Below are 42,217 nucleotides of genomic sequence, written 5' to 3'. Positions count from 1 at the left end.
GTTTCTTTTGACGCTTATCAAAAGAAATGAACTCGCCCCTTCAGGGGCGAAACGCTTTTGCTGTTACAGAGAACTGTAAAGAAATGAACTCGGTCGCGTAGCGGACGAAACGCCTTTGCTTTGCTGCCAAGCAAGCAACGCAGCCAGCAGAAGCAGAAGCAGAAGCAGAAAACCAAACTACGGCAACTGAAACCCAACCTCCCGCAACAACCGCGCAGTCTCAATCAACGGCAACCCAATCAACCCGGTCGGATCCCGCGACTCGATCGCGGTGAACAACGTGATCCCCAACCCTTCCGACTTGAAACTGCCCGCACAATCAAATGGCTGCTCGACATCCACATAACGCTCGATCTCATCCGGCAACAGATTGCGGAAGCGAACCAGTGTCGTGTCGAGGGTGGTGAGGATCGGTCCGTCCCAATGCGCGATCGCGACCGCGGTGTGGAAGGCGACGGTGCGCCCGGACATCGCGCTCAGCTGGGCGATGGCGCGTTCGCGGTGGCCCGGCTTGCCGAGCGGGTCGCCGTCGAGTTCGGCGATCTGGTCGGATCCCAGCACCCAGGCATCGGGTTTGCGGGCGGCCACGGCGCCCGCCTTCATCGGGGCCAGGCGCTGCACCAGTTCGAATGGCGTTTCGCCGGGCAGGGGCGTTTCATCCACTTCCGGGCGGATGACCTCGAAGGGGAGGTTCAGGCGCGAGAGCAGGGCCTGGCGATAGCGGGAGGTGGAGGCGAGGATCAGGTTCATTGGTCGGATCGTCCGTGTCTCAGGGGCGGGAGCCTAATGCAAGGACGCACGGGCGCGCTCGATCCGCCACAGTTGCTGGTCGATGCGCTGGCGAGCGGCGTCGATCGATTCCCGGACCGAGCGCAATTGGTCGAGGGAGGCCCGGCTGCCATGCTGTTGTAGCCACAGGCGCTGGCGCAGCATTTCCTGCATGGCCTCGCGGACGGGGTCGATGGTGGCGCCGGCGGAGGCCTCGATTTCGGCCCGGGCGGCCCGGAGGCGGGCTTCCAGTTCGTCGGCGGCATCCAGGAGCCGGCCCACGGCGTGCCTGCGGGCACTGGCGCGGTGGCGCAGCCAGAATGTGGCGGCGAGCCCGGCCAGGACAACGGCGGCTGCGGCGGCGATCGGGACGAGGATCGGCGTCAAGGCGGGCTCCGGCGGGTGGACGGGCAGTCTGCCGCGCCTCTGGGCGGCGGGCAAATTCCTCCGCCACGACAAGGGTTTGCGGCCCGGGCGGGTTTGACAGCGGGTGGGGGTGCCTTTAACATTCTGCGGCTTATGTCCGCAGAAGTGCCCGAGATGCTCGATGCTTGGCGCATGGTCGCGGCCAGGCGCGGTTTCGAGGGCCGCCAGCCGTTGTCCTCGCTGCCGCGTTTGCGCGAGGCGTTGCTCGATGACGAAGGCGAGGTGATGTTCGCCCTCGATTTCGATCGCGACACGCTGCAGGTCCCGTACGTGGAGTTGCGAATCGAAGCCGCGCTGCCGCTGCAATGCCAGCGCACGCTGCAACGCTTCCTGCTTCCGGTGAGCATGGTGCAGCGGCTCGGCCTGATCCGTGATGAAGCGGACGAAGCCGCGCTGCCGCCGGGCTACGAGGCGCTGCTGGTCGCCGAGGACGGCATGCTGCATCCGCTCGAACTGGTTGAGGATGAACTGATCCTCGCCGTTCCGCTGGTGCCGGTGAAGCCGGGCTCGGAGACGGTCGAACGCGACTGGCCGGTGCAGGCGGACGAGGAAACACGCGCCAATCCGTTCTCGGCCTTGGCGGCATTGAAGAAGAAAGATTGAGTCGAGGCAGCTGACTCGAAAGCATTTGAAACACCACGCAACACCCCAGAATTCCGTTATCCCGATTTAAAGCTGGAGCAATCCCATGGCTGTGCAGAAGTCCCGCGTTACCCCCTCCCGCCGTGGCCAGCGCCGTTCGCACGACGCGCTGACCGCCAAGCAGCTGTCGACCGACCCGACCTCGGGCGAGACCCATCTGCGCCATCACGTCAGCGCCGACGGCTACTACCGCGGCAAGCAGGTGATTCAGCCGAAGACCAAGGTCGTCGAAGAAGACTGAACCCGGCTTCCGTCCCCGCGCCGTGCCGTTTTCCGGTCCGCGGGGTTCCGCCGAAATGAATGCTTGAGAGCCAGACGCCGGAATCTTCCCGTCTTGCTGCGTCATCGACGCGGCCTGATCGGTGAAGTCTCCGGCGCACGGCTTTTGAGACTTCCCGATGCAAGGGCAAGGTCTTCCGATGAGTGAGTCCGTTTCGAATAAGCGCATCTACGCGCGCATCGCCGGCACCGGCAGCTACCTGCCGGAAAAAGTGCTGACCAACGACGATCTGGCGAAGATGGTCGACACCAGTGACGAGTGGATCGTCACCCGGACCGGCATCCGCGAGCGCCATATCGCCGCCGAAGGCGAAACCACCGGCGACCTGGCCTACCACGCCGCCGTGCGTGCGATGGAAGCGGCTGGTGTCAGTGCCGCCGATCTCGACATGATCGTCCTGGGCACCACCACGCCCGATCTGATCTTCCCGTCCACGGCCTGCCTGCTGCAGAACCGCATCGGTGCCAACGGCATCGCCGCGCTCGACGTCAATGCCGCTTGTTCGGGCTTCGTCTACGCGCTGGCGGTGGCCGACAAGTTCATTATTTCCGGTGCCGCGAAGACGGTGCTGGTGGTCGGTGCGGAAACGCTCACGCGCATGGTCGACTGGACCGAGCGCACCTCGTGCGTGCTGTTCGGTGACGGCGCCGGCGCGGTGGTGCTCAAGGCCGATACCGAAACCGGCATCCTCAGCACGCATCTGCATGCCGATGGCAGCAAGAAGGACCTGCTGTGGAATCCGGTCGGTGTCTCGACCGGCTTCAAGGAAAACGAGAAGAACGCCGGTTCGCGCATCAACATGAAGGGCAATGACGTCTTCAAGTATGCGGTGAAGGCGCTGGACGCGGTCGTGGACGAAACCCTGGCCGCCAACAATCTCGACAAGCACGATCTGGATTGGCTGATCCCGCATCAGGCCAACCTGCGCATCATCGAAGCCACCGCCAGACGCCTGGACATGCCGATGGATCGCGTGGTGGTGACCGTCGACAAGCATGGCAACACCTCGTCCGGCTCGGTGCCGCTCGCGCTCGATGCGGGCATTCGTTCCGGCAAGATCCAGCGCGGCCAGCTGCTGCTGTTGGAAGCCTTCGGCGGCGGCTTCACCTGGGGATCGGCGCTGCTGCGCTATTGAGCGAAGCTCGATCGCGATTCCGGCATTCACGCGATGCGGAATGCCGGACGAAGACGATTTCGTCATGTCCGTCCGTTCCACCGTTGTCGAAGGCCGCCGCGCCTGGATCAAGTCGTACCCCGATGGCGGCACCCGCCGGTTCAGTCTCGCGGTGCTCGATGCCATCGCCCGCCGGCTCGCGCTGGGCGCGTTGCGCCCGCCGCCGCATCGCAGCGGCCCCAAGGCCAAGGCCACCGAAGCACGACGCCTGCGCGAGCTGCATGCGCAGGGCGTGCCCGTGCCGGCGTTGCTGGGCGAAGACGAAACAACGCTGCGGCTTGGCGATCTCGGCCCGTCACTGGCGATGAAACTGCGCGAGGTGGGCGACGATCACGAACGGGTGGATGCATTGACGCGCGCGGCCATCGCCGCGATGGGTGGCGCGCATCAGCGTGGCGCCTATTTCGGCCAGCCGTTGCCGCGCAACATCGCCGTCGATGACGCAGGCCGCATCGGCTTCCTCGATTTCGAGGAAGACCCGCTCGAAGTGATGACGCTCGAACAGGCGCAGGCGCGTGACTGGGTGCTCTTCACGTTCGGTATCGCGCCGTATTACGACGATCGTCCGGATGCGCTGATCGGCATGCTCAACCAGGCCTTTCGTGAAGAACCCGTGGACGTCGGCCTGCATGCGCGCGCCGTCGGCGATCGCCTGCATTGGCTGGAGCGGCCGTTGCGCCGGCTCGGCCGCTCGGCGCGCGCGCTGGCGCATTCGATCTTCGCGATCCGCAGTGCAGCGGCGTGACGCGGGCTGACGTGATGCGGGCTGACGTGACACGGGCTGGTGTGACGGGAGCCTCACGCATACGCCCCAGTACAGACAGGGGCGCCGGTTCGCACGTATCATCGCCAGCCTCTTATCGCCCGTCTTAATCGTCGCCCCATGCAAGGAACAGGCGCTTGACCGCTTCCACGCTCGCATTCGTGTTCCCCGGCCAGGGCTCGCAGTCGCTGGCGATGCTGGCCGAATTGTCGGAACTGCACCCGGTCGTCCGCGAAACGTTCGTGGAAGCGTCCGATGGCGCGGGCGTCGATCTCTGGGCCTTGTCGCAGGGCGGCCCGGAAGAGCAGCTCAACCACACCGAATACACGCAGCCGGCGCTGCTCGCGGCCGGCATCGCCGTCTGGCGCGCCTGGAATCAGCAGGGCGGCTCGCGGCCGGCCTGGCTGGCCGGCCACAGCCTCGGCGAATACTCCGCGCTCGTCGCCGCCGAAGCGCTGTCGCTGCGCGATGCCGCGCATCTGGTGCGCATCCGCGGACAGCTGATGCAGGAAGCCGCGCCAGCCGGCACCGGCGCGATGGCGGCGGTGATCGGCGCCGAGGACGAACTCGTGCGCGCAGTCTGCAACGAGGCGTCGGGCAGTGAAGTCGTGGTGCCCGCCAACTACAACTCGCCGGGCCAGATCGTGATCGGCGGCCATGCCGCCGCGGTCGATCGCGCGCTCGCGCTGCTCGCCGAGAAGGGCGTGCGCAAGGCGGTGAAGCTCGCCGTCAGCGTGCCGTCGCATACGCCGCTGATGCGCGAGGCCGCGAACCGTCTTTCCGAAACCATGGCGGGCCTGCAGTGGCGCGAACCGCGCCTGCCGGTCGTGCAGAATGTCGATGCCGAAGTGCACGAAGGCATCGCCTCGATCCGCGACGCGCTGGTGCGTCAGCTCTACCTGCCGGTGCGCTGGACCGATTGCGTGCAGGCGCTCGCCGCCAGGGGCGCGACGCGCGTGGCCGAATGCGGCCCGGGCAAGGTGCTCGCGGGCCTGATCAAGCGCATCGACAAATCGCTCGATACGCGCACGCTCGGCACGCCGGGCGAATTCGACGCCGCCATTCAAGAGTGGAAGGGCTGATGAAGGAAAAGCCAGACGCTCTTCCCACCTATCGCTTGTTGACGGGGCCGGATGACGACAGGTTCTGCCAGCGAGTGAGTGAGATGCTGGAGATGGGATACGTATTGCATGGAAGCCCCGCCGCGACTTTCGACGGCACCAGGGTCATTGTCGCGCAGGCCGTGGTTTGGCCCGGCGCACGGACGATCGATTAATTGATTTTCCCGGAGTGTTTTGGATGAGTGGAATTCTTGCCAACGAAGTCGCCCTCGTCACCGGCGCCAGCCGCGGCATCGGCGCGGCGATCGCAGACGAACTCGCCGCGCAGGGCGCCATCGTCATCGGCACCGCCACCAGCGAGGCCGGCGCGCAGGCGATCGATGCTCGTTTAAAAGCGATTGGCGCGCGCCTGCAGGCCGCTGGCGGGCAGGGCCGGGTGCTCAACGTCACCGAGCCGGAAGCGGTCGATGGGTTGATCGACGCGGTGGCCAAGGAAGTCGGCCCGATCTCGATTCTCGTCAACAACGCCGGCATCACCCGCGACAATTTGCTGATGCGGATGAAGGACGAGGACTGGCAGGTGATTCTCGACACCAACCTCACCAGCGTCTATCGCACGTCGAAAGCGGTGATGCGCGGCATGATGAAGGCGCGCAAGGGCCGCATCATCAACATCGCCTCGGTGGTGGGCGTGACCGGCAACGCCGGGCAGGCCAACTACGCCGCGGCCAAGGCCGGCATCATCGCGTTCTCGAAGTCGCTGGCGAAGGAGATCGGCTCGCGCGGTGTCACCGTCAACGTGGTTGCGCCCGGGTTCATCGCCACCGACATGACGAAGGACCTGCCGGAATCGGCGAAAGAGGCGCTGCTGGGCCAGATCGCGCTTGGCCATCTGGGCGAGCCGGCCGATATCGCGCGTGCGGTCGCGTTCCTTGCCGGGCCGGGGGGCGCGTACATTACGGGGGAAACCCTGCACGTTAACGGTGGCATGTACATGCCATAAGAATCGCGGCTAAGTTGCCGTTTTTAAAAGGTTGAGTCTTGTATTTTTTGATTTCAGAAACCTCACGTTTGCCGTCCATGGCGGCGCATCGTAGGCTTCGGAACGTCCGGCCCGGCCATCCATGGCCGGGCGTTCACCCAGGCAGCGCGGCATGCCGCGCTAGCTCGCCTGGGCTCACCCCCATTACACTATTCCCTGAAACAGCCCCCTCCGGAGCCAACAGCCAATGAGCAGCATCGAAGAACGCGTCAAGAAAATCGTCGTCGAACAATTGGGCGTCAAGGAAGAAGAAGTGAGCAGCAGCGCTTCTTTCGTCGATGATCTCGGCGCCGACTCGCTGGATACCGTCGAGCTGGTGATGGCGCTCGAGGAAGAGTTCGAATGCGAAATCCCTGATGAGGAAGCCGAAAAGATCACTTCGGTGCAGCAGGCGATCGACTACATCAAGGCGCACGTCAAGGCGTAATGCCGAGCGTTCAGCCATTACGCTGCGCTGACGGCGCGGTTCGATGGCGGAACCTCTCACGAAAAGCATGCGTATTCAGCGATTCGTGAAGCGATCGTTCTGAAACAACCCCGGGGCCGCGCATGCGGCCTCGGGCATTTTGAACGCCCATTCGCGACAGCGCGTGTGGGCGGGCGCAACAGGTCCTAGGAGTCCGCAATGTCCAAACGTCGCGTCGTCATCACCGGTCTCGGCATCGTCTCGCCGCTCGGCATCGACCTCGCATCGAGCTGGGACGGCATCATCAACGGCCGCTCCGGCATCGGCCCGATCACGCATTTCGATGCTTCCGCCTTCCCCGTGCGCATCGCCGGCGAGGTGAAGGGGTTCGATCCGGCCGCCTATTTCGCGCCGAAGGACATCAAGAAGATGGATCCCTTCGTGCACTACGGCGTCGCCGCCGCGCTGATGGCGATCAAGGACGCGGGTCTGGAAATCTCCGCCGATCCGGAGCGCATCGGCGTGGCCATCGGCGCCGGCATCGGTGGCCTCAACGGCATCGAGGAAACCACGATCAAGTATCACGAGGGCGGCCCGCGCAAGATTTCGCCGTTCTATGTGCCCAGCACGATTATCAACATGATCGCGGGCCAGGTGTCGATCATGACCGGTGCCAAGGGCCCGAACATCGCCGCCGTCACCGCCTGCACCACCGCCACGCACAACATCGGCCTGGCGATGCGCATGATCCAGTACGGCGAGGCCGACGTGATGATCGCCGGCGGCGCCGAGTTCGCGACCACACCGACCTCGCTCGGCGGTTTCTGCGCGATGAAGGCGCTGTCCACGCGCAACGATGATCCGACCAAGGCCTCGCGCCCCTGGGACGAGGGCCGAGACGGCTTCGTCATGGGCGACGGCGCCGGCATCCTGGTGATCGAGGAATACGAGCGCGCCAAGGCGCGCGGTGCGCGCATCTATGCCGAGCTGATCGGTTTCGGCATGAGCGGCGACGCGTATCACATGACCGCGCCTAGCGAGAACGGCGAGGGCGGCGCGCGCTGCATGCGCAACGCGATCAAGGACGCCGGTCTCAATCCGTCGGACATCGGTTACATCAACGCGCACGGCACTTCCACGCCGGCGGGCGATCTCGCCGAGACGATGGGCATCAAGAGCGTGCTCGGCGATGACGCAGGCAAGGTGATGGTCAGCTCCACCAAGTCGATGACCGGCCATCTGCTGGGCGCGGCCGGCGGTGTCGAAGCGGTGTTCTCGACGCTGGCGCTGCATACCGGCGTGATTCCGCCGACCATCAATCTGGAGAATCCGTCGGAAGGCTGCGATCTCGACTACGTGCCGAACACGGCGCGCGAGGTGCAGGTCGACATCGCCATGTCGAACTCGTTCGGCTTCGGCGGCACCAACGGCACGCTGATATTCAAGCGCATCTGATTTTTCCTTCTCCCCTTGGGAGAAGGTGGCGCGAAGCGCCGGATGAGGGAGGGAGAATGACTGGCCGGGGAGCGTTCCTGGGCGCCTGGATTCTCCCGCCCTCATCCGCCCTTGCGGGGCGCCTTCTCCCGGAGGGGGAAGGGTAGAGCGAACGCATGCTCGTCACTCGCACACTCTCCGCGGATGTGGATTTGCTGGCGCTGCATCGCGTCGATCCGCGGCGCTATCCGTTGTTGTTGCAATCCGTGGCCGACGGCCCCGCGCATGCACGCTGGGACATGCTGCTGGCCGCGAGCGGCGAATCGTTGCGCACGACGAACGGCGCCGTGCGCGACGGCGACGGCCGCGACCTCGGCAACGACTTCCTCGCCGCGCTCGATCTCGTCTGGCACGAACGACGCCTGCCGCGCGAGGAGCCGCGCTGGCCGTTCCGCGGCGGATGGGCGCTGTTCCTCGCTTACGAACTCGCGGCGCAGGTGGAGCCCGTGCTGAAGCTGCCGCAGGCGCCCGGATCATTGCCGACCGCGCTGGCATTGCGCTGCCCCGCCGCCGTGATGCGCGACCGCGCCACGGGCGAATGCATCGCCGTGGCGGAGACGCAGGCGGCGGGGATGCTCGATGCCATCGACGTCGATCTCGCGCGCTCGCGGTCGTTGCGGCCACTGCCGATGTGGCAGGAGCCGCAGGAGATTTCCGAGGACGACCCCGATGCCTTCGTGCATGGCGTGGAACGCATCCTCGATTACCTCGCCGCGGGCGACATCTTCCAGGCCAACCTGTCGCGCGGCTGGCGTGCGCGCTTCGCCGATGCGCTCGATCCCGCGTGCCTGTACGCACGCCTGCGCGAGGCCAACCCGGCGCCGTTCGCGGGCCTGTTCGCCGGTGACGACTGGGCCGTGGTCAGCGCCTCGCCGGAGCGGCTGGTGTCGGTGCGCGGCGATCTGGCCGAAACACGCCCGATCGCCGGCACGCGGCCACGGGCTCCTGAAGGACATGCGCCGGGCGACGACGACGCGGCGCGCATCCGCGAACTGGTCGGTCATCCCAAGGAACGCGCCGAGCACGTCATGCTGGTCGATCTGGAGCGCAACGATCTCGGCCGCGTCTGTGTCGGCGGCAGCGTCGAGGTGGACGAACTGATGAGCGTGGAAAGCTATGCCCACGTCCATCACATCGTCAGCAACGTGCGCGGACGCCTGCGCGCGGACGCGACCCCCGGCGATGTGATCCGCGCCGTGTTTCCCGGCGGCACCATCACCGGCTGTCCCAAGGTGCGCTGCATGCAGATCATCGCCGAGCTGGAAGGCGTCGGTCGCGGCGCCTACACCGGTGCGATGGGCTGGCTCAACCGTGATGGCGATCTGGATCTGAACATCCTCATCCGCAGCGCGGAAGTGGAGGGCGCGGATCTGCGCTTCCGCACGGGCGCGGGCATCGTTGCCGATTCCGACCCGCAGCGCGAACTCGACGAAACCCGCGCCAAGGCGCGCGGCATGCTGAAAGCACTGGAAGACGCTGGCGCAGGGTATCCTCAGCGGCCATGACTGACGGAACTGTTCTGCCATGAGTCGGCTCAAGTCCGGGATCGGCATTTTCTTCGTGCTGTCGGCGCTGTTGGCCGGCGCGTTCGCGTATTGGGCCTACGACCGCTACACGAAATTCGTGCAGACGCCACTCACCGGCATCGATGCCGGCGAGAGTCTGGTGGTCGAACGCGGCGATACGCTGCCGCGCGTGCTCTCGCGCCTGCGCGCGCTGGGCGTGCGCGAGGGGCACAACCTGGAATGGCAATTGCTGGCGCGACAACTCGGCGCGGCAGGCCGGATCCAGATCGGCGAATACGCGCTCGAAGCCGGCACCACCATGCCGCGTTCGCTGCTCGAGCGCATGCGCGACGGCAGGGTCATCAGCTATCGCTTCACCCTGGTGGAAGGCTGGAACATCCGCGAACTGCGCGCCGCGCTGGCGAAGGCGACGCCGCTGAAGCAGACCATCACGCAGCTCGACGATGCCGCGCTCATGCGCGCGATCGGCAAGCCAGGGCTGCATCCGGAAGGCCGCTTCCTGCCGGAAACCTACGTCTACACGCGTCAGGACAGCGATCTCGACATCCTCAAGCGGGCAAACACGGACCTGGAAAAGGCGCTGGACGCCGCCTGGCAGGCGCGCGCGTCCGACGTGCCGCTGAAGAACAAGGAGGAGGTGCTGATCCTCGCTTCCATCGTCGAGAAGGAAACCGGCATCGCCAGCGAGCGGCCGCAGATCGCCGGCGTGTTCACGCGACGGTTGAAGCTCGGCATGCGCCTGCAGACCGATCCCACCGTGATCTACGGCATGGGCAGCGCCTACGCCGGCAACATCCGCAAGACTGACCTGCTCGCCGACACGCCCTACAACACCTACACCCGTGACGGCCTGCCGCCGACGCCGATCGCGATGCCGGGCAAGGACGCGCTGTTCGCCGCGACCAAGCCGGCAGCGGGCGATGCGTTGTTCTTCGTCGCCGTCGGTGACGGCAGCGGCAGGCATGTGTTCACCCGGACGCTGGATGAGCATGCGGCCGCGGTGCGCGCCTACATCAGCCGCTATCGCGCGCAATACGGGCCGAAATGAACCTGCTCGAATCGCATCCACACTTCGTTTCGCTCGAGGGCGGCGAGGGTGCCGGCAAGACCACGGTGCTCAACGCGCTGCGTGCGGCGTTGCGCGACCGTGGCTTCGAGGTGGTGAGCACGCGCGAGCCCGGCGGCCCGCCGCTGGCGGAGCAGATCCGCAATCTGCTATTGGATCCTTCGCACGAACCGCCGGCGCCGGAAACCGAATTGCTGTTGATGTTCGCCGCGCGCGCGCAGCATGTGCGCGAGACGATCCGGCCGGCACTGGAACGCGGCGCGTGGGTGATCAGCGATCGCTTCACCGATTCCAGCTACGCGTATCAAGGCGGCGGACGCGGTCTCGATCCGGAGTTCATCGCCGATCTCGAGCGCCGTGTCGTCGGCTTGCGGCCGGGGCTCACGCTGCTGCTCGACATCGATGTCGAGCAGGGACGCGAACGCACGCGCGGACGTGACCTGCACCCCGATCGCATCGAAAGCGAACGTGACGAATTCTTTCAGCGCGTGCGCGCCGCCTATCGCGCGCGTGCGGCCGCCGATCCGCAACGTTTCCGCGTGATCGATGCCTCGCAACCGGCGCAGGCCGTCGCCGGCGAAGCCGTCGCACAGCTGCGCGGATGGCTGGAGCGACGGCCGTGACGACACCTGCTTTCGCGCCCTGGCAACAGCGCGCCTACGAACAGGCCGAGGCCGCGCTCGACAGCGGACGCATGGGCCATGCGCTGCTGATCTGCGGGCCGGCGCAGCTGGGCAAGCGCGCGCTGGCCGATCGACTGGCGCATCACGCGCTCGGTGCCGATCACGACGCGCGCGCGGCGCAGCTGCTCGCAGCCGGTACGCATCCGGATTTCCATGCCATCGGCCTGGAGTTCAACAAGGAAGGCACGCGGCTGCGCACCGAGATCGTGATCGAGCAGATCCGCGATCTCTCCGCCAAACTCGCGCTGACGCCACAATACGGCGGCGCGCAGATCGCCATTGTCGATCCCGCCGACGCCGTCAACCACGCCGCCTGCAACGCGTTGCTGAAAACGCTGGAAGAGCCGCATCCGGGACGCTACCTCTGGCTGATCAGCGCCGATCCCGCGCGCCTGCCGGCGACGATCCGCAGCCGCTGCCAGCGTCTCGAACTGCGTCTGCCGCCGCGCGAGGAAGCGCTGGCCTGGCTGCACGCGCAAGGGCATGCCGACAAGGCGGCCACGGAAGCGCTGGACGCCGCGCGCGGCCATCCCGGCCTTGCCGACGCCTGGTTGCGCGATGGTGGCATGGCGCTGCGGCGCGAGGTGGCCGGCGATCTCGTCAAGCTGGCGAAGGGCGATCTCGCCGTCGTCGAAACCGCGCAACGCTGGACCGCCGACGAGGATGCCGCGCTGCGCCTGCGCCACGCCGCCGACCTGGCGCTGGCCGAGGCGGGCGGCTTGACCGATCCGGTGCGAATGCGGAAGCTGGCCGCCTGGTTCGACGCGGCCAACCGCACCCGCGATCTTTTGCGGACGACGGTGCGTGCCGATCTTGCAGTCGTGGAACTGTTGCTTGCGTGGCGCGGCAGCGGCTCCGCCACGGACATGCCGAGGGGAAGGCGATGAACGCAGCAGCGGGCGCGCGGCAGGGCATCCTGTCGCTGGTCGTGAAGGACAAGGCGGCGCTGTACGGCGCCTACATGCCGTATCTCAAGCACGGCGGCATCTTCGTGCCGACGACCAAGCGCTATTTCCTCGGCGACGAGGTGTTCCTGCTGATCACGCTGCCCGAATCGGGCGAGCGCCTGCCCGTGGCGGGCAAGGTGGTGTGGGTGACGCCGGCCGGCGCGCAAGGCAACCGCACCGCGGGTGTCGGTGTGCAATTCGCCGAGACCGCCGAAGGCGAGACCGTGCGGGCGAGGATCGAAACCCTGCTGGCCGGCATGCTGAGCGCGGACAAGCGCACGCACACGATGTGATCGCTGCGGTCGCGCGACCGCAGTGGTTGCAAATGCAACCGTGAACCCATCGTCCGCGAATCAAACACTTACATGTTCGATTCCGCGTGTTCCATCGCGCTGGCGGCGTGATCCGATGCCCGTGTCACGGAACCTTTGAACAAGTCGGGACGTTCCTGATTAGACTTGCGGCGCAGCAAGCTGACCTGGAGCAACATGGCTCATAGCGCCACCGTCCTGTCCGCCACCCGTTCGCCGGACGCGAGACCTTTCGTCGCCGCCGATGTCGGCGGCACCCATGCCCGTATCGCGCTGATGCGGGCCGAGACGCCCACCGGGATGCCCGGCAAGGTGGCGATGCTGGATTTCCGCCAGTACGCCTGTGCCGATTTTCCCGATCTGTCGGACATCGTCGCGCAGTTCCTGCGCGACTCCGGCGCGCGCGAAGCCGATCGCGCGGTCATCGCCATTGCCGGCGTCCTGCACGGCGACGAGTTGGTCAACACCAACCTGCCGTGGCCGGTCGCGCTGTCGCGGATGCGCCACACGCTGTCGCTGCGCGATCTGCAGCTGGTCAACGATTTCGAGGCGATGGCCTACGCGACGCCGTACATCGATCCCGCCGAATCCGTGCGCCTGACCGGCCCCGCGACACCGCCGGCGCGCGGCGCGACGCTGGTGATCGGCCCCGGCACAGGATTGGGGGCGGCCCTGTGGACGCCGTCGCGCGGCACGGGCGTGCCGCCGCAAGTGCTCGCGACCGAGGCGGGCCACGCGGCGCTGGCGCCGGGCAACGAACGCGAGCTGGCGATCGTGGGCCACTTCCTGACGCGCTGGCCGCATGTCGACAACGAGCGTGCGCTGTCCGGGCCGGGGCTGCTCAATCTCTACCGCTGCCTGTGCGAGCTGGATGCCGCGGTGCCCGTGCTGGCCAGTCCGGCCGAGGTCGCGCAGGCGGCGCAGAACGGTACCGATATCCAGGCCGAGGAGGCGCTGCAGATTTTCTGCGCCATGCTCGGCAGCCTGATCGGCGATCTGGTGCTGACCTTCGGCGCGCAGGCGGTCTATCTGGCGGGTGGTATGCCGGCGCACATCAAGCCGTTCCTGCTCAGCAGCCGCTTCGTCGAGCGCTATCTCAACAAGGGTGTGCTGCGCAGCGTGCTGGAACAGGTGCCGGTGTCGGTGATCGATCATGGCCGCTACGGACTGCTCGGCGCGGCCGCCTGGTATCTCGATCGCGGGGAAAACGGATGATGATCACGATTGCGTCGTGCGCCGCGATCCGTTGCGCCGTTTTTTCATGTGAGTGGATTTAGATCGATTAAATTCTGGCGATTCTCGTGATCGCGGGATCGTTTTGTTCGAGCTGGGTTTCCGTTCAAGCTGGAGGGCGAGGAGATGGAGCGTCGTCGATTTCTGCAGGTGAGTGGCGCCGCGGCGGCACTCGGGTTCGCACGACCGGGGCTTTGCGCGCCGGAGGCATCAACGGCACCGGCGCGTCCGCGACCGAGTGCCGCGCAACTGGTGTGGCAGCGCGAAGAGCTGGCGATGTTCGTGCATCTCACCGTCAACACCTTCACCGGCAAGGAGTGGGGGATGGGCGACGAGGATCCGCGCATCTTCGCGCCGGATCGACTCGACGCACGGCAATGGGCGCGCGCGGCGAAAGCCGGTGGGTTCGGCAGCATGATCCTGACGGCCAAGCATCACGACGGCTTCTGCCTGTGGCCGACCGCGACCACGACGCATTCGGTCAAGAGCAGTCCGTGGCGGAATGGCAAGGGCGATGTGGTGCGCGAATTCGTCGACGCCTGTCGCGCGGAAGGGCTCGGTGTCGGTTTCTATCTGTCGCCGTGGGATCGTCACGAACCGCGCTATGGCAGCGGCGAGGCGTACAACGCGTACTACATCGCGCAGCTGACCGAATTGCTGACGCAATACGGCCCGGTCGTCGAAGTCTGGTTCGATGGTGCCAACGGCGAAGGCCCCAACGGCAAGCGGCAGAGCTACGATTGGCCGCGCATCCACGCCACGGTCAGGCGCCTGCAACCCGACGCGGTGATCTTCTCCGACGCGGGACCGGACGTGCGCTGGATCGGCAACGAGAAGGGCATCGCGGACACCACCTGCTGGTCGACGGTGAATCCAGCGCGTGTGCCGCATGCGGGCTTCGATCGGCCCTGGGTGGCGCAGGCGCTCGGGCAGGGTGATCCCGATGGCACGGTGTGGCGGCCGGGCGAATGCGACGTCTCGATCCGGCCCGGCTGGTTCTGGCATCCGGAAGAGGATGCGAAGGTGCGCAGCGCCGACAACCTGCTCGGCCTGTATTTCGATTCGGTCGGGCGCAACGGCAAACTGCTGCTCAACGTGCCGCCCACGCGCGAGGGGCTGTTCCACGAGAACGATGTGCGGGCGTTGAAGGCGTTCGCGGACAAGCGTCGCGCGCTGTTCGGTGGCGGTAGCTTCCTCTCGGGTGCGCGCGTGCGCGCCAGCGCGCAGGCGGGTGGGCATGCGCCCGCGAGCGTGCTCGACGGCGACATGGATACGTACTGGGAGGCGGACGGCAAGCATTCCGGATGGATCGAGTTCGAATCTTCGCGCGACATCGAATTCGACGTGATCGAGCTGCAGGAAGCGATCGCGCACGGCCAGAACATCGCGAATTACCGGATCGAACGCTGGACCGACGGCGCCTGGGCGCCGCTGGCCTGGGGCACGACCATCGGCCACAAGAAGCTCGAACGCATCGAGCCGGTGCGCGCGCGCAAGCTGCGCCTGAGCATCGATTATGGTTATGGCCCGGTGCGGATCGCCAAGGTGGCGGTTTATCGGAGCGCGGCGCGACCGGCGCCGGAAGCGGCACACGACACGAAGAACCCCTGACAGAATGACGGGATCGGTCGGTACTCTTCACATTCGTCATTGCGGCTTGCGCCGGAATGACGATCCCGAGTCAGATGCATTTTTGCATTTCGTGAAATAAGCCTTTTTCGGACAATCCGCCATGACGACCCGACGCCGTTTCCTCCAATCCTCGCTGCTGACAGCCGGCGCGCTGGCGTTGCCAGGCGCAGGCGCGGCACCTGCCAGGTCCGGCGCAAAGGTGGTGTCCACCTGGGATTTCGGCGTCGGCGCCAACGGTGCCGCGTGGAAGGTGCTCTCGACCGGCGGCTCCGCGCTCGACGCCATCGAGGCGGGCGCGCGCTGGGCCGAATCCGATCTGTGCAATTCCACGGTTGGTCATTGCGGCTATCCGGATCGCGACGGCGTGCTGACGCTCGATGCCAGCATCATGGACGGCGACGGCCGTTGCGGCGCCGTGGCCGCGCTCGAGGACATCGCGCATCCGGTCTCGGTGGCGCGCGCCGTGATGGAGAAGACGCCGCACGTGATGCTGGTCGGGCAGGGCGCGCAGCAGTTCGCCATCGCGCAAGGCTTCGAGAAGACGCCGCTGCTCACCGACGACGCGCGCAAGGCCTGGCGCGAATGGCTGAAGACTTCCGAATACAAGCCCGTGATCAACGCCGAACGCGCGGGTCGCCCGGACAGCAAGCCTGGAAACAAACACGATCACGACACACTCGGCATCCTCGCCATCGACAACAGCGGCAAGCTGGCCGGCGCATGCACCACCAGCGGCATGGCGTGGAAACTGCATGGCCGCGTCGGTGACAGTCCGATCGTCGGCGCGGGCCTGTACGTCGATAACGAAGTCGGCGCCGCGACGGCGTCCGGTGTGGGCGAGGAAATGATCCGCAACGCCGCCAGTTTTCTTGTCGTCGAACTGATGCGCCAGGGCCGTTCGCCGATGGAGGCCTGTCGCGAAGCGATCGAGCGCGTGGTGCGCAAGCGGCCGGAGGCGAGCAAGAGCCTGCAGGTCTGTTTCCTCGCCTTGAACAAGCATGGGGAGGTCGGTGCCTTCGCATTGCATCGGGGCTTCGTCTACGCGGTCTGCGATGCGGCGAAGCAGGATTCCCTGCTCGATGCGAAGTCCGTCTACACGACGGCGCAAACATGAGCGAGACGCCGATGCCATTGCTTGAGATCGCGGCGAATTCACTGGCTTCCGCAATCGCCGCGCAGGAAGGCGGCGCCGATCGCATCGAACTGTGCGAGAACCTGGGCGAGGGTGGCACCACGCCTTCGCACGGCACCGTAGCGATGGCGCGCGAGCGCCTGCGTATTCCTGTCTACGTGCTGATCCGGCCGCGCGCCGGCGATTTCCTGTACGGCGCATTGGAAGTCGAAACCATGCGTCGCGACATCGAGCATTGCGCACGCCTGGGATGCGACGGCGTCGTGCTCGGCGCCCTCGACGCGGATGGTGCCGTCGCGACATCGGTCTGCCGCGAATTGATCGATGCGGCCGGGGCGATGCGAATCACCTTCCATCGCGCATTCGATGCCGCGCGCGATCCGGTCGAGGCGCTCGAAGCGATCATCGCCCTGGGGTGCGAACGCGTGCTGACCTCAGGCGCGCACGCGAACGCGCGCGGAGGCGCCACTGCGATCGCCGCGCATGTGGCGCAGGCGGGATCGCGCCTGCGCATCATGGCCGGGGCAGGGATCACGCCGGACAACATCGCCGAGATCGCGCGCCTGACCGGCGTGCGCGAATTGCATGCATCCGCCAAGGGCGTGCAAGCGTCCGCGATGAGATTCCGCAATCCGTCATTGTCGGGTCTGGATGTCGACTGGATGCAGACGCAGGCGGCGCATGTGCGCGCACTGAAGCAGGCGCTGCAGTCCGGCTGAAGAAGCGTTGGTGCGTGCGCATCGCCGTGTGCGACAGGCCATCGAAATCAACGACCCCCCATCATGGGTTGCGCACTTTTGCGCATTCAGTGGTGGAAGCGCGGGATCTGCTGAACGTATTCATGATTACGTTCATATATAAAATGTTGATTCAAAAATGATTTTTCGGCCCGACTTTCCGTCCGGCAGCGTCTTGTTGCAATGCAGAATGCAAAGAAACCTTCACACAGGCCTAATTTAGATCGATTCAGGGGGTGGGTCGCAGACGGGGAGTCGATCGGGGTTTCGGAACACGGGGGCGTGGAAATTCCGGAATTAGATCGAGACAAATTCTCGGACATGCGGCGCCAAGCGTCGTTCCATCACTCATTTCCGAGATCTCGTCCATGGCACAGTCCATCCGCTTTCGTCGCCACATCCTGGCCAGCGCACTGCTGGCACTGATTTCATCGGCCCCCGCGGCCGCGCAGGAAACCGAACCGTCCACGGAAGGGAAGACCAAGGCCACCGAACTCGACACGGTGAGCGTCACCGGCTCGCGCATCAAACGCAGCGAGGTCGAAGGCCCCGCGCCGGTGACGATCATCACCGGCGAGCAGATCAAGGCGGAAGGCTTCACCACCGTCTACGAGGCGCTGACCACACTGACCGAAGCCACCGGCAGCGTGCAGAACGACTACGACTGGGGGCAAAGCTCGGTCAACGCCAGCCCGCTCAACCTGCGCGATCTGGGACCGGGCCGCAGCCTGCTGCTGATCAACGGCCGCCGCGTTGCTGACTACCCGATGCCGTATCAGGGCAAGAGCAACTTCGCCAATTACAACAACATCCCGACCGGCATCGTCGAGCGCATCGAAGTGCTCTCCGGCGGTGCCTCGGCAATCTACGGTTCCGACGCCGTCGCCGGTGTGGTCAACGTCATCCTGAAGAAGGACATCGACGACGACACGTTCCGCGCGCGCTGGGGCACCAGCACCGAAGGCGGACGCATCGTCAAGGACATCTCCTGGTCCGGCGGCAAGCACGGCGACAAGTGGAGCCTCGCCTACACCTTCCAGTACTTCGATCGCGGCGAACTGCTCGCCAAGGATCGTCCGTTCATGGATTCGGAACTGGATCGTCCGTACCGCGCCAGCGGACCCGAGGATCGCTTCTTCGGCACCGTCTACCAGCATCCGAGCAATGGCATCCGCCTGAGACGAGCCGACGGCAGTTTCTACTACGCACCGCCGGAAGGTGCCTGTGCTTCCAACGAAGGTGAGTTCTATACCCAGGCACGCCACAGGTACGACCGCAACACCGGCACGGTGACGGAGCAGGGCGCGTATTGCGCCCAGTCGGCTGTCTTCCGTTACTGGGGCTTGAAGAACGGCAGCAAGGACTTGTCGGGCTATCTGTACGGCAACTACGACTTCGATAACGGTCTGCAGGCCTGGGCGACAGTCGGCGTGTGGAAGTCGACAGGTGAAAGCAACACCTTCATGACGGCCTGGGGCAGCGAGAATTTCTACGATCCGAGGATCGAGGGAGGCACGGTTGCGCTCAATCTGGCGAAATTCTTCACGCCTGGCCAGATCGGTGGCGCCGATAACGCGCTCACGCGTTCCAACGAACTGTCCTGGGATCTCTCGACCGGCCTGCGCGGCACGATGTTCCATGACCGCTTCGACTGGGAGTTCAGCCTGGGGCGCGGCGAATACACGGTGGAAGAGAAATTTCCGTCGATCCACGAAGCCAGGGCGGCGGAATACTTCCTGGGGCCATCGCTGGGCGTCGGTCCCGATGGCAGCACCACCATCCGCATGCCCAACTACGACCGGCTCTGGTATCCGATCTCGCAGCACGACTACGAGAGGATCGCGGTGGTTGGCCGCAAGCGTGCGGAATCCTGGATCACCCAGGGCAGCTTCACGGTGAGCGGCAATCTGTTCGAAGGCTGGGCGGGACCGATCGGTTTCGCTGGCACCCTGGAAGCGGCGAAGCAGGGCTACGAGCTGCATCCCGATCGGAACACCTTGGGCACCAGCCCTGTCTACTACACGCCGTTCGGCAACGTCGAGCAGGGCGGCGGCGAACGCAAGCGTTACGCGGCGGGCGTGGAGTTCAAGATCCCGCTGTTGAAGACGCTGACACTGTCCACCGCGGCGCGCTACGACCGCTACGACGCGGTCGCCGACGATGCCGCGACGACTTGGAATGCCGGACTCGAATGGCGTCCCTTCAGCAATCTGTTGCTGCGCGGCAGCTACGCCACCAGTTTCCGCGCGCCGGACATGCATTTCGTGTACGCCGACCCGAGCGTCAGCATCGCCGATCAGACCGATTACCTCACCTGCATCCGCAACGGCCGCTTGAATGGCGTCTGTAACCGGGATGATTGGTTGGTCGACAACCCGGAGATTTCGCGCGAGGGTTCGGAAGAGTTGAAGTACGAGGAAGGCGATTCGTTCACCTACGGTTTCGTCTGGGACATCATCGAGGGATTGTCGTTCAGCGCCGACTACTGGCGCATCAATCTCGAGAACCAGATCGACGATGTGGATGCCGATCAGGTGTTGAAGGACGAGGCCTACTGCCTGACGGGACAGACGCCGGATGGTTCGCCGCGTGTGGCGCCGCCCAGCGAACGGTTGTGCCAGATACAGATCGCCCGCGTCACGCGCAATGCCGCCAGCGAGGTGACCGGAGTAGTGGTGGGGCCGATCAATCGTGCCGAACAGAGCGTCAGCGGTGTCGATATGTCCTCGCGCTACCGTCTGGCGACCGACCATTGGGGCACCTTTAATTTCTCGCTGAACTACACCCATCAGCGCAGCTACCGGTCGCGCCAGTACTCGGGCGATCCGTTTTTGGAGACGCGAGATATTGATCGTAAGCCACGCTACAAGGGACGCGCCAGCGTCGCCTGGGACAGCGGAAAGCGCTGGAACGCGACGATCTTCACCGACTGGATCAGCGGAACGAGAAGCGATCGTTACGGCGGATGCACGCCGTTCGCGGATGGTTTCCGTCCGGAAGCCGTCAACGGTTGCACCGATACCGATCCGAACAGCCCGACCTACAACCAGAAGACGGAACTGGTGGATTACTACAACCAGGACAGGATCTACTGGAACGCCAGCGCGGGCTACAAGATCAACGACAACGCGACGATCAATCTTTACGTGAGCAACATCTTCAACAAGCACTACCAGGACAAGTGGTGCGGCGGTTTCGCGTATTGCGTCGCCGATCCGGTTGGGCGTGAAGTGGCTGCCGAGTTCGTCTACAAGCTGGATTGATGTTCGCCGCATGACAGGCGAGCCCGAATATTCGGGCTCGCCTGTGACAATCAGATCATTGAGGCACGAAGATTTCGGGTCGCAATTTCATTGCGTCGGGCACGCGTGCGAGCACGGCGTGTCAAAAGCCGATGCCGGGAAGATCGGCACATTGATGAAGGACGGGGCGTTGCGGTTGTGCTGGATGCCGTAGACGCCGCCGATCAGCGTGCCGAATTGGGTCAGTGTCGGGAACAGGTGCGGCGTGTCGGCGGTGGTGATGGTGACGCGCAGATGCGAGCCGGCGGGAATCCTGGCGAAGGTCGGCGTCACCTCGATGTCGTAGCGGGTGACCGCTCCCCAGAACAGCGGATAGGTGAGTCCCAGCGGCGGCGCCGGCACGCTCTGCTGCTTCGCCTGGGTGAAGTAGGCGTAAGGCTGGAGCGGTTCGCCGTTGTTCGCGTACCAGGTCCTGCTGGTGTCGAGCGCGCGATGCGATCCCAGCAGCGCGCCGTTGCTGATCGGGAATGAATCGCCGTTCGGTGCAACTTGTTCGATCGTCGCCACCAGTTGAATGTCGCTGGGCAACGTGCCCGGCAGGCGCGACAGCGAGGCGTAGATCGCGGCATCGATCGGACCCGCGATCACCATGTCCTGGCTGAAGGCCGGTGTGGTGTAGGTCAGACCGCCGAGGCTCATGGTCGAGTCGTTGCTGGATCCGGTGTTGAGGCACGGGATGTCGAAGCCGAACAATCCGCTGAGCAGCGCTGGCGTACCGGCCCACCATTGATTCGTCTGCACATTGCACGGAGAAGAGAACAGCTTGTGCTTGAGCTGGTTGAAGCCACTGCTGACCGTGGGTGATGACGCGGTCAGCAGGCCATCGTTCCAGGCGAAGCTGGCGGTGTCGGGCGAGCGCTGGCCGCTGAAGTAGAACTTGCTGGCCTGGGTGCCTTGCAGCGGCCAGGTCTTGCCGCCGCGCCAGATGCCTGCGGTCTGGTTGAGTTCGTCGCCGGGGCCGGACATCTGGTACAGGTGCAGCGGGTTGCTCTCATGCCGCAGCGGCGTGTCCATGTCGTACAGCCAGGTGTCGAACCATTCCAGCATGAGCGGACGGATCACCTGGATGTCGGAGGTGGTATGCGTCCAGTCGCCCATGATCAGCTGGTAGCGTGGCGTGACGGTCTGCCCAGGCAGCATCGGCACTTCCGCTGGCCGTCCCGCGGACAGATTCTGCAGGCCGACGTAGTTGTGCAGGGCGCCTCTGGGAAACAGATCGCGCCAGCTGCCCACAGCGAAGATCGGGATATCGGTCGCGACGATCTTGTCCAGCTGACCAGCGACGCTGCGCGAATACCAGTAATCCTGATCGTAGGCGCGCGGTCCGTTGAAGTTCGCCTCTAGCACCGTCGGAATGACGAACTGATTCCACTGCTGGACGTGCTGCAGTTCGGTCGGAATCAGATTGAAGATGCCTTCGGCGAGCGCCTCGGTGTCGTTGTTGAGCACGGCCTGCAGCACCGGGCCCAGGGCCGGATTCACCAGTCCCAACAGCGGAATGGTGTTGAGGCCGATCGTGTAGTCGAACGCGACGTTGGGAATGCCGCCCTGCGTGAACAGCTCGCGATAGAGATTGTTGTCGGCGAAGATCGGGAACGCCGCCTTCACAGGCGAACCCTTGGGCAGTTTCGCCATGGTGTTGTAGGCCACCATGCCCATGTACGAAAGGCCGAACAGACCGACCTTGCCGCTGGAGTTGGGCAACGCGGCGGCCCAGTGGACCATCGCGACACCGTCGGTGGCTTCCTTCGGCTGGAACAGCTCCCACACACCCTCGGACTGGCCGGTGCCGCGGATGTCGCTGACCACCACGATGTAACCGTGCTTGACCAGGAACGGGACGTCGGTGGCGGAGATGCCGGCGACCTGCGGGCCGATCAGCGGATCGAGGATCGCGCCAAGCAGGGCGAGGTGGCCGGTGTTGTCGGGATCCAGATTGCCGGAGATCTGCACCAGCTGCTTGCCGTAGACGGTTTGCTGCAACAGCACCGGGAATGCGCCGGTGGCGCGCTGGCCGGTGACAGGATTGGTCGGGTAGTAAACGTCGGCGCGCAGGCGCACGCCATCGTCCATCGCGATGACGCGATCGGTGTCCTTGCCCAGGCCATACAGCGCGGGGCGATCGTACACGGCATCGCCGACGGGGACACTGTTGGCGATCACGCCGCCACTCGTTGTGGCGATCGCAGTCGATGTTGTCGTGTCTGTTGATGTGCTGCTGTTCGCTGTCGATTCGGTTTGCAGCAGCGAGGGCATCGAAGCCGCGGCAAGTGCGGACACCAGGGCCAATGCAGTCAATGACCAGAAAACCGGGCGCCGGTGCTGCGGCGAATTCTTGCGTGACGCCGTGTCCGTGCCCGGCGCGTCTTTCGTGCGTTGAATTTTCACTAGCGAGGCCCCTCCCAGGGTTGTCTGTTCCCTCGCGAAAACTCCTGTCGACGGTCCTAGTCTTGGACCTTGCACGAACGGCTCATCCTGAGCGAATGCGGACGCGGAATCTGGCGAGAGTGTCTATCGGCTGACGCATGCGATGCGTCCGGCGGCAGTCTCGCCGCGACATGGGAGGCGCGTGATCTCAAAAAGTGACAACCGGCTTAGCGCTTCGGGCCAGCCGATATTGCCATGCAGCATGGCGGCATGGTGCTGCCGATGCGGCGAACGCGCGAGGCTTCGCCGCATGCGGAGCGCGCGCGTGCTTATCGCAGCGCGGGCGAATCCCAGCCGGGACGCGGCGCGAAACGATCGCCGTATTTCGCCTGCAATGCCTTCAGCCGTTCCAGCATCGCATCGGCGCCGGTCTCGCGGATGTACTGCATCGGACCACCGCGGAACGGCGCGAAGCCGCTGCCGAAGATCATGCCTGCATCGATCAGATCGGTATCGGCGACCACGCCGTCGTGCAGCACGGCCACGCCTTCGTTGAGCAGCGGCAGGATCAGTCGGTCTTCGAGATCCTCCGGCACCTTGTAGTCCTTCGGCACTTCGGGCTTCTTCGGCTTGCCGTTCTCCCAGACATAGACGCCCTGGCCGTCCTTCTTGCCGCGCTTGCCGGGCTCCGGTGCCGTGGCCAGCGCGGGCGGTGCCTGCAGGCCGAGGAACGGCGCCAGTTCCTGCAACACGTTGTAGGCGATGTCGTGGCCGACCACGTCGAGCAGTTCCACCGGTCCGAGCGGCATGCCGAACTTCACCGCGACCTTGTCGATCACCGCGCCGGGAATGCCTTCGGCATACGCAGTTGCCGCTTCGAGCAGATAGGGGAACAGCAGGCGATTGAGCAGGAAGCCCGGCGTGCCCGCCACCGGCAGCGGCAGTTTGCCGATCGCGTTGCAGAAGGCGGCCAGGCGCTGCTGCGTCTCCGGCGCCATCGTGTCGTGATGGATGATTTCCACCAGTGGCATCAGCGGCACGGGATTGACGAAATGCAGGCCGGCGAATTGTGCCGGACGACGGATGTGCTCGCGCAATTCGGTCAGCGGGATCGCGGAGGTGTTCGTGGTGAGCAGCGCGTCGGGTTTCAGGCGTGGCTCGACGGCGTCGTAGAGTTCGCGCTTGGCTTCCGATCGTTCGATGATCGCCTCGATGACGAGATCGGCGTTCGGAATGCCATCGCCGTTGAGATCGGATTTCAGGCGCGCGGCGACTTCCGGACGCTTGGCTTCGTCCTTCACTTTCTTCGCGAACAGTTCCTGCGCGCGCGCCATCGCCTTGTCGATGTACTCCTGCTCGCGATCCTGCAGCGTGACCTCGAAGCCCTTGTACGCCGACCAGGACGCGATGTCGCCGCCCATCACGCCGGCACCGACCACATGCACGTGCTTGATGCCCGATTCTTTGCCGCCGAGCGCCTTCATGCGCTCCTGCAGGAAGTAGATGCGCACCAGATTGCGCGCGGTGGGCGTGCTCGCCAGCTTCACCACCGTCTTGCGTTCGGCCGCGAGCAGCGATTGCATGCCGCCGCTGCTGCGGCGCCACGTTTCGATCATCGCGAACGGGGCAGGGTAGTGGTCCTTGCGCGCCTTGCGCGCGACCTGCTTGGTCAGCGTGGGCGCGAGCGCCTGACGCACGGGCCAGGTGTTGGTGATCCAGGCGAGGAAGCGCTGCTTGAACGGACGCTGTGCGCCCTTGTGGACGAGTTCGACGGCCGCGTCGAACAGTTGCGCCGGATCGACGACCTTGTCGACCAACCCGACCGCCTTCGCCGCGCTGGCGGACAGCGTGCGTCCGGTCAACATCAGATCGAACGCGGCCGGCGCGCCAATCAGGCGCGGCAGCCGCACGCTGCCGCCCCAGCCGGGAATGATGCCGAGCTTCACTTCCGGCAGGCCGATGCGCGTGCTGGCATCGTTGCTGGCGACGCGATAGCGGCAGGCGAGAGTGACCTCGGTGCCGCCGCCCATGGCGAAACCGTGGATCGCGGCCACCGTGGGGCAGCGCAGGTCGGCCAGGCGCTGGAACGCGACCTGGCCGCGGCGGATGGAATCGCCGATCACGCCCTTGGCGTCGAGTTCCTGGAATTCATGGATGTCGGCGCCGGCGATGAAGCCCTTGGCCTTGCCGGAGCGCAGGATGAGTCCCTTGGGCGGATCGATCGACAGACGCTCCAGCAGGGCGTCCAGTTCGAGGATCACCGCCTGCGAGAAGGTGTTGACCGACTCACCGGCGCGGTCGAGGGTCAGCACGACGATGCCGTCGTCGCGCTGCTCGGCTTGCCAATGGCTGAAGCGCAGTCCGTCGAGCCCTGCAATCATGGGTGCCATCCGTTAAGTTACGAGGGGAGAACTGTAAACGTTATCGCAAAGGCGCCCGAACGACGCTCAGGCGGCCCCAGGGATGACGATGACAGGCTCCTTATGATCCCGTCGAGGTTCTGACGGCGTCAAATGAGCGTTTGAAAGCCGGCTGAAAGCGTTTTCCTCCCCGATCGGACGTGATTCGGGCGGACATGGCTTGCGGCAGTGGTGCCGCGGCCCCAGATGAGACGAAGCTGCGACGAACTGCAATTGGAACTTTCCCCTGTGTCGAAGGTCATATCGCCCAGCCAACAGGCAGGGCTCTCGAGGAGCACCGGCCCGATGGCCGAAGTCGTGGAACCACAACAAGGTCGGCAGGAGCCCAACCAGGAACTTGACCAGGAATTGGTCAAGCGCGTGCAGCGCGGCGACAGCGCGGCTTTCGATCTGCTGGTGCGCAAGTATCAGCATCGAGTGGCGGCGCTGATCGGGCGTTACATCTCCGATTGGAGCGAATGCCAGGACGTGGCCCAGGAAGCCTTCATCCGCGCGTATCGCGCGATTGGCAATTTCCGCGGCGACGCCCAGTTCTATACCTGGCTGCACCGTATCGCCGTGAATACCGCAAAGAACCATCTCGTCGCCCACAACCGCCGTCCTCCCACCGAGGACATCGATATCGGAGATGCGGAGCAGTTCGATTCCGGCATACGCCTGCGCGACACCGACACGCCGGAGCGCGAACTCGCGCGCCAGCAGATGGAACAAACCGTGATGCGCGCGGTCGAAGCATTACCGGAAGAGCTCCGGCTGGCCATCACCCTGCGCGAAGTGGACGGATTGAGCTACGAAGAAATTGCACAACGCATGGATTGCCCGATCGGCACGGTGCGCTCGCGCATCTTCCGGGCGCGCGAGGCGATCGATGTGGAACTCAAGCCATTGATGGACAGCGAAGGCACCCGGCAGCGGGCGGTTCGCTGACCGTACCGGACATCTCCAGTTGTAAGACGTCAGGCAAGACACCCGAGCGATATGAACCAAGCGCAACCCGACAAGCACGATCAACACTTCAAAGGGCAACTCTCGGCGATGCTCGATGGCGAGCTGGCTCCCGACGAGGCCAGATTCATGCTGCGTCGCCTCGAGCACGACAGCGAGCTGGCCACGTGCTGGGAGCGTTGGCAGGTCTGCGGCGACATCCTGCGCGGGCGTCACGACGCCTTGCTTCCGGCGGGGTTTTCGCAGCGCGTGCTCCTGGCCATCACCGAGACCGACGCCGGGCCGCAGCTGGCGGTCGCGCAGGATGGAAGCGCCGCGCGGCGTCCACGTTGGGGACGCTGGGGCGGTGGCGCGGCACTGGCCGCGTCGGTGGCGGTAGCGGCCTTGTTCGTGGCGCGCCAGCCGGGTTCCGATTCCCTGCAGCCTTCCATGCCCGAGCCTTCGATGCAGATGGCCGCGACGTCGGCCCAGCAGCCGGCACCGGCGCGCACCCAGACGCCATCGGCGCCCGCGCCGAGCGCCCCCGATACCGCGACGCTGGCCGCGGCCACGGTCGCCCTGGCCGACGTGCCGCGCCGGGCCATCGAACGCCGTTCGCGCCCGCAGCGTGAAAGCGCCCGCAGCGCGACCGAGCGCCTGGTCGCCACCGCGGCGCCCACGTCTGCTTCCGTCGTGCTGGATCAGTCCTCGATTCCCGTGAGCACGTCCCCCGTGAGCACGACCGTCGCGCTGGCGGGAGCGGCGACACAGGAGGCCGCATCGACGCCGCAGGCCAGCGATCCCTTCGTCACGCAATCGGCGCAGTCGCGGCCGTGGCCGCGCACGATCCTGGGCGATTACACGGGCAATGGCGCGCTCAACGCCAGCTACGGCACCAGTGGCGGCAACCCCTTCCTGCAACCGCATCTGGATCCGTCGCAGGCGGGAGCGCAGCCGCAGGCGGCCGCCGACCGGACGACCGGGCCGCGCTGACATCGCGCGTGCCCGGGCCTTGATGGCCCATCCTCTATTCTTTTCCTTCAACCTCATTTGTCGAGGACGCTTCCCCGATGAAAGCTCCGCTGCAAGCCGCGATCCTGGTCGCCCTGACCGCCACCGCGACCACCGCGATCGTGTTGCCGGTCGCGACCGCGCAACAGTCCACACAATCCACCGCGCCGGCACCGGTCGTGGTCGGATTGCCCGATTTCACCCAGCTGGTCTCGCAGGTGGGGCCGGGCGTGGTCAATATCGTCGCCGAGGTGGGGAGCAAGCCCGCCACGCGTCGCGCACGCGGACAGCAGCAGCCGCAGATGCCGGATGAGGAAGACATCCCGGAAATCTTCCGCCGCTTCTTCGGCCCCGGCGTTCCGTTTCCTGGCAACCCGGGTGGGCCGGATGGCCCCGGCAACGGTCCGCGCGGCACCTCGATGGGCTCGGGATTCATCATCTCGCCCGATGGCTATGTACTGACCAATCATCACGTCGTCGACGACGCCGATTCGGTCACGGTCAAGCTGACCGATCGCCGCGAGTTCAAGGCCAAGGTGGTCGGCACCGACGAACCCTCCGACATCGCCCTGCTCAAGATCGACGCCAGCGGCCTGCCGGCGCTGCGCATTGGCGACTCCAACAAGCTCAAGCCGGGACAGTGGGCGGTGGCGATCGGTTCGCCGTTCAACCTCGATCATTCGGTCACCGCGGGCATCATCAGCGCGGTCGGGCGCAGCAATCCCTACGCCAACCAGCGCTACGTGCCCTTCATCCAGACCGACGTCGCCATCAACCAGGGCAATTCCGGTGGACCGCTGCTCAACACCAGCGGCGAGGTGGTCGGCATCAACTCGCAGATCTTCTCCAACTCCGGCGGCTACATGGGTGTGAGCTTCGCCATCCCGATCGATCTGGCGATGAATACGGTCAAGCAGCTCAAGGCGACCGGCAAGGTCAGCCGCGGCATGGTCGGCGTGACGCTGGAGCCGATCACCGCCGAGAAGGCCAAGGGCTTCGGATTGCCGGACACGCGCGGTGCGCTGATCAATGACGTGACGCCCGGCGGCCCCGGCGACAAGGCCGGTCTGCAGCCCGGTGACGTGATCCGCACGGTCAACGGCACGATCGTCAACCAGTCCAGCGACGTGCCGCCGATGATCGGCGCCATGACGCCGGGTACCCGTGTCCAGCTCGGCGTGCTGCGCGAAGGCAAGACGCGCGATTACACGTTGACGCTGGCCGAGCTCAACGAAGGATTGGCCGGCGGCACGGGCTCGCGCCAGGATCAGGGCGGTGCGCCGCGCGGCCCTTCGGCGAAGTCGTCCAATTCGCTGGGCCTGATCGGTCAGGATCTCAGTGCCGACGATCGCCGTCAGGCCGGTCTGCAGTCCGGCGAGGGCGTGGGCATCGCCCGCATCGAAGGCATCGCTGCGCGCGAAGCCGGCCTGCAGCCGGGCGATGTCGTGCTCCGGGTCGGCGGCACGGCCGTCGGCAGCGCCGCCGCGCTCGATCGCGCCCTGTCCGGCGTCAAGACTGGGCAGACGGTGATGCTGCTGGTGCGGCGTGGCACCACTTCGCAGTTCGTCGCGGTGACGCCGCGTGCGGACAACGGCGACGGGGACGACGAGGGCTGATCCTCGCGTTCTCCCCGGAGCGGGTCGACGCTGTGTGAAGCGGTCGAGGGCGGGAGCATTCCGGCCGACGGGAACATTCCCCGGCACGTGATTCCCCGCCCGGTCCGTCCGCCGCCTGACGGGCGGTTTCCGGCTTTCTCCGAAGGGAGAAGGAAAAAGCGGGGACCGTGCGATAATCTCCTGCTTTATCGCATCGGCCGTTCGACGGCCCCCACTGCCGACCTATGTCCGACCCGATGCGGAATATCCGCAACTTCTCCATCATCGCCCACGTCGACCACGGCAAGTCGACCCTGGCCGACCGCATCATCCAACTGTGCGGCGGTCTGGAAGCGCGCGAGATGGAAGCGCAGGTGCTCGACAGCAACCCGATCGAGCGCGAGCGCGGCATCACCATCAAGGCGCAGTCCGTCTCGCTGCCGTACAAGGCGCGGGACGGGCAGGTCTACCAGCTCAACTTCATCGACACGCCCGGCCACGTCGACTTCAGCTACGAAGTCAGCCGCTCGCTGGCCGCCTGCGAGGGCGCGCTGCTGGTGGTCGACGCCGCCCAGGGCGTGGAGGCGCAGTCGGTGGCCAACTGCTACACCGCGGTGGAGCAGGGCCTGGAAGTGGTGCCGATCCTCAACAAGATCGACCTGCCCACCGCCGACATCGATCGCGCCAAGTCCGAGATCGAAGCGGTGATCGGCATCGACGCCACCGATGCGGTGGCCATCAGCGCCAAGACCGGTCTGAACGTCGAGGAAGTGCTGGAAGCGATCGTGCATCGCATCCCGCCGCCCAAGCCGCGCGACACCGATCGCCTGCAGGCGCTGATCATCGACTCCTGGTTCGACAACTACCTCGGCGTGGTCTCGCTGGTGCGCGTCATGCAGGGCGAGATCGTCCCCGGCAGCAAGATCCAGGTGATGTCGAGCGGGCGTGTCCATCAGGTCGACCAGGTCGGCGTGTTCACGCCCAAGCGCAAGGTGCTGACCAAGCTCGGCGCCGGCGAGGTGGGCTGGATCAACGCCAGCATCAAGGACGTGCATGGCGCGCCGGTCGGCGACACGCTGACGCTGGCTTCGCTGCCGGCCGAAAAGCCGCTGCCGGGTTTCCAGGAAATGCAGCCGCGCGTGTTCGCCGGCCTGTTCCCGGTCGACGCCGAGGACTATCCGGCGCTGCGCGAGGCATTGGAGAAGCTGCGCCTCAACGACGCCGCGCTGCGCTTCGAGCCGGAAAGCTCCGACGCGATGGGCTTCGGCTTCCGCTGCGGCTTCCTCGGCATGCTGCACATGGAGATCGTGCAGGAGCGCCTGGAGCGCGAGTACGACCTCAACCTCATCACCACCGCGCCGACCGTCGTCTACGAAGTGCTGAAGACGGACGGCAGCACGATGCCGCTCGAAAATCCGGCCAAGCTGCCACCGGTGAACCAGGTGGAGGAGATCCGCGAACCGATCATCCGCGCCAATATCCTCACGCCGCCGGACTACGTCGGCAACGTGATCACCTTGTGCGAGGAGAAGCGCGGCGCGCAGATCGGCATCACCTATCTCGGCAGCCAGGTGCAGATCAGCTACGAACTGCCGATGGCCGAGGTGGTGCTGGATTTCTTCGACAAGCTGAAGTCGGTTTCGCGCGGTTATGCCTCGCTCGATTATCACTTCGTGCGCTTCGATGCCGGCCCGTTCGTGCGCGTGGACACGCTGATCAACGGCGACAAGGTCGATGCGCTGAGCATCATCGTCCATCGCAGCCACGCCGACCGTCGCGGCCGCGAACTGACCGAGAAGATGCGCGAGCTGATTCCGCGGCAGATGTTCGACGTCGCCATCCAGGCGGCGATCGGCGCGCAGGTCATCGCCCGCAGCACGGTGAAGGCGATGCGCAAGAACGTGCTCGCCAAGTGTTACGGCGGCGACGTCTCGCGCAAGAAGAAACTGCTGGAGAAACAGAAGGAAGGCAAGAAGCGGATGAAGCAGGTCGGACGCGTGGAGATTCCGCAGGAAGCCTTCCTGGCGGTGTTGCAGGTGGATGGCAAGTAGTTTGCTTTTCCCTTCTCCTACCGGGAGAAGGTGCCCCGAAGGGGCGGATGAGGGCGGGAAGATTCCAACCCAAGGAACCTTCCCGGGCCAGTCATTCCGCCTCCCTCATCCGGCGCTTCGCGCCACCTTCTCCCAGGGGGAGAAGGGAAATCAGAAGCGTCAAAGGAACAAGCATGAGATGGTTTGAAATCGCATTGGTCGTGGCGACGCTGGCCTCCGGCTTCATCTGGCTGGTCGACAAGCTGTTCTTCGCCGCCGCGCGCAAGCGCAACGCCGGATTGCTCGACGAGGGCCGCGACCCGATCGTCGTCGATTACGCCAAGGCCTTCTTCCCGGTGCTGGCGATCGTGCTGATCCTGCGCAGTTTCGTGGCGGAGCCATTTCGCATCCCGTCCAACTCGATGATGCCGACCCTGCTCACTGGCGATTTCATCCTCGTCAACAAGTTCACCTATGGCCTGCGCCTGCCGGTCACCAACACCAAGATCCTGTCGATCGGCGAGCCCAAGCGCGGCGACGTGGTGGTGTTCAAGCCGCCGCAAAGCCCGGACCAGGACTGGATCAAGCGCATCATCGGCCTGCCGGGCGACACCGTGGCCTACAAGAACAACCAGGTCTATGTGAACGGCGTTCCGTTCGCGTACAAGCGCGTCGGCGAATACGTCGGCAAGGGCAGCGGCGCCGACATGACCGGTGCCACCGAGCTCACCGAGGAACTGCCGGGCCGCCCGCATTCGGTACTGGAGTTCGACAAGGCCATCTTCGTCGACCAGGGCGAGGGCGAGTGGACGGTCCCGCCGGGCCACTACTTCGTGATGGGCGACAACCGCGACCGCAGCGACGACGCCCGCTTCTGGGCCTTCCACTTCCTGCCCGAGCAGAACATCCGCGGCAAGGCCTTCATGATCTGGCTGAACTGCGACAGCATCGGCAATCTGTGCAAAAACAACTTCGACACCTCGCGGATCGGCGACGGCATCCAGTAACGTAAGGGCGGGGCAACGAACACTGTCACTGTCATTGGGGGAAAAATGGCCATGAGACGCACGCAACGCGGTATGTCCTTGCTCGGCTTCGTCATCACGCTGTGCGTGGCGGGGCTCTTCGTCTACTTCGGGATGCGGGTGTTCCCGATGTACTACGAGTACTACTCGGTGAAGCAGGCGCTGAAGGGCTTGCAGAACGAGCCGGGAATCGCCGAACAGGACGTGGGCAGCATCAAGACCCTGTTTTTCAGGCGCCTGGACATCAGCTATTCCGAGAACGTGAAGCCGCAGGACGTCAAGCTCGAGCGCGGCGAGAACGGCGGCTGGAAGATGGCCGTCGATTACGAGATCCGCAAACCGCTGTTCGGCAATCTCGATATCGTCGGCAAGTTCCATGCCGATGGCACCCTCGGCCGCAATGGGAACTGACGGTAGCCGCCAATACGCGGGCCATGCTTTTGCCGGTCATAGTTTTGCCGATCGCGGACTCCTGACGCAGGCGCTGACTCACCGCAGCGCCGGTGCTCCGCACAACGAGCGCCTCGAATTCCTGGGCGACGCCGTGGTCGGGCTGATCGTCGCCGAGGCGCTCTACCGGCGCTGGCCGAAGGCCGACGAAGGCGCCCTCACGCGCGCCCGCGCCGAGCTGGTGCGCGAATCCTCGCTCGCCGCCATCGCGCGGAGCCTGGAGATCGGCGCCAACCTGATCCTTGGCCCCGGCGAGATGAAATCCGGCGGCCACCGCCGCGATTCGATCCTCTCCGACGCGCTCGAAGCGCTGGTCGGCGCGATCTACCTCGACGCCGGCTTCGAGGCCTGCCGGCGCGTGGTGCTGCCGTGGTTCGAGGACGCGGTCAACGAGACGCCCGCGGGCAAGGTCGACAAGGACGCCAAGACGAGGCTGCAGGAATGGCTGCAGGCGCGCCAGCGCGCGTTGCCGGTCTACGAACTGGTGGCCGAATCCGGCGACGACCACGCCAAATCCTTCCGCGTGTCCTGCACCGTCGTCGAGCCGCCGCTGTCGGCGGTCGGCGAGGGCGGTTCGCGCCGGGCCGCCGAACAGACCGCCGCCGAGGCGGTGCTGGCCCTGCTGGAAGCCGTGGCATAACCGTTTCGCGGTCGATTGTGGTCGGCGGCGGCGTCCTGCACGCCCGGTGTCGGTAGAATTCCGCCATGTCCCCAACTTCCTTCCGCGCCGGACAGGTGGCCGTGATCGGCCGCCCCAATGTCGGCAAGTCCACGCTGGTCAACGCCCTGGTCGGCGCCAAGGTCAGCATCGTCTCCAACCGGCCGCAGACCACCCGGCATCGGCTGCTTGGCATCGCCACTTTCTCTGGACAGGATGGTCCGCAGGGGCAGCTGTTGCTGGTCGACACGCCCGGCCTGCATCGCGAGCAGGGCAAGTACTCGGCCTCGGCCATGAACCGCATGATGAACCGCGCCGCGCGCGGCGCGCTGGAAGGCGTCGACGTGGCGGTGCTGGTGGTCGTGGCGGGACGCTGGGACGAGGAGGACACACTCGCCTTCGAGGCATTGCGCGATGCCGGTGTGCCGGCGGTGCTCGTGGTCAACCAGATCGACCGGCTGCGCGAGAAGAGCGCGCTGCTGCCTTACCTGCAGCGCGTGACGGAAGGGCGCGAATTCGCCGGCGTGCATCCGATTTCCGCGCTCAAGCGCAATGGCCTGGAAGCGCTCACCGCCACGCTGCTGTCGCTGGTGCCGGAACAGCCGGCGCTGTACGCCGAGGACGAGATCACCGACAAGAGCCAGCGCTTCCTCGCCGGCGAGATGGTGCGCGAGCAGCTGATGCGCCAGCTCGGCGCCGAGCTGCCGTATGCGACCACCGTGGAAATCGAATCCTTCACCGTCGACGGCGCGATGCTGCGCATCGGCGCGGTGATCTGGGTCGAGCGCGACGGCCAGAAGGCCATCGTCATCGGCAAGGGCGGAACGCGCCTGCGCGAGATCGGCAGCAAGGCGCGGCAGCAGATGGAACGCCTGTTCGACGCAAAGGTATTTCTCGAAACCTGGGTGCGGGTACGCCAAGGCTGGTCGGACGACGAGGCCGCGTTGCGCAGCCTCGGTTATCACGATTGAAGCAGCCTCCGTGATTCTGACGAGGGTTATGTTTTTGCTTGTCATTCCCGCCGCGCGGGAATGACAAGCAAAAGAGAAGCGCTTTCCGACTAGCCGCATGCGCTACGACTCCCAGCCCGCTTACGTCCTGCACGCGCGCCCTTGGCGTGAGACCAGCCTGCTGCTGGAAGTCCTGAGCGCCGATCACGGCCGCCTCGGCCTGGTCGCGCGCGGCGTGCAGGGACCGAAGCGACACGTGCTGCGCGCCGCGCTGCAGCCGTTGCAGCACATCCGCTTCGATGCCGTGCAGCGCGGCGAGCTGGCATTGCTGACGCATGCCGAGGCCATCGACGTCGCCCCGCAGCTCGTCGACGACGCCATGCTGGCCAGCTTCTACATCAACGAATTGCTGCTGCGCCTCGCGCCGCGCCAGGACCCGCACACGGAGCTGTACGCGATCTACGGCCAGACGCGCGAACGCCTGCGCACACAGGCGCCGCTCGCCTGGACACTGCGGCGCTTCGAACGCGATCTGCTGGAAGCGCTCGGCTTCGGTTTCGACTTGTCGCATGACGGCGACGGCACGCCGGTCGATCCGGCCGCGCGTTATCACCTCGATCCCGAACAAGGACCGCGACGCCTGCTCAGCGAGCGCGACAATGGCGGCGGCATGTCTGATCGCAGCCGTGATCGCACCGCCACGGGGCGCGCCCTGCTGGCGCTGGCCGCCGACACCGAAACTCCGCCGCAAGTCGAGGAACTGGCCGGCCTGCGCCGCGCGATGCGCACGGTGATCGCGCATCATCTCGGCGGTCGCGGGCTGAAATCGTGGGAACTGATCGGCGAGATCGGCCGCCTCGTCGCCAAGCCTCAGCGCGACGACAACGTGTCCTGAGCCACGGCGAGAAAGTCCGCCAGTGCTTCGGGCGAGTCCGGCGCGCCATGCAGCACCGCGACTGTCGCGTCCAGACGTGTCGCCCCGACGAAGCCGCAACTGGCGCGCAGCCTGTGCAACGAGGCGCGCATGGCGTCGAGGTCACGATGGTGCGCCGCCGCGGCGATCGTGTCGCGTGTGGCGGGCAATTCTTCGAGGAACAGGCCGCGTAAGGCATCGACGTGGGCGCGCTGCCCGTTGAGCGCGGTCAGCGCCTTGGCATCGTCCCAGAGAGGCAGGGTGTCCGTTCGATCGTTCGCGAGCGCATCGGCATTGAAGGACGACACGCCCTCGCTCGTGATCGCGTTGCGGATCGCTGCCTGCAGCGCCGTGGCGGTGAGCGGTTTCACCAGGACATCGGTAAAACCGGCTTCCCGCAGGCGTGCGAGCGTCGCCTGCTCGCACGCGGCCGTGTGTGCGAGCACAGCGGTGCCTTGCCGTTGCGGTTCCTCGAGCAGCATCGCCCCCTGGCCGTCCGGCAGATTCGCGTCGACCAGCCACAGATCGTAGGTTTGCGTGCGGATGCGGTCGCGCGCGGCCGCCAGGCAGTCGACCGCATCCACGCGAGCGGGCAGGGCTTCGGCGGCGGCCGTCAGGAAGGCCCGTGTCACCGGATCGTCCTCGACGAGAAGAATGCGCGGTGTCATGGAACTTGACGGGTTGTCGGTATGCTAGGGGCCATGTCGCGGGCGATCCTACACCTGTTGCTGTCGATGCTGTGTGCCTTCGCCGCGCCCGCCGATGCGCGCGTGCTCACGGCGAAGATCGCTCGTGTCAGCACCGCTGTCGCCACCTTGCAGGGCGTGTGGGTTCGGCTCGACTGGCCGGCACAGGCGGCGCGAGGTGATCTCACGCTGAGCGCGGAGCAGATCGATGCGCCTGATCTCGGCTACCGGTTCCGGAATCTCACCTGGCGTTGCCCGCTGTCACGCGATGCGCAGGGCGGCTGGCATTGCGACGGCACGTTGCGAACACCACAAGGCAAGCCGATGCGGCTGTCGCTGGCGCTCGCCACCGCAAGTACCGATGCGACGTTGTCGCAAGGCACTGCGAGCTTCGCCCTGCATCGCAGCGCGGCGACACCCGACGACACCGAACTAGTGTTGACCCGCGTGCCGGTGGCCTGGGTGCAGGCCCTGGCCTCGCAAGCCTGGCCCGACGGGCAGCTCAAGCGCGGCACGCTCGATGGCCAGCTCAACGCGCGCGTGCCGGCGCGCGGTCCGTTGCGTGTCGATGGCCGTCTGGCGTTGGCCGACGGCGCGCTCGAAACGCCCGATGCCAGCATCGCGGCGGACAAGCTCAATGGTGTTTTTCACATCGATTACCGCAAGCCGGGCAATGCGACGCTGTTGACGGTCGATAGTGAATTGCGCGGCGGCGAACTATTGTTCGGCAGCACCTACATCGCGATCCCGGATGCTTCCGCGCAGCGTTCACCAGTGACATTGCGCATCGACGCGATGCAGCGCGCGGGCGAGGGATGGACGCTGCCCGCATTCGAATGGCGCGATGGTGACGCCTTGCAGGTGACGGGTTCGGCCGGATTCGCTGCGGACGCCACGCTCGATCGCCTCGACCTCGATCTGCGCAGCGCCGATCTGGCGCCGGTCGGCCAGCGTTATCTTTCCGGCACGCTTGGCGTGGCCGGCCTTGCCGGCATGCGGATGCAGGGAGGGCTCGATGCAAAAGTCGCACTCAGGCGCGGAGCGCTGTCGAGCATCGACGCGCGCCTGCACGATGTTTCTCTGAAGGACGAAACGAACAACCGCTTCGCCTTCGAAGGGCTGGACGGCGATCTGCGCTACTCCGACGGCGCCGCCGTCGACAGCATGTTGCGCTGGCGCTCGGGTGCGCTCGATGGCATTCCGTTCGGTGCCGCGATCCTGCCTTGGCGCAGCGCCGAAGGTGAGTTGCGCACGCGCGATGCCGTGACCGTCCCGATTCTCGACGGCACCATGCGCTTCGACGGCCTGACCCTGCGTCCCCCCTCGGGCGAACGTGGGTTGCAGCTCGGCTTCGGATTGACGCTCGACGGACTCGACATCGGCAAGCTGTCGACATCGTTGGGCGGCCCGGCGTTCCGCGGCACGCTCAGCGGCAGCATTCCGGTCGCGCGCTATGCCGACGAGCGCATCGATTTCGACGGCGGACTGTCGATGCAGCTGTTCGGTGGCCGGATCGCCGTCTCGGCGCTGTCGATGGAGCGTCCCTTCGGTGTCGCGCCGACGCTGTCCGCCGATCTGGCCCTGCACGATCTCGATCTGCTGGCGATCACCGAGGTATTCGATTTCGGCAGCATCAGCGGCCGGCTCGAAGGCCGCGTCGACAATCTGCGCCTGGTCGACTGGACGCCGACGGCCTTCGACGCCGAACTGCACACCGTGCCGAAACGCGGCGTGCGCCAGCGCTTGAGCCAGCGCGCGGTGCAGAACATCTCCAGCGTCGGCGATGCTTCGATCGTGAGCAGCCTGCAGGGCAGGCTGATCGGCCTGTTCGACGATTTCGGCTACCGCCGCATCGGCCTGTCGTGCCGGCTCGCCAACGAGATCTGCATGATGGGCGGGCTCCGTTCAGCCGGCCTTGGATTTACTATCGTCGAAGGTGCCGGTGTGCCTCGGTTGAATGTGGTCGGATTCAATCGCCGGGTCGATTGGCCGACCCTGGTCGAGCGGGTCGCGGCCGTCGGCAAGGGCGATGTGAAGCCTGTGTTTGAATAAGTCGTATCGAATCAACAGCCTCGCAACTTCTCCGGGAGAACAGACATGCGTCGTTTGCTAGGAATGCCGGTCATCGCGGCGTTGGCCCTGACCGCCTGCGTCACCATCAATGTCTATTTCCCGGCGGCGGAGGCGAAGGAGGCGGCGAAGGAGTTCGTCGACAAGGTGCTCGGCGACGATGCGCAGCCGTCCCAGCCGGAGTCGGCACCCGCTCCTGCGCCGAAGCCCGGCGGCATGGCCATGCGGGTGAAGTTCGATCCGCTGATGCTGATCGGCATCGCCCCGGCCTACGCGCAGGACCAGCCCGACATCAACATCAAGACGCCGGCGATCCAGGCCATCCAGGCGCGCATGAAGAGCCGCTTCGACGGCAGCCTGCGCAAGTATTTCGATGCCGGCGCGCTCGGATTCGCCAACAACGGCGAGGTGAAGGTGCGCGATGCGTCCAAGATCGGCCTGTCCGATCGCGTCGGCGTCAACCAGGCGGTGGCCGACCAGAATCGCGATGCCAAGGCCGTGTATCGCGAGATCGCCGTCGCCAACAACCACCCGGAGTGGGAAGCGCAGATTCGCGGCGTGTTCGCCCGGCAGTGGGCGGACAGTGCCAAGGGCGGCTGGTGGTACCAGGATGCCGGCGGCGGCTGGAAGCAGAAATGACGGCATCGTGAATCCGCGGGCGATGCGTCCTCTTCTCCCAGGAGAAGAGGACAGCGCGGTATCTGCGACAATAGGCGGCCATTCCGCCCGCAGCCCATCGCCACGTGGCCCGACTCGACCAGACGCCTTTCCTCGCCGACATCCATGACTTGAGCCACGACGGGCGCGGCGTTGCCCGTCGGGAGGACGGTAAAGCCCCGGGCATCGAGGCCGCTCGTGAAACGGCCGAGGGCGGAAAGGTTACGTTCGTCGCTGGCGCACTCCCCGGAGAGCGCGTGATGGCGCGGCAGACCGCGCGCTCGCGCCACTTCGACGAGGCGGTGACCGTGGAAGTGCTGCAAGCCTCCGCCGATCGCGTCGAACCGCGCTGCCCGCATTTCGGCGTCTGCGGTGGCTGCGTGCTGCAGCATCTGGAAGAGTCGAAGCAGATCCTCGCCAAGCAGCGCGTGTTGCAGGAGAACCTCGAGCGCATCGGCCACGTCACGCCGGAAGCCCTGTTGCCGCCGTTGACCGCCGACAGCTGGGGGTATCGCCGCAAGGGCCGGTTCTCGGTGCGGCGCGTGGAGAAGAAGGACAAGACGCTGGTCGGTTTCCGCGAGCGCGATCCGCGCTTCGTCGCCGAACTGTCGGTCTGCCATACGGTGATTCCGCAGATCGGCGAGCACGTCGAGGCATTGGCCGCGCTGGTCGACGGCATGGAGGCGCGGCGCGACATCCCGCAGATCGAGTTCATTGCCGGCGACGAGACTGTCGCGCTGGTGTTCCGTCATCTGCAGCCGCTATCGACGGCGGACAGCGAAAAGCTGGTCGCGTTCGCCCAGGAACACGGTTTCGCGATCTTCCTGCAGCCCGGCGGCATCGATTCCGTGCATCCGTTGTGGCCGCTCCATGCCGATGGGAGCGGGCCGCCGCTGGCGTTCCGGTTGCGGGCGTGGGATGTCGAACTGAAATTCCGCCCGCTCGACTTCATCCAGGTCAATGCCGGGCTCAACGAAAAGATGATCGCCCGCACGCTGGAACTGCTGGACGTGAAGCCGGATGACCGCGTGCTCGATCTGTTCTGTGGACTCGGCAATTTCACGCTCCCGCTCGCGCGCGTCGTGCGCGAGGCGGTCGGCGTGGAAGGCGAGGCCGGGCTCGTGGCGCGCGCACGCGAGAACGCCGCGCACAATGGGCTTTCGAATGCGCAATTCCATTCGGCCGATCTCACCCAGGATCAGCGCGGCACACCGTGGATGCGGCAGGGATTCGACAAGCTGCTGCTCGACCCGCCGCGCTCGGGCGCGATCGATGTGCTGCGCCAGCTGCCGCTGAAGCAATTCAAGCGCATCGTGTACGTGAGCTGCCATCCGGGATCGCTGGCCCGGGATGCCGGCTATCTGGTGAACGAGCAGGGCTGGTCGCTGCGCGCGGCCGGCGTGATGGACATGTTTCCGCATACGGCGCACGTGGAATCGATCGCCGTGTTCGAACCCGGGAAATAATTGACGATGGGCATCGAAATCGAACGCAAATTCCTCGTCGTCGGCGACGGCTGGCGCCAGGAGGCGCACGAGACCGTGGCGATGGCGCAGGGGTATCTCAACGACCAGGTGGCGATGGACAGCGGTGCGCAGAAGGCATCGATGCGCGTGCGCCTGGCCGGTGACGAGGCGTTCCTGAACATCAAGTCGCGCGAACTCGGCCACACCCGGCAGGAATTCGACTATCCGATTCCGCCGCAGGACGCCCGTGAAATGCTGAAGTTGTGCGTCGGCGGCATGATCGACAAGCGGCGGCATTATGTGAACCACGCCGGTCATTTGTGGGAGGTGGACGAGTTCCTGGGCGAGAATGCGGGGCTCGTGGTTGCCGAAATCGAGCTGGGCAGCGCCGACGAGGCGTTCCAGCGGCCAACCTGGCTCGGATGTGAAGTCACGGACGGCGCACGCTATTACAATCTGGCCCTGGCCTCGCGTCCGTATTCGCAATGGAGCGAGGGCGAACGCAAGGCCACGGATTTCCTGGAGTAAACCATGCTCGTCATCGGCGTCGCCGGCACCGAACTCACGGCACAGGAGCGCGACTGGCTGCAGCACGACGCCTGCGCTGGCGTGATCCTGTTCAAGCGCAATTTCGCCTCGAAGGCGCAGGTGTCCGAACTGTCCGCCGCGATCCGCGAGGCCGCGCCGCGGCCGCAGCTGATCTGCGTGGACCAGGAAGGCGGACGCGTGCAGCGCTTCCGCGAAGGCTACAGCGCCTTGCCGCCGCTGGAGAACATCGGGCGGTTGTACGCGGCCGACCCGGTCGCGGCATTGGAACTCGCACAGGAGCACGCCTGGGTGATGGCGAGCGAAGTGCGCGCCAGCGGCGTGGATCTGAGCTTCGCGCCAGTGGTCGATCTGGGGCGCGGCAATCTGGCGATCGGCGATCGCGCCTTTTCCGACGATCCGCAGATCGTCGCCGAATTCACCCGCGCCTACATCCGCGGCATGCATGCTGCGGAGATGGCAGCCACGCTCAAGCATTTTCCCGGTCACGGCACCGTGCGCGAGGACACGCATTTCGACGACGCGGTCGACAATCGTTCGCTGGCGGAAATCCGCGCGAGCGATCTGGTGCCGTTCGCGGCGGGCATCGAGGCGGGCGCCGACGCGGTGATGCTCGCGCACGTCGCCTATCCGCAGGTGGCGCCGGAGCCGGCTGGTTATTCGCGCTTCTGGATCGAGGAGATCCTGCGCAAGGATCGAGCTTCCGGCGGGCTTGGTTTTCGCGGCGTGGTGTTCTCCGACGACATTGGCATGGCCGCCGCGTTCTCGGCGGGTGGCGTGAAAGCACGCATCGACGCGCATCTGGATGCCGGCTGCGACGTGGTGCTGGTCTGTCATCCGGAACTTGTTGAGGAATCGCTGGCGGCGGTCGCCGGAAGGAAGCTCAACACGATGGCCTTGATCGGCCTGATCGGTCGTGGTTTCCGCGGTTGGGATGGATTGCTCGCCGATACACGCTACGAACAGGCACAGTCGCGTCTGGGTGGTGAACAGGGAGGATACGCATGAGTCAGCCGCGGCTTGCCGAGGCGCTGGTGGGCGCCGATCTGATCCATGATCGCGCCGCGCTGGATGCCGCGATCGCGCGCATGGCCGAGGCGGTGCATTCGGATTATCGCGAGGATGCGCAACCGCCGTTGTTCGTCACGATCATGCATGGCGGGATGCCGTTCGCGGCGTCGCTGGCGCTGGCGCTTGGTGAGCGCGGGCTGGATCTCGAATTCGATTACCTGCATGCCACGCGTTATCGCGGCAGCACTTCTGGTTCCGGGCTGGCCTGGCTGCATCGTCCGGCCACGCCGATGCGTGGGCGTCGCATATTGCTGGTCGACGACATCCTGGACGAAGGGCACACGCTGTATGCGGTGAAGCGCTGGTGCGAGGATCAAGGCGCCGACGAGGTACGGGTGGCCGTGCTGGCGGTCAAGGAGCACGATCGCTGTGTGGATGGTATCGAGGCGGATTACGTTGGGGTGACGGTGCCGGATCGGTATGTGTTTGGGTTTGGGATGGATTATCACGAGCAGGGAAGGAATTTGCCGGGGATTTATGCGTTGGCGGAGTGAGACTTCTTTCTGGCTCGTCATTCTCGCGTAGCGGGCTTTCAGCAGACGGGTAGTTGGTCATCTGGTTGTTGCCCTTGCTCGTCATTCCGGCGGAGGCCGGGTTTTTAACAGCCGGATGGCTGGTCATCCAGCTTTTGGCTTGGCTTGATCGTCGTCCCAGCGAAAGCTGGGATCCATTTGACTTTTGCTGTTGTTGTTGCTTGTGAAGAGCAAGAGCGTTTCGTCCGCTGCGCGGCCGAGTTCATTTCTTTTGATAAGC

The 42,217-nt window shown here is 65.6% G+C and carries 40 protein-coding genes; 35 read left to right on the top strand and 5 right to left on the bottom strand.

From position 1 onward, the window contains the following. Window positions 1–177 precede the first annotated feature (177 nt). Together AC1RNP_RS18860 and AC1RNP_RS18855 are read right to left on the bottom strand one after the other, a co-directional pair. Window positions 178–750: a Maf family protein gene (locus AC1RNP_RS18860; RefSeq protein ID WP_493052837.1), complete on the bottom strand. Its 573-nt coding sequence runs from the start codon at window positions 748–750 to the stop codon at window positions 178–180. A gap of 33 nt (window positions 751–783) precedes the next feature. Continuing rightward, a complete protein-coding gene (locus AC1RNP_RS18855) occupies window positions 784–1,155 on the bottom strand; it encodes a hypothetical protein (RefSeq protein ID WP_493052836.1) in 372 nt (123 codons plus the stop codon). Window positions 1,156–1,287: 132 nt separating this feature from the next. Here AC1RNP_RS18855 and AC1RNP_RS18850 point away from each other — a divergent pair, with 132 nt between their 5' ends. The 19 genes from AC1RNP_RS18850 (at window position 1,288) to AC1RNP_RS18760 (ending at window position 20,586) form a co-directional block, all read left to right on the top strand. Beyond that, window positions 1,288–1,797 (top strand): YceD family protein, encoded by a 510-nt coding sequence (locus AC1RNP_RS18850; RefSeq protein WP_493052835.1) that lies wholly within the window; start codon window positions 1,288–1,290, stop codon window positions 1,795–1,797. Between the two features lie 85 nt (window positions 1,798–1,882). Continuing rightward, complete coding sequence (gene rpmF / locus AC1RNP_RS18845) at window positions 1,883–2,077, top strand: 50S ribosomal protein L32 (RefSeq protein WP_493052834.1); 195 nt, start codon at window positions 1,883–1,885, stop codon at window positions 2,075–2,077. A 178-nt stretch (window positions 2,078–2,255) separates the two neighbouring features. Further along, entirely contained in the window at window positions 2,256–3,251 is a 996-nt protein-coding gene (locus AC1RNP_RS18840; protein ID WP_493052833.1) for a beta-ketoacyl-ACP synthase III, read from the top strand. Window positions 3,252–3,315: 64 nt separating this feature from the next. After that, on the top strand, window positions 3,316–4,035 hold the full coding sequence (locus tag AC1RNP_RS18835) for a BUD32 family EKC/KEOPS complex subunit (protein WP_493052832.1): 720 nt from the start codon (window positions 3,316–3,318) through the stop codon (window positions 4,033–4,035). Between the two features lie 155 nt (window positions 4,036–4,190). Continuing rightward, window positions 4,191–5,135: an ACP S-malonyltransferase gene (gene fabD, locus AC1RNP_RS18830; protein ID WP_493052831.1), complete on the top strand. Its 945-nt coding sequence runs from the start codon at window positions 4,191–4,193 to the stop codon at window positions 5,133–5,135. Then, entirely contained in the window at window positions 5,135–5,329 is a 195-nt protein-coding gene (locus tag AC1RNP_RS18825; protein ID WP_493052830.1) for a DUF1737 domain-containing protein, read from the top strand. The genes fabD and AC1RNP_RS18825 overlap by 1 nt, the downstream gene beginning before the upstream one ends. A gap of 23 nt (window positions 5,330–5,352) precedes the next feature. Beyond that, window positions 5,353–6,117: a 3-oxoacyl-ACP reductase FabG gene (fabG, locus tag AC1RNP_RS18820; protein WP_493052829.1), complete on the top strand. Its 765-nt coding sequence runs from the start codon at window positions 5,353–5,355 to the stop codon at window positions 6,115–6,117. Window positions 6,118–6,343: 226 nt separating this feature from the next. Beyond that, entirely contained in the window at window positions 6,344–6,583 is a 240-nt protein-coding gene (gene acpP / locus AC1RNP_RS18815) for an acyl carrier protein (protein ID WP_226470517.1), read from the top strand. Between the two features lie 198 nt (window positions 6,584–6,781). Continuing rightward, window positions 6,782–8,017, top strand: coding sequence for a beta-ketoacyl-ACP synthase II (gene fabF / locus AC1RNP_RS18810; RefSeq protein ID WP_493052828.1), 1,236 nt, complete (start codon window positions 6,782–6,784; stop codon window positions 8,015–8,017). A 155-nt stretch (window positions 8,018–8,172) separates the two neighbouring features. Continuing rightward, window positions 8,173–9,561 (top strand): aminodeoxychorismate synthase component I, encoded by a 1,389-nt coding sequence (locus AC1RNP_RS18805; RefSeq protein ID WP_493052827.1) that lies wholly within the window; start codon window positions 8,173–8,175, stop codon window positions 9,559–9,561. Between the two features lie 19 nt (window positions 9,562–9,580). After that, a complete protein-coding gene (mltG, locus tag AC1RNP_RS18800; RefSeq protein WP_493052826.1) occupies window positions 9,581–10,630 on the top strand; it encodes an endolytic transglycosylase MltG in 1,050 nt (349 codons plus the stop codon). Next, complete coding sequence (gene tmk, locus AC1RNP_RS18795) at window positions 10,627–11,271, top strand: dTMP kinase (RefSeq protein ID WP_493052825.1); 645 nt, start codon at window positions 10,627–10,629, stop codon at window positions 11,269–11,271. Before mltG ends, tmk begins: the two co-directional genes overlap by 4 nt. Next, window positions 11,250–12,218, top strand: coding sequence for a DNA polymerase III subunit delta' (locus AC1RNP_RS18790; RefSeq protein WP_493052824.1), 969 nt, complete (start codon window positions 11,250–11,252; stop codon window positions 12,216–12,218). The genes tmk and AC1RNP_RS18790 overlap by 22 nt, the downstream gene beginning before the upstream one ends. Further along, on the top strand, window positions 12,215–12,571 hold the full coding sequence (locus AC1RNP_RS18785; protein ID WP_493052823.1) for a PilZ domain-containing protein: 357 nt from the start codon (window positions 12,215–12,217) through the stop codon (window positions 12,569–12,571). The genes AC1RNP_RS18790 and AC1RNP_RS18785 overlap by 4 nt, the downstream gene beginning before the upstream one ends. 195 nt (window positions 12,572–12,766) lie before the next feature. Beyond that, window positions 12,767–13,804 carry a glucokinase gene (locus AC1RNP_RS18780; protein ID WP_493052822.1) on the top strand — a complete coding sequence of 346 codons (1,038 nt, stop codon included), beginning with the start codon at window positions 12,767–12,769 and terminating at the stop codon, window positions 13,802–13,804. 144 nt (window positions 13,805–13,948) lie between these two features. Then, window positions 13,949–15,433 (top strand): alpha-L-fucosidase, encoded by a 1,485-nt coding sequence (locus AC1RNP_RS18775; RefSeq protein WP_493052821.1) that lies wholly within the window; start codon window positions 13,949–13,951, stop codon window positions 15,431–15,433. A gap of 121 nt (window positions 15,434–15,554) precedes the next feature. Next, a complete protein-coding gene (locus tag AC1RNP_RS18770; RefSeq protein ID WP_493052820.1) occupies window positions 15,555–16,568 on the top strand; it encodes a glycosylasparaginase in 1,014 nt (337 codons plus the stop codon). Further along, window positions 16,565–17,305, top strand: a complete 741-nt coding sequence (locus AC1RNP_RS18765) for a copper homeostasis protein CutC (protein ID WP_493052819.1) — start codon at window positions 16,565–16,567, stop codon at window positions 17,303–17,305. The genes AC1RNP_RS18770 and AC1RNP_RS18765 overlap by 4 nt, the downstream gene beginning before the upstream one ends. 386 nt (window positions 17,306–17,691) lie before the next feature. Next, window positions 17,692–20,586, top strand: coding sequence for a TonB-dependent receptor plug domain-containing protein (locus AC1RNP_RS18760; RefSeq protein WP_493052818.1), 2,895 nt, complete (start codon window positions 17,692–17,694; stop codon window positions 20,584–20,586). 87 nt (window positions 20,587–20,673) lie between these two features. On the opposite strand, the gene AC1RNP_RS18755 is transcribed toward AC1RNP_RS18760, so the two are convergent. Continuing rightward, window positions 20,674–22,788 carry a CocE/NonD family hydrolase gene (locus tag AC1RNP_RS18755; protein WP_493052817.1) on the bottom strand — a complete coding sequence of 705 codons (2,115 nt, stop codon included), beginning with the start codon at window positions 22,786–22,788 and terminating at the stop codon, window positions 20,674–20,676. On the opposite strand from AC1RNP_RS18755, the gene AC1RNP_RS18750 reads away from it, so the two are divergent. Continuing rightward, entirely contained in the window at window positions 22,778–23,005 is a 228-nt protein-coding gene (locus AC1RNP_RS18750; RefSeq protein WP_493052816.1) for a hypothetical protein, read from the top strand. The two genes, AC1RNP_RS18755 and AC1RNP_RS18750, sit on opposite strands and share 11 nt — an antisense overlap. 316 nt (window positions 23,006–23,321) lie before the next feature. Here the strand turns inward: AC1RNP_RS18750 and AC1RNP_RS18745 are convergent, their stop codons facing one another. Beyond that, window positions 23,322–25,373, bottom strand: coding sequence for a 3-hydroxyacyl-CoA dehydrogenase NAD-binding domain-containing protein (locus AC1RNP_RS18745; protein WP_493052815.1), 2,052 nt, complete (start codon window positions 25,371–25,373; stop codon window positions 23,322–23,324). 324 nt (window positions 25,374–25,697) lie between these two features. Here AC1RNP_RS18745 and rpoE point away from each other — a divergent pair, with 324 nt between their 5' ends. The 9 genes from rpoE to recO all read left to right on the top strand — a co-directional run bounded on the left by rpoE (window position 25,698) and on the right by recO (window position 34,950). Beyond that, a complete protein-coding gene (gene rpoE, locus AC1RNP_RS18740; protein WP_493052814.1) occupies window positions 25,698–26,339 on the top strand; it encodes an RNA polymerase sigma factor RpoE in 642 nt (213 codons plus the stop codon). A gap of 51 nt (window positions 26,340–26,390) precedes the next feature. Next, the gene (locus tag AC1RNP_RS18735) at window positions 26,391–27,329 is read left to right on the top strand and encodes a sigma-E factor negative regulatory protein (protein ID WP_493052813.1); all 939 of its coding nucleotides are present in this window, start codon (window positions 26,391–26,393) and stop codon (window positions 27,327–27,329) included. Window positions 27,330–27,406: 77 nt separating this feature from the next. Further along, window positions 27,407–28,963 (top strand): Do family serine endopeptidase, encoded by a 1,557-nt coding sequence (locus tag AC1RNP_RS18730; protein WP_493052812.1) that lies wholly within the window; start codon window positions 27,407–27,409, stop codon window positions 28,961–28,963. Between the two features lie 236 nt (window positions 28,964–29,199). Next, window positions 29,200–30,993, top strand: a complete 1,794-nt coding sequence (gene lepA / locus AC1RNP_RS18725; protein ID WP_493052811.1) for a translation elongation factor 4 — start codon at window positions 29,200–29,202, stop codon at window positions 30,991–30,993. A 173-nt stretch (window positions 30,994–31,166) separates the two neighbouring features. Beyond that, window positions 31,167–31,979 carry a signal peptidase I gene (lepB, locus tag AC1RNP_RS18720; protein WP_493052810.1) on the top strand — a complete coding sequence of 271 codons (813 nt, stop codon included), beginning with the start codon at window positions 31,167–31,169 and terminating at the stop codon, window positions 31,977–31,979. Window positions 31,980–32,030: 51 nt separating this feature from the next. Further along, window positions 32,031–32,408, top strand: coding sequence for a DUF4845 domain-containing protein (locus tag AC1RNP_RS18715; protein WP_493052809.1), 378 nt, complete (start codon window positions 32,031–32,033; stop codon window positions 32,406–32,408). Beyond that, complete coding sequence (rnc, locus tag AC1RNP_RS18710) at window positions 32,398–33,087, top strand: ribonuclease III (protein ID WP_493052808.1); 690 nt, start codon at window positions 32,398–32,400, stop codon at window positions 33,085–33,087. Before AC1RNP_RS18715 ends, rnc begins: the two co-directional genes overlap by 11 nt. A 65-nt stretch (window positions 33,088–33,152) precedes the next feature. Further along, complete coding sequence (gene era, locus AC1RNP_RS18705) at window positions 33,153–34,076, top strand: GTPase Era (protein WP_493052807.1); 924 nt, start codon at window positions 33,153–33,155, stop codon at window positions 34,074–34,076. A gap of 97 nt (window positions 34,077–34,173) precedes the next feature. After that, window positions 34,174–34,950, top strand: a complete 777-nt coding sequence (gene recO, locus AC1RNP_RS18700) for a DNA repair protein RecO (RefSeq protein ID WP_493052806.1) — start codon at window positions 34,174–34,176, stop codon at window positions 34,948–34,950. Here recO and AC1RNP_RS18695 read toward each other — a convergent pair. After that, a complete protein-coding gene (locus tag AC1RNP_RS18695; RefSeq protein WP_493052805.1) occupies window positions 34,926–35,636 on the bottom strand; it encodes a response regulator in 711 nt (236 codons plus the stop codon). The genes recO and AC1RNP_RS18695 overlap by 25 nt on opposite strands. Window positions 35,637–35,669: 33 nt before the next feature. Between AC1RNP_RS18695 and AC1RNP_RS18690 the strand changes: the two genes are divergently transcribed. The 6 genes from AC1RNP_RS18690 (at window position 35,670) to AC1RNP_RS18665 (ending at window position 41,958) form a co-directional block, all read left to right on the top strand. Next, complete coding sequence (locus tag AC1RNP_RS18690) at window positions 35,670–37,706, top strand: translocation/assembly module TamB domain-containing protein (RefSeq protein ID WP_493052804.1); 2,037 nt, start codon at window positions 35,670–35,672, stop codon at window positions 37,704–37,706. A 45-nt stretch (window positions 37,707–37,751) separates the two neighbouring features. Further along, a complete protein-coding gene (locus tag AC1RNP_RS18685; RefSeq protein WP_493052803.1) occupies window positions 37,752–38,363 on the top strand; it encodes a DUF1318 domain-containing protein in 612 nt (203 codons plus the stop codon). Between the two features lie 104 nt (window positions 38,364–38,467). After that, window positions 38,468–39,847, top strand: coding sequence for a 23S rRNA (uracil(1939)-C(5))-methyltransferase RlmD (rlmD, locus tag AC1RNP_RS18680; protein ID WP_493052802.1), 1,380 nt, complete (start codon window positions 38,468–38,470; stop codon window positions 39,845–39,847). 6 nt (window positions 39,848–39,853) lie between these two features. Continuing rightward, on the top strand, window positions 39,854–40,375 hold the full coding sequence (locus AC1RNP_RS18675; protein WP_493052801.1) for a CYTH domain-containing protein: 522 nt from the start codon (window positions 39,854–39,856) through the stop codon (window positions 40,373–40,375). A gap of 3 nt (window positions 40,376–40,378) precedes the next feature. Beyond that, window positions 40,379–41,401 carry a beta-N-acetylhexosaminidase gene (nagZ, locus tag AC1RNP_RS18670; RefSeq protein ID WP_493052800.1) on the top strand — a complete coding sequence of 341 codons (1,023 nt, stop codon included), beginning with the start codon at window positions 40,379–40,381 and terminating at the stop codon, window positions 41,399–41,401. Next, a complete protein-coding gene (locus AC1RNP_RS18665; protein ID WP_493052799.1) occupies window positions 41,398–41,958 on the top strand; it encodes a hypoxanthine-guanine phosphoribosyltransferase in 561 nt (186 codons plus the stop codon). Before nagZ ends, AC1RNP_RS18665 begins: the two co-directional genes overlap by 4 nt. Window positions 41,959–42,217 lie beyond the last annotated feature (259 nt).

Source organism: Luteimonas sp. GW821-FHT14E02, from assembly GCF_058803905.1.
The sequence above is the reverse complement of the archived record's forward strand: the minus strand, read 5'-3'. Positions and strand labels throughout refer to the sequence as shown.

Coding starts and splice junctions, on each gene's coding strand:
- AC1RNP_RS18860 (WP_493052837.1), bottom strand. CDS start 750: ATGAACCTGATCCTCGCCTCCACCTCCCGCTATCGCCAGGCCCTGCTC.
- AC1RNP_RS18850 (WP_493052835.1), top strand. CDS start 1,288: ATGTCCGCAGAAGTGCCCGAGATGCTCGATGCTTGGCGCATGGTCGCG.
- rpmF (WP_493052834.1), top strand. CDS start 1,883: ATGGCTGTGCAGAAGTCCCGCGTTACCCCCTCCCGCCGTGGCCAGCGC.
- AC1RNP_RS18840 (WP_493052833.1), top strand. CDS start 2,256: ATGAGTGAGTCCGTTTCGAATAAGCGCATCTACGCGCGCATCGCCGGC.
- AC1RNP_RS18835 (WP_493052832.1), top strand. CDS start 3,316: ATGTCCGTCCGTTCCACCGTTGTCGAAGGCCGCCGCGCCTGGATCAAG.
- AC1RNP_RS18825 (WP_493052830.1), top strand. CDS start 5,135: ATGAAGGAAAAGCCAGACGCTCTTCCCACCTATCGCTTGTTGACGGGG.
- fabG (WP_493052829.1), top strand. CDS start 5,353: ATGAGTGGAATTCTTGCCAACGAAGTCGCCCTCGTCACCGGCGCCAGC.
- acpP (WP_226470517.1), top strand. CDS start 6,344: ATGAGCAGCATCGAAGAACGCGTCAAGAAAATCGTCGTCGAACAATTG.
- fabF (WP_493052828.1), top strand. CDS start 6,782: ATGTCCAAACGTCGCGTCGTCATCACCGGTCTCGGCATCGTCTCGCCG.
- AC1RNP_RS18805 (WP_493052827.1), top strand. CDS start 8,173: ATGCTCGTCACTCGCACACTCTCCGCGGATGTGGATTTGCTGGCGCTG.
- mltG (WP_493052826.1), top strand. CDS start 9,581: ATGAGTCGGCTCAAGTCCGGGATCGGCATTTTCTTCGTGCTGTCGGCG.
- tmk (WP_493052825.1), top strand. CDS start 10,627: ATGAACCTGCTCGAATCGCATCCACACTTCGTTTCGCTCGAGGGCGGC.
- AC1RNP_RS18790 (WP_493052824.1), top strand. CDS start 11,250: ATGGCTGGAGCGACGGCCGTGACGACACCTGCTTTCGCGCCCTGGCAA.
- AC1RNP_RS18785 (WP_493052823.1), top strand. CDS start 12,215: ATGAACGCAGCAGCGGGCGCGCGGCAGGGCATCCTGTCGCTGGTCGTG.
- AC1RNP_RS18780 (WP_493052822.1), top strand. CDS start 12,767: ATGGCTCATAGCGCCACCGTCCTGTCCGCCACCCGTTCGCCGGACGCG.
- AC1RNP_RS18775 (WP_493052821.1), top strand. CDS start 13,949: ATGGAGCGTCGTCGATTTCTGCAGGTGAGTGGCGCCGCGGCGGCACTC.
- AC1RNP_RS18770 (WP_493052820.1), top strand. CDS start 15,555: ATGACGACCCGACGCCGTTTCCTCCAATCCTCGCTGCTGACAGCCGGC.
- AC1RNP_RS18765 (WP_493052819.1), top strand. CDS start 16,565: ATGAGCGAGACGCCGATGCCATTGCTTGAGATCGCGGCGAATTCACTG.
- AC1RNP_RS18760 (WP_493052818.1), top strand. CDS start 17,692: ATGGCACAGTCCATCCGCTTTCGTCGCCACATCCTGGCCAGCGCACTG.
- AC1RNP_RS18745 (WP_493052815.1), bottom strand. CDS start 25,373: ATGATTGCAGGGCTCGACGGACTGCGCTTCAGCCATTGGCAAGCCGAG.
- rpoE (WP_493052814.1), top strand. CDS start 25,698: ATGGCCGAAGTCGTGGAACCACAACAAGGTCGGCAGGAGCCCAACCAG.
- AC1RNP_RS18735 (WP_493052813.1), top strand. CDS start 26,391: ATGAACCAAGCGCAACCCGACAAGCACGATCAACACTTCAAAGGGCAA.
- AC1RNP_RS18730 (WP_493052812.1), top strand. CDS start 27,407: ATGAAAGCTCCGCTGCAAGCCGCGATCCTGGTCGCCCTGACCGCCACC.
- lepA (WP_493052811.1), top strand. CDS start 29,200: ATGCGGAATATCCGCAACTTCTCCATCATCGCCCACGTCGACCACGGC.
- lepB (WP_493052810.1), top strand. CDS start 31,167: ATGAGATGGTTTGAAATCGCATTGGTCGTGGCGACGCTGGCCTCCGGC.
- AC1RNP_RS18715 (WP_493052809.1), top strand. CDS start 32,031: ATGAGACGCACGCAACGCGGTATGTCCTTGCTCGGCTTCGTCATCACG.
- rnc (WP_493052808.1), top strand. CDS start 32,398: ATGGGAACTGACGGTAGCCGCCAATACGCGGGCCATGCTTTTGCCGGT.
- era (WP_493052807.1), top strand. CDS start 33,153: ATGTCCCCAACTTCCTTCCGCGCCGGACAGGTGGCCGTGATCGGCCGC.
- recO (WP_493052806.1), top strand. CDS start 34,174: ATGCGCTACGACTCCCAGCCCGCTTACGTCCTGCACGCGCGCCCTTGG.
- AC1RNP_RS18695 (WP_493052805.1), bottom strand. CDS start 35,636: ATGACACCGCGCATTCTTCTCGTCGAGGACGATCCGGTGACACGGGCC.
- AC1RNP_RS18690 (WP_493052804.1), top strand. CDS start 35,670: ATGTCGCGGGCGATCCTACACCTGTTGCTGTCGATGCTGTGTGCCTTC.
- AC1RNP_RS18685 (WP_493052803.1), top strand. CDS start 37,752: ATGCGTCGTTTGCTAGGAATGCCGGTCATCGCGGCGTTGGCCCTGACC.
- AC1RNP_RS18675 (WP_493052801.1), top strand. CDS start 39,854: ATGGGCATCGAAATCGAACGCAAATTCCTCGTCGTCGGCGACGGCTGG.
- nagZ (WP_493052800.1), top strand. CDS start 40,379: ATGCTCGTCATCGGCGTCGCCGGCACCGAACTCACGGCACAGGAGCGC.
- AC1RNP_RS18665 (WP_493052799.1), top strand. CDS start 41,398: ATGAGTCAGCCGCGGCTTGCCGAGGCGCTGGTGGGCGCCGATCTGATC.